Origin of the sequence: Methanobacterium sp. (assembly GCA_016222945.1) — an archaeon.
Classification (GTDB): domain Archaea; phylum Methanobacteriota; class Methanobacteria; order Methanobacteriales; family Methanobacteriaceae; genus Methanobacterium_D.
In genome coordinates, this window is the sequence record JACRPY010000007.1 from 1 (window position 1) to 57,671 (window position 57,671).

Here is a 57,671-nt window from a genome sequence, read left to right on the forward strand (position 1 = left end):
CGCAACACCCAAAACAGACTTATAATTACCAGGATTAACATAATGAACATCAGCAAAAACCACACCACTACAAAAAGAAGATGCAATAATTAAAAACAACACCGATACAATACAAAACCTAAAATTCATAATACAATAATAATACAATAACAAATAAATACTTAACGGTAATGACTTTATATAACCACAAAAAACAAATCAAAATAGACTTAATTTTTACATTTAATAAATTTAATTTCATTTGCTTGAAATCTTATAAAAAGTGGCTTTTTTATAGTTTACAAGCTTCATTTTATTTGAATTTATAAATTCAGTTGAAAATGGTTTTATTATAACATCTGCGCCGATATTTTCGGCTAATTTTATTATATGGGGCTGTAATTCTGGTTGAGGTCTTATAGAATAGATTAGGGACGATCCCTCATATATTTTTAAGTCAGGATTACTAATATCATCTTGAATAACCTCTTTAGAAATAGATTTAATATCTGTCATGACAATAGATGAATTAAGGTTTTCCTTTAAAGTTAAGGCAACTTTATGGAAGTTTCCAACGCCAACTTCTACTATCTTATTTGCATTGGCGTAGTTATTGATGATATATTGAGCTAAGTCTTCCCACATTTCTATCACGGAGATATTTATGATAATAAGAGAGTTTAAACGTCCAGATCTTAAAAGAGTTCTGGAAATTGAAACAGCATCTTTTGATGATCCTTATCCTGCAAGCATTCTTATAGATGTTTATAATTTAGGGGCTGGATTTTTAGTGGCCCAGCAAGATAATATGGTGGTAGGATATATTATATTTTGGATCAGGTATGAAGATGAAGGCCATATAATTTCACTTGCTGTAGACAAAAAATATAGAAAAAAAAGCGTAGGAAATGAGCTTGTAGGTTATGCAGTAAATATCTTTGATAAATGCCATGTAAGAGATATAAAACTTGAAGTTAGGGCTGGAAACAAGGGTGCAAGGAAATTCTATAAAAAATTAGGTTTCAATGAAAAAGAAATAATCAATAATTATTATGAAGATGGAGAAGATGCGGTAGTCATGAAAAAAGACATGAAGAAAACTCCATGAATTATAACTTAAAGAATTAAATACTTGAAAATCAAATGAAATTAAGGAATCATTCACTTGATTCAAACTTACTACTTATACTACATTAATATTATTTAAATGAAATTTCATGATTAACGGTGATTAAATGATGAAAGAAGCAAAAATAGCTTTAGAAGATGGAACAATACTTATAGGGGACTGTTTTGGCTTTGAAACTACTAAAACTGGAGAAGTGGTCTTTGCAACAGGGATGACAGGTTATGTGGAATCACTTACAGATCCATCATATAAAGGTCAGATTTTAATGAATACTTATCCATTACAGGGAAATTACGGCGTATCTGAAGAATGGTTTCAGTCAGACGGGATAAAAGCAGAAGGATTTATAGTAAGGGAAGAAAGTAATCATCCTTCACATAGTATGTCGCAAAAAAGTCTTTCAGATTTCTTAAAAGAGTATGAAATTCCAGGAATAAGTGGAATTGATACAAGAGAACTAACCATTAAAATTAGAGAACATGGAACTATGAAAGGCGCTCTTTCAACAGAAGAAATCGATGACGAAGAATTGTTAAATCTTGCTAAAAATCAGCAAAACATAGAAGAAATAGACCTTGTAGATAAAGTTTGCGTGGACAAACCTAAAATTTTAGGGGAAAACTACAAAAAAAGAGTGGCTATTCTTGATTGCGGTATAAAAAACAATAGTATTAATGCTTTTCTTAAAAGAGAGATGGGAGTAGTCGTTTTACCCTATAAAATGGATTATAAAGAGATTCTTGATTTTGATGTTGAAGGAGTACTTGTTTCAAGTGGTCCAGGTGACCCTACACGAGTAAAGGAAGCTATTGAAAATGTTAGAAAACTCTCAGAAAGACTTCCTATGTTTGGAATATGTCTTGGACAGCAAATAATAGGTCTTGCATTTAAAGCTAAAATATACAAAATGAAATTTGGACATAGGGGAATAAATCAGCCTGTAAAAGACCTTAGAACTGATAAAGTTTCTATAACTTCCCAAAATCATGGATTTACCATTGACCAATCATCAATTGAGGATACTCCTCTTAAGCTAACTCAAGTGAACCTTAATGATGGTACTCCTGAAGGAATTGAACATGAAGAACTTCCAGTTTCAAGTGTCCAATACCATCCAGAAGCAGGTCCAGGACCTCATGATACGGATTACACTTTTGACAGGTTCATTAAAATAATGAATGAATACTAATAAAACCATTATTTCAATATTAGGATGAAAAACGATTAAATATTGGATTAAAGCATAATTCAATGAATTTAAACTCACTTATTATAAAAATTACAAATATAACGGGGACTATAAAATGCCGAAGGATCATGACATAAAAAAAGTTCTTATCATTGGATCGGGGCCAATTCAGATAGGTCAAGCTGCTGAATTTGATTATTCCGGTTCACAAGCATGTAAATCATTAAAAGATGAAGGAATAGAGACGATACTAGTAAATAGTAATCCTGCAACAATCCAAACAGATATTGATATGGCAGATAGGGTGTATGTGGAGCCATTAACTCCTGAAATTGTTGCAAAAATTATAGAAAAAGAAAAACCAGACGCAATTTTACCAACAATGGGTGGACAAACTGGTTTAAATGTTGCCACAGGACTTGAAGAAATAGGGGCTTTGAAGGGTGTTAAAGTTATTGGATCATCAGTAGAGACAATAAGAAATGTAGAAGACCGTGATCTTTTCGATAGCTTTATGAAAGAACTTAATGAACCTGTACCTAAGGCAAAAGCAGTGGACACATTGGAAAAAGCAGTAGAAGCAGTTGAACAGATTGGATATCCAGTTATTGTAAGGCCTGCTTTTACATTAGGCGGTACTGGTGGTGGAGTCGCATATAATGAAGAACAACTTAAAGAAATAGCGACTCGCGGGCTGGATATGAGCTATATTGGACAAGTACTTATAGATGAATCGGTAATGGGCTGGAAAGAGTTTGAATATGAAGTAATGAGGGATAAAAACGACACATGCATAATTGTGTGTAACATGGAAAACATTGATCCTATGGGAATACACACTGGAGAGAGCATAGTTGTGGCACCATCACAGACTTTAAGCGATGATGATAATCAAAAGCTTAGAAATGCATCAATTAAGATAATAAGGGCTCTTAAAATCCAGGGAGGGTGTAATATACAATTTGCTGTGCATCCAGAAACTGGAGACTATAAAATAATTGAAGTTAATCCCCGAGTGAGCAGGAGCAGTGCACTGGCATCAAAAGCCACAGGATACCCCATAGCAAAGATATCGGCCAAGATTGCTATTGGAATGACCCTTGATGAGATACAAAATGACATTACAAAGGAAACACCGGCATCATTTGAACCTTCAATTGATTATGTAGTTGCTAAAATCCCTCGATGGCCTTTTGACAAGTTTAAAGGAATAAATAAGGAGATAGGCGTGCAGATGAAATCTACAGGTGAAGTCATGGCTATAGGTCGGACGATTGAAGAATCACTGCATAAAGCAATACGATCACTTGATATAAGCCGCTTTGGATTTGATGATGTTGATTTTGACACAGAATCACTTGAAAAAGCTACAGATGAGCGTATATTCCAGGTTTACACTGCACTTAAATCAGGGATGAGCTTAGAAGAAATTAAAAAGATAACAAAAATTGACGAGTTTTTCCTTTATAAAATTATGAATATAATTGATTTTGAAAGGCAATTAAATAAAGATACTATTTCTAACGATTTAATGCTTCGAAAAGCCAAAAGAATGGGTTTTTCAGACAAAAAACTTTCAGAAATTACTGGATGCAGTGAAAAACACATAAGAAAAATGCGGAAAGAAAAGGGCATTATACCAACATTTAAGATGGTTGACACTTGCGCTGCTGAATTTGAAGCAAAAACTCCTTATTATTATGGTACATACGAACAATTTGACGAAGTGAATGTTTCTGATAATAAAAAGGTTATAATACTTGGTGCAGGACCAATAAGGATTGGTCAAGGTATAGAATTTGATTATTGTTGTGTTCATGGTGCAATGGCACTTAAAGATGAGGGAATAGAAGCTATAGTTATAAATAACAATCCTGAGACTGTTAGTACAGATTATGATATATCCAACAAGCTTTATTTTGATCCGTTAACATTTGAAGATGTTATGGGAATTATTGATAAAGAGAAGCCCCATGGTGTTGTTGTCCAGTTCGGAGGTCAAACTTCTATAAACTTGGCTGTACCTCTTGCAGAAGAGGGAGTAAAAATACTTGGAACTCCACACGAAAGCATAGACCGTGTTGAAGACCGTGAAAGGTTTACTAGGGTTTTAGAACGTCTTAACATACCTCAGGCAGAGTATGGTACTGCTAATTCGTTTAAGGAGGCTAGTATAGTCGCTGAAAGGATTGGTTTCCCTGTACTTGTGCGGCCTTCCTATGTACTTGGTGGGAGAGCTATGGAAATAGTTTACGATAATGTAGAACTTAAAGAATACATGAAAGAGGCTGTAAAAATATCTCCTGAGCATCCCATACTTGTGGATAAATTCCTTGAAGATGCAATTGAAGTAGATGTGGATGCGTTATGTGACGGGGAAGCAGTATTCATTGGAGGGATAATGGAGCATATAGAAGAAGCTGGAGTCCATTCTGGAGATTCGGCATGTGTTATACCTCCGCAAACAATTCCAGAAGATGTTCTTGACACAATTAAAGAATATACAAAGAGACTTGCCCTTGAATTAGATGTTGTGGGGCTTATGAATATCCAGTATGCAGTAAAAGAGGATGGGGAACATAAAGTTTACATTTTAGAAGCAAATCCACGTGCAAGTAGGACAGTTCCATTTGTAAGCAAAGCTGTAGGTATCCCTATTGCAAAAATAGCTGCAAAACTTATGATTGGACATAAACTAAAAGATTTAGGTCTTACAGAGGAAATAAAAATTGATCATGTGGCAGTTAAAGAATCAGTATTTCCATTTATCAAACTCCCGGAATCAGATTCAATATTAGGGCCTGAAATGAAATCAACAGGCGAAAGTATGGGAATTGACGAGAATTTTGGGCTTTCATATTATAAATCTCAACTTTCAGCCAATATGAGGCTTCCAACAGAGGGTAAAATATTTATAAGCGTTAAAGACGCGGATAAAAATAAGATCCTGGATATAGTTCAACAAGCAGCGAAACTTGGTTTCAAGCTAATGGCAACAAGAGGAACTGCAAGAGCAGTTGAAGACCATGTTAAAATTGATAGAATTAAAAAAATCAGTCAGGGCTCGCCAAATATAAGAGATGCTATATTGGATGGGGAAATTGGCCTTATAATAAACACGCCATCAGGTAAGCAATCTGCAGATGATGGCTATTTCATAAGGAGAAAAGCTGTTGAATTAGGAATACCCTACGTTACAACACTTGCAGGAGCTCGTGCAGCTCTAAACGCCATTGAAAAAGTGCAAGATGGTGAAGTAGGAGTAAAATCCTTAAATGAATACCATAGTGTTTAATTTTTCTTTTTTTAATATTTAAAAACCATTTTTTTATTTTTAAGGTATTTTTGAATTTTTTTATATCTTAAATAATTATTTTCAAGTATTACACTTAAACTCATTTTAGAATATTGTTTTATAGGAGTATATGTCAATTATCACTATGAATTATTGAAAAAGATTATAATTATGTAAACAATTAGTTTATAATCACGAAATTATTTTCAATAACATTTTATCCATGGGGGAGGTTCAAATTTGTCTAAAATTAAAAAAATAGAGAGTTTAACATTAATAATGGCGATATTTGCATGTTTTTTTGCATTTATACCTGCGTCTGAAGCCCATATACTTGTTATAGGTGATTCACTGAATGATTATGCTGATGCATACGCTGAAACAACAGCCCTGGCTACTCAATTAAAAGCTAAGGGTTATGATGTTCGGGAACTTTATAGAGAAAACGCTACTTCTAAAAACATCCTAAAAGGCATGTATGGTGCAGATGCTGTAATTTATGCAGGACATGGTGGTTATCAATCTGGAAATTACGATGAACATGGTGGAACAGCAACACCTCCTTTTGCGCTTGTTGGGTCTGATGATTTTATCTGGGGAGTCGGCGATAAAATGCGTGAGGGATGGGGGTCTAATACATTTACAGCACCATTTAAACAAAATATCCCTGTAATATTGCTCCATGCATGTTTTTCAACAGGATGGGTTGAAGAATATGAAGTTGCTAATCCTGCGGAAACCATTTATAATTTTGCCAATATGTTTGTTGGTGCTGGGGCCAATTATTATGCAACTGCATGGAATGGCGCTGAAATAGTCCATGATTTTTTAAATGGGGCAACAGACTTTACAGCAGCCAATAATCAAAATTACGAAAAGATTACAACATCAACAACATATAATGGTGTTCAGGTATGGCATAATAATCATGGATACGCAGCTTTTGTAGGTGATTGGAGTGGAAAATTCCCTTCAGTAGCTGAAACCACAGCTTACGATGATGCAGCCGCAGAAAACTGGTACAATAGTGATAGAACTAGAAATGTTTTAACAAGTCGTTTTTCGGTTAGTGGCACACCGTACTACACTAATCAGCCAATAACATTCACTGATACTTCTACTGACGTAGGGGGAGATATTACCAGTTATTCGTGGAATTTTGGAGATGGTACTGCTGATACATCAGCAAACCCAACACATACATTTACAAATCCAGGAACATACACAGTTACTCATACAGTAATTGACAATAACACTAAGATATCCACAAGCACGAAAAACATTACAGTTACAAATCAACCAATTACTCCAATATACACTCCACCAACCCCGACGCCAGTGCCTCCAGTTGTAATTGCGCCATCACAGCCAAATTACAGTTATAAATACTTGAAAAAGTATAAATATAAAGGTAAATGGAAAACTAAGTGGGTTTATGTATTGATTCAAAAATATTTGAAAAAATATAAATCTAAAGGTAAATGGAAATATAAATGGGTAACCAAAAAGATTTCATGGAGTTAAATAAAGGTATTAAACTGTTTTAAAATTCCTTCGGGGATTTGAATGGAAAAAAAGACTATTAACAGTTTTGGGCTGTTAATATGTTTTTTATTCTCTATTTTTTTTATTATTTTTAATCTGTCTGATTATATGGAACTATTTTAGAGTAATTATTTCCTTCAACTTTTAGTATTACTAATTTTTAAGATAATTATTAAAACATGTTACTATAGTCACTTATAATTATAAAAATAAAATTTAAATTATGTGAAAAATTTTTAGGACAAGTGACTATATTCACTTAATAGTATATAAATGAAATACAAATTTTGTGAATTTTTGATTTTTAAAGGATGATTAAATCTTAAAATTTTTATATACTTATTAATTATTAGATTAGTCCTAAGAAAAATCTTTGTATTCGTTTTTTTAATTTTTAAAGCTTTAAGAAGCTTTTATTTTTTAATTATTATTTTCAAATGTGATTAAACGCCCTTTAAAGCCCTAATAAGTAGATAATCATGTGAAGACATACTATTGTACAGCAATAGGGAATAAAATTTATTGTATTTTTTATAAAAGGGGGACACAAACGTGCAAAAAACTCAAATGATTAAAATAATGAGTTTCGCACTGGTAACTATTTATTTAATGAGTATTCTATCTATTTTACCTACTACTGAAGCCCATGTGCTCGTAGTAGGAGATGCAAATAATTATAATGAAGCTTTAAGCATAGGAACCAAATTAAAATCAGAAGGATACAATGTTTTAGAACTGTATAAAGAAAACGCTACTTCTAAAAACATCATAAAAGGAATGTACAATGCAGATGCTATCATTTATTTAGGACATGGGGGATACATGCCTGGAAGCTATGATGAAAATGGAGGGGCCGCAAAACCTCCTTTTTCACTCATAGGAACCGAAAATTCAAAAATGCAGTTTATATGGGGAATTGATGATAAAATGAAAGAAGGGAACGATGGAAATCTTTTTATCCCTCCCTACAAAGACGGAATACCTGTAATTCTATTACATACTTGCTTTTCAGCAGGTTGGTCTAAAGGTAAAGAGATTTCTAACCCTACAGAATCAATATACAGCTTTTCAAAAATGTTTAGAGCAAAAGGTGCTAACTATTATGCCACAGGATATCCCGGATCAAAAGTAATTGATTCACTTTTAAATGGGAATAACTTCGCTAGTGCCAATAAACAAAATTATGAAGTAATAAGCGAATCAACAAATTATAATGGCACTCAAATATGGAGAAACACTCATGGAAACTCTGCTTTTGTAGGGGATTGGAATGGAAAATTCCCAAAAGCTGCACAAACCACACCTTATGATAATAACGCTGCCGAAGAATGGTACAATAGTGTAAATCATTCTAAAAATCAAGATGCCATAATGCAAATACTAAATCCTATAAACGCGGTTTTAGAAATGTTATAACTTGAAAAAAACAATTCATTTATCCATTAAAACCTTTTTTTATTAAATTCCATTAAGACAGTTAATCCCACGAGGGTTTTAATTTCTTTTGTAGTAAGGAGTTTTGCTATAATATTAAATATACAAAGCAAGATATCATTATCTCATATGATCACAATCGAAAACGCCACAGTTCTTTATGGGGAAGAAATGAAAACATTAAAGGCTAATGTTGTAATCGAAGACCATAAAATCACAGAAATCAGCAAAAATAATATAAATAAAGGCAAGAAAATTGATGCAAGAGGCTGTATTGTGGCTCCAACATTTATTAATTCCCATGTACACATAGGAGATTCCATAGCAAAAGATGTTGGTGATGGAAAAAGCATAGATAAAATTGTAAAACCGCCAGATGGTCTAAAACACCGCATACTAAACGAATCTAAACCTTCAACCATTATAAATTCCATGAAACAATCTATGAATGAAATGATTGCAACAGGCACCACTACATTCGTTGATTTTAGAGAAGGCGGATTTGAAGGAATTGATTTAATAAATGAAGCTGCTAAAAATATGCCTATCCAAAAAATAGTCCTGGGGCGTCATGACTCTTTTTTTGATCCTGAAGCTCGAAGGGCGGATATAAAAAAAACAGCTAAAAAGCTAATTGAATCATGTGACGGAATAGGTTTAAGCGGATTTGGAGAAATAAGGGATGAAATAGCTAGTTTAATCACAAAAATCTGTAAAAAGCACGGTAAAATATCAGCAATACATACAGCTGAATACGAAAAACTCCAGAAAGACTCAATCTGCAAAACCGGTAAAAGCGAAGTTAAAAGGGCAATTGAATCCAATTTTGACATGTTAATTCATGTTACATCCCTAATTAATAATGATTTAGATTGTTTAAGTAACAGTAAAAGTTCTGTGGTTTGCTGCCCTCGATCTAATGGTGCACTTTCAGTTGGAATCCCTCCAATAAATGATATGTTTAAACAGAACATAAATATGCTTCTGGGGACAGATAATATAATGTTTAATTCTCCAAACATGCTAAGAGAAATGGAATACACTTTAAAGGTTACAAGAGGTTATTACAAGGAATATTTTTCGCCAGTTGAAATATTTAAAATGGCAACTATAAACGCGGCAAAGGTATTAAATTTGGATGGAGGTTACATAGAAGAAAATAAACTGGCAAATATCATTATTGCCAAACAAAAGTCTGAAAACCCCATACTGTCCATTATTAACAGGACAGAACCGCAAGAAATAATTAAAGTGATAAAGGATGGTAAAATCATACATTAAATGATTTAAAACTGTTAAAGAAGTTAATAAAATCTATATTTAGATTAATCATATTATATGGCTTGAAGAAGAGCTAAAATCCATGATTTTAATAAAGTATAGATTTTATATAATACCTAAATCCATAACCATTAAAAGATATAGGGATTAATATACTTTAGAGGTGAACTCATGTACAAAAAAATTTTATTACCAACAGACGGTTCTAAATATGCTAATAAAGCTGCAGAACATGCAATTTGGGTTGCAAATTCAAGTGGCGCAGAACTGGTGGTTTTAAACGTGATTGAAACATCTTCACTGGTTGGATTGCCTGCAGAAGACCTTATAGTACGAATTAAAGAAATGTTAAAAGAAGAAGGGCGTAAATCCCTGGATAAAATTTCTGAAATATATAAAGAAAGTACAAAGGAAGGAGAATTACCAAAAGAAGTTAAATTAACCACAATAACTGAAGAAGGTTCTCCTGCAGATGTGATAATTAGAAAAATAAAAGAAGAAAATATTGATCTGGTTGTAATGGGTACATCAGGAAAACATGGGTTAGACCGATTTTTATTAGGAAGTGTAACTGAAAATGTAGTAAGATCAGCACCATGCCCGGTTCTGGTTGTGCATTAAAAATTGAATTAAAATAAAAAAAATTTAAATCTTATTTTACTTAATGGATTTAGTTGGTGTAAGAATGCTTGTAAAAGAGGTAATGTCAGAGGATATACACTATATACAGGTTCCAGGAAACCGTCAAAGTGCTTTGGAACTAATGAGGGAAAGAAATGTATCAGGACTACCAGTAGTTAAATCTGGGACAAAAAAGCTATTAGGATTAGTTACAAGATCAGATCTGGTTAACAATCCGGATGAAGAACAGCTAGCTTTGATCATGACCAGAAATCTTATAGTAGCTGCGCCTGATGATAATATTAAAGATGCTGCAGAGAAAATGATAGAAAATAACATTAGAAGAGTTCCAGTTGTGCAAGATGATGAATTAGTAGGCATATTAACTGTATTCGACATAATAGAAAAGGCTTTATGGAAAATGAACATCGAAGAACCAGTTAATGATTACATGATTAAAAATATTCCTACAACATGGGAGCGAACTCCTTTAAATGTGGCATTTGAGATAATGAGATATTCTGGCTTTAAAGTTCTATTAGCCTTAAGCAAAGAGGGTAAATTATCAGGAATACTTACTGAAACTGATTTTATAAATGAAAGTGAAATAGTCTCTGAAAGATCAGTCCATAACACCTCTGTAGGTACAGAAGGAGATAAATGGTCATGGGACAGTACAAATGTACTATATGTCATAAAAAATCATCTTAAATTCTCTGATAAAGAAGTTAAAGACGTTGTAGCATCAGATCTTGTTTTAGCAACCACAAGAACCACAGTAACAGAATGCGCAAATAAAATGAGGCACCGTAACATCGAACAGATACCAGTTATAGATGTTGAAGGTGAGTTATCAGGACTTGTAAGGGCCACTGACTTAATAAAAGCAATCAAGGATTAAGATGACAGAAACATTAATTCTTAAAATAACATCAGAAAAGGGAAACATACGTGTAGTATCCAAATTTAATGGAGAAGTATCCGTTAAAATAATACTACTAAAATTGATCCTTGGACACTGCTGGTGGACGGATATTCCTGTGGTTGAAACAATATTCAAAGTAATAGAAGATACAATCAAAAACACTATTAAAGAGGTTTATGATTACAATGATCTTACAATAGATTATGAATATAGGGCAAATGACCTCTTAGATGATGCTTCTAAGATTGAAATCTTCATAAACAGCGTTACTGTAGATGAGGTAGAAATTGAAGTAACTGGAAGATATATCTCATTTGATGGCGAAGATAGAAGAAGTTTATGGAAGAAAACAACCAGCTTTAGAAGAAAAGTCCAGGAAAATGTTTTTAAACATCTTTAATTATTTTTTAATCAAATTAAACTAATTTTCTCCTAATAAGAGGCAATACCTCAATTAAAAGGGCTTCAGCATCTTCTTTATCTCTAACCCGTCTTGCAACAACCTTACCTGACCTGAAAATAGTTACATTTTTCCCATCAACTTCTAACATGGTTAATCCCATTTCATCAGAACATTTAGGAGATCCTAAATTTTCAAGCTGAATGCACGTATTTTTAATATCCACTTCGTAAGGCAGCTCTGTTTCAAACATTATCTTATTTGCTTCGTCTTTACAGGGTTTATAGATTACTAAATCTTTTTCAGGCTCCCCATAACCTGTAATATCCAGTGCAACTCTCCTAAAGCCAACAGCTTTTAATTCTGAATTTATATGATTTAAAACACCCATATTAAGAAGTTTTGCTACATCATCAACTTCAATTCGTGCAATACCATTTTCATCCCTAACTCGTACAGGACCTTCATTAACCATGTTTTTAATCAATGATTCGGCGTAACTTATTCTGTTTATTTTTTTAGATGTTATCTTGTTGTATCTTGCAATTCTGCTTGCAAAACAAGTGGTAGAAGTTGAATAAGTTATATTAAACTTTTCTAAAGCCGTCCGCACATCATCACCAGTAAAACCAGCATATACAAGGGGACTAATTATATTCTTTTCATAATTAACTGCTATTCCTGGTCTGTCCTCAAGTAAATCACTGATATTTGTACCATCAATGATAATATCAAATCCTTTTTCTTTAGCAGCATCCTGTAATTTACTGTACATTATATTTTTACAAATAAAGCATCTGTTAGGTTGATTAGATTTAAAAGCCTCATTTTCAATGAAATTTTCATGAATAACCTCATGAAAAATCCCTATTTTCATAGCAATTTCTTGGGCATTGCTTATGCAATCTGCCGGTAAAACTCCATTATCCACAGTTACAGCAACAGCCTCTTTACACACATCTTTTGCAAATTTTGCAATTAAAGTACTGTCTGCACCTCCAGAAAATGCAACTAGAACTCTTTTATCCTTTAAATATTCCTTCAATTTTTCTATTTTTTGTTCAAGATTCATAAACTCATCCTTTAATTGTTATGATGGATTAAATTTTTGATAATTATTAAATAATTGGTTTTAATTCTTTTTTTAGGGTTTAAATAAAATATTGGATTATTGAATATTAATAAACATGATTCATAGACTATTTAAACTTTTAATGTATTTAACAACATCAATAGCATCATTTCTTTTAATATCTATTCCGTGTTCATCTAAAAACTCTTTAAGCTCTGCTACTTTTTGGGGATCGATATCTACGTTGCTTAAAACAAGATTATAATTTCTTTTTGGATAAAAAATAGATTTAGCTGTATGGATTAATTTTTTAAATTCGCTCTTTGAAATTAATCCGTTATTTAAAGCTGTTTTAAAGCTATATTCCATACTTACAAGGGAATCTGAAATTTGTTTTAATGTAATGGGGTCCATAACAATAGCTACATCATCATCTGACTCAATAAACCCTTCCTTGTACTGTTTATAAACATAACCTATTCCTACCATTCCAAAATCATCGAGTTCAGATGCTCGAAGTGCACCCATGCTTGCACCGCCCACAACTATAACGCCTTTTTTGAGGGCATCTAATATCTCCCGATGGGAAACTGCAGGGGTTTGGTGAAAAACACCGTCAATAATCCCAATTATATCTGGATTTTCATTTAATGCCGTTGTTACGTCTCCTCTTTTAATTGGGGGGCGGTAATCAGCGTCTAAAATCTTTGATGCTTCATCAGGGTGTAATGAAGGGCCGGTAAATATTATGATTTTTTTAGAATGCAATTTAATCTCCAAAAAGTGTTTTTGTGTAGATAATATGTATTATGTCAATAGCTTTAAAAAATTTTCTTAAAATTGAAATTAGAAACGGTGATTGGAGTTATAAAAATGTGCAAAATCAATTTAAATTACTATTTTTTCACCTAAAATTTCATAATGAAGCTTAATAATTCTAGGAATTGAAGGATGGTTCTTTCCCAGTTTTTCAGTCCATTTTTTAATTACAAAATCAATATCCACTTCATCGCTCCAGTGAACCAGGTTATCGGCATGTGCAACTATTTTTTCTTCTAAAGAAATAGGAATATAATCTTTAGGGGGTAAACCAAGTAATATGGCTTCTTTTTTTGGAATACCGGCACCAATATGTCTTAAAGCTATGTTTGCAACTTCATCTGTAAATCCAAGCTCTTTCAACATTTCTGCACCCACAATGGCATGATCTATGCTGTTTGTTTTGCATCTACCGATATCATGGAGCTATGCACCGGTTTTTAAAAGTTCAATATCTACATCAAAATTAGAAGATAAATCCAAGGCCTTTTTGCATACTGCCTTAGAATGTTCAATTAAATGTTTAGGGCAGTTTAAACTCTCTAAAACGTTAACTGTCAAACATTTGCCCCATTATCAACTTAAAATAAAATTAATTCATCTTTTCTTTTAATTCTGTGATTAATGAGGAGTTATCATGGTATTCCAGTTTTAACTCACATTCTGGACATAAGAAGTTGTACTCAGATGCATCTTCAAAGTTGTACCTACATCCATTGATGCATGTAAAGAACATGTTATCTTCTTCATATGCAAGTGAAGCTTCCATTTCTTTGGAGCTTTTCTCATATTTACTTGCAATGGTTTCAATGACTCTTTCTTCTTCGAATTTCCAACTGTAAGTGTACCATTGAGTTTCAGGGTCTTTGCTTCGCTTGTAGCTTGCAAGCCCAGCATCATACAGTTTGTACAGGATTCTGCGTACGATGTTTAATCGTAATTCAATTTCTTCAGATATTTCTTCATCAGTAATCTTACCTTCCAGAAGGCATTTGATAATAGAAATACTGTTTTCATTGTCATTAGTTATTTCTTGAATTAACTCTTGAACGAGAGGTTCATTGAGCATTCCAGCCCCTTCTGAGATGGAAGACTTTATTGATTCATAAGTTAAAGGGTTGTTAGGCATTTTTTTTCCTCCTTTTGAAATTTGGGCATTCCAAGCAACGGTTTAGATCGGTACAAATTGTATTAACAATATCTAATGGATATTATAGTTAAATAGCATCCTATTTCATGTTTTAATTATAAAAACACCAAAAACTTGAATTCCAAATTCATCTTCAAGACACAATTAAAGCGACATATCTTGATGTTACTATGTATTATTGTTTTCCTACTATTTAATTATTTTGATATAATATTGATGGACATAAACACTAATAATTAAATAATAATTATTTGCGCTTTCTTACTATAACTGCAGGCATATGTTCAATTGAACTTAACATTTCAACTGTTACGCCATCAATTTCTAAATTAAAGGTTTTGCCCATGTCATAAACAGTTTCCATGCTATATTCATTCTGATTTTGATAATCATCAGCAACTTTAGCAATTTCCATAATCTCTTCTAAATCCTCTATTTTGGAAACTGCAAGGGGAGTTGGACCTTTAATTTTCCCAAACCTTCCTAAAACATATCCAAAGAATCCAAAATTGGATTTAATTTCATTTATAGCGGTAGGGAGCGATGTAAACAATTTTCCCAAAAGTTCATATGTTGCGTCTGTATCAATTATACTTACTACAACTTCTTTCCCCAAATTTTTAGATATTTTCCTAGCTATATCCTCCACTACTCCAACTGGATTTTCAGGTAAAAGAGAAACATAGTTCCCTGGAGCGTTACTTAAGTCAATTCCAGCTTCAGAAGCAGGTTTTAAGGCATGTTTTAGCCCATAATATTTTAAAACAACTTCTTTATGTGCTCGGGCTTCAGGAGGTAAATTTCTTAAATTTTTAATAGTTCTCTTTTTAATGCCCAAAATAGGCCCTAAAACATAACCCCAAATATATTTAGACCAGATATCTGCCAGAAAAGTTGCAAGAAGGGATGGTGTAAATTCAGACTCATCCACAAGTCTGCCCTGTGATATGGCTAGGGGAGTTTCTGAAATAACAAGAAAATCACCATCTTCCAATAAATCCTTTGCACTGTTAATTATAACGTCATAAGGTTCATTTGGCTTTATGTAACCTGTTTTTACAGGTATAACTTTGTATTTTGAAGTTTTCATATCTGCACATCACTATTTTATGATTAAAATTGCAATAACTGCAAATATTGCTATTGCACTTATTCCAAGAATCATGTCCTTTTTCTCATTGGAAATCACTGTAGGGTTTTTACGCATTCTTCCAATGTATTTTAAATCGCTTTCACGGATTTGCATATAGAAAAAAATGTTAATCATTATTGAAAGAGAAAAAGCATTTGTAAAATCATCTTTTGAAAATTGGCGAAAGAAGTAACAGAGGATAACCCATTGTAATATTAAAATGGAACCCATGGCAACTGCATAATTGGCTGAAACATTATCTTTTTTAAATATAAATTTAGAATCATTGTTTATGGCATTATTGGTTGATACATTATCTTTTTTATCTCTATGATAATATCCGTATATAAAAGCCATCATCCCTAAAGTGATTCCATATAGGAATATAGGGGCGTAATAAGCTATAAAACCTGCTAAACTACCAATTATTATAATTACGCCTGTAACTATTAGTATTAATTTTGTTTTATCTGTTAACATGCCAATTTTTGCTTTTTGACCATTTTCAGGAATATTTAGATGATTTATGTGCATTTGGTTAACTAAAATTATTGTAACTAACAGTAAACTGAATAAATAAGAGTAAAACACTGTTTTTATATAAACTGGATTATAATAGAAGGTATAAATCAGTATAAGCCATTGAATTACGTTAACACTAAATATGGTAACAATAAAATTAATTGAAACATTAACTTTTTTATATTCACTAAAAAATCCAAATACAATCCCTATTAAACCTATTGTACTAAAAAACAAATCCAAAGGAGATTTAGACCCTAAATAACTTGCTAAAAAATACAATGTTATCCCAATTCCGAGTAATATTGGTATTAATCTGTTTTTATCCATTTTTATCCTCTATTTCATCTTTAATCTATACTTTTTCTATGTATGCTGCTTTAATAGCAGGTAACTCTTTGTTTGCTATTTCAGGCATTGTTTCGTCTTTTGCAGGATAATAGTATTCTCCGTAAACGGTTATAATATTGCCTTGTTTAAATGGCATAGTTGTTGAGTAAGTGACGAGAATGTAGGGGTTTGGTGAGAGTTCAGGTACATTAAGTACTATTGATGTTCTTGTTTTGTTGAATTGGATTGTTTCTTCCTTTTTTTGTATTGTGCCAGCTACTTTGACTTTTTGCCCAACTAAAGAAAATGGATCTTTTGATACTTGGGACATGTTAAGTTCATTGCATGAGTTTTTATATGTTGAAATATTGTTTCCTTTTACAGTAGGTAAATAAAAATCGCTTTCTTTCCCCTCAAATCCAAAAGGGAATCCAAACATTAAAACATATGCTGAAGTCGCTATTACTACAATTAGTAGCACTGCTAAAATTTTACTTAATTTTTCCATTTCATCAAATTCCTTTTTTACATAATGAATGGGATTGAAGTATTATTTATCTTTTCCTTTTTTATTTTAACTCAATTAATACCTAAAATAATAAATAAAAATGAGTAAAATAGAACATATTTGGAGAGATGAAAATGCAAAAACCTGATAATTCCACACCACACCAAGCAAAGGATTATGATTCCAATATTTACAATACAATCCCATATTATGCTCTTTTTCATGAAGAAACAATTAAATTAATTAAATCAATGGGCATTAAACCAAAAACATGGTTAGATACTGGCTGCGGCACCGGAACACTGGTAGAAAAAGCATTAAATCATTTTCCAGATACACAATTTTTACTTGCAGATCCCTCCTGCGGAATGCTGGATGAATCTAAAGAAAAATTAGCTAAATATGAAAGTAGGGTTATTTTTTTAGAACCGGCAGCAAGCCACAAAATTTCCATCCCTTGCACTGTTGATGTGGTTACAGCAATCCAATCACATCATTATATGTCTAAAGAAGAGAGATTTGAAGCAACAAAAACAGTTTATAACCTTTTAAATGAAAATGGCGTTTTTATAACCTTTGAAAACATCAGCCCATTAACAGAAAAAGGAATTGAAATTGGAAAAAAATATTGGAAAAACTTCCAGATTTCAAAGGGAAAAAATGAAGAAGAAGTGGAAAATCACCTAAAACGTTTTAACGTGGAATATTTACCTTTAAACATAGAAGAACATCTTTCTTTACTTAGAAAATGTGGATTTAGTGTTGTTGAGATGTTCTGGTATTCTTACATGCAGGCTGGGTTTTACTGTATTAAATAGTAGAATTTAGAAGAAATTTTATGGTGCAGCGTAAGGATGAGACTTTTAGGTACAATGCAGAATAAGATTTCCAGTGAGAATGAAATTGCAGTAATTAACTTATTTTTAAAGTTTATTTTCTAATTAATTTTAAAAAATCAACAAAATATCATATGTAGATAAAAAAAATGGTTTTTATTATTAATTAATTCCTAAATAGATTTTTATAAATAATTTATGTAAATAATATAGGAAGATTTATTAAGTGAATATTAAAAAAAATTATACGGATTTTCTATAATGGTATGGGGGAGTTTAACTGAGAAAAATTAGAGATAAATCTAATCCTGAAATAACTAAGGATATGTCATTTTCTAAATGTTTTAGATGTAGTACTATAGTATCTCATCATGAGATTTATGACTCTAAATATTGTGAAAATTGTGCAAATGAGATTAGAGATGCAAAAAATAAAGGATATCAAAAATGTGTTTTTTGTGGCGAATATTTTCCACCTTTTGAATTGTATGATTCAAAATATTGTGGAGAATGTAAAAAAGAAGTGAAAACATGCAGAGAATGTGGAAAAGAGTTTATTCCCGAAAGAACTTATTATCATACTTGCCCTTTATGTTATTTACCTGAAAAACCTCCAGAAATCAATGATTGGCAAAGATTACATGATGGATCTATCAGAGTATCTCCTAATCTAAATAATTTACCTAAAGAGAATCCTTCAAAAACATGTAGAGAATGTGGGAAGGAATTTATCCCTGAAAAGAGTTATTATCATACTTGTCCTTCATGTATTAAAAATCAATAAAATGTGTATAAATGTATATGGTTTATGTTTATTCAAAATCCAACCTAAAATAAAAGATTTTTTTAGTTAATCCACTCTCTTCAGTCATTTCTTTATCAAATGTTCTTTATCACGCCACGTTTAGTTACTTCCAAACATTATGTATTTGCATTTATGTAACATATATAATAGGTTGGATATTAATTCATATCTGGAGGAATTGATTATGGATAGAATTTGCCCGGCTTGTGGAATGTTGATGATATATAATGAAAGGGATGACCGCTGGTATTGTGATTATTGTGGATATTGCGAAGATAATTAATAATTAAACTTAATTATGGATTTAAAAGTGTAATTATCCAATTCAATTCTGGGAATGGGGAATAAATATGGTTTCATATGAGAATATCAAGCAAATGGCAGATAAAAAAGATATTGATGGGCTAATTAATGCTTTAAAGATTAGTGAAATTAATTCAGAAGAGCTTAAACTTGTTATAAATTTTCTTGTTAATATTGGCCCTTTAACTGTTGAACCACTAATGGAAGGTATGAAGAGTTCTGATGAAGTTTTTAGAGAAAAATGCATAGTAGCACTTGCTGAAATATCAGATCCACAATCCTTTGAAACGCTAATCCAAGCTTTAAATGATGATTATCCGGGTGTTCGTTATCAAGCAACAAGAGGTCTGGCATTGTTTAGGAACACTCTCGCATTCGACCCATTGATGGATATCTCAAATAATGATCATTATGACGAAATTCGAGGATCAGCAGTATTTTCCTTAGGATATATGGATTCTCGTGCATTCGAACCATTAATTAATTTTTTAGACGATTCTAACGATTATATTCGTTATAATGCAATAAGGGCATTAGTAGTGCTAAATGATACTCGAGCTATTGAACCTCTAAAAAAACTATCAGGTGATCCAAATATCGAAATTCGTGATAGTATTGCATTTGCGCTAGATATACTTGAAAAGGAGTTAAAATGGAAAAATGAGGTTAATTATGCTGATGTGGAAGTATCTACTCTTAATAATCCTGCTGAATTGATTCTGGAAAATGGTGAAGTTGAACCGTCTGAAAAGGTTACATTATGGAATATTAAGGAAATGGGAAATAAAAAAGATATTAAAGGGCTAATTAAAGTTATAGAAGATGATGATTGCCATTTATTTTTTGAAGAATTTAAAGAAGTTCGTAATATTCTTTTAAATATTGGATCCGAAGCCTTAAGTCCATTAATAGAAGCTACAAATGATTCGAATTATTATTTTAGATTAAAATGTATAGATATAATAAGCTATATGGATGATCCCTGTGTTATTAAACATTTAATCAATGCTTTAGATGATCCAGAGGCAGATGTTCGTAAAACAGTTGCAAGAGGATTAAGTATGGTCTTTGATTACTGTGTTATAGAACCTTTAATTAGAACATTAAATGATTCTGATGAAGAAGTTAGATTAACTGCTGCAAAATCATTGGCAAGTATGGGTCATCCTAGTGGCTTTAAATATTTATTTGAAGCATTAGAAAATGAAAAAGTGCAGGTTCAAATTGAAGCTAGAAATGCATTGGAAAGAAATAGATTAACGAAGTTATATCTTGATGGGAAAATTAAAAATGATGAAGATGTTAGTAGAATGGTTGAACATAATGCTTTAGATAATTTGTATAACTATGACGGCAAAATCCGCTATTTAGCATTGAAAGCCTTATTTAAAATGAATTCGGACATATTAGATGTTTATATTAATGATATTGAAGATTTATTTGATTTTATGAATGATCCTGATGCAGAATTCCGTGTTTTCATTATAAAAATCATTAGTGATAAGGAAGATTTTATGTTTGAGGATTATGAAGATTTGGCAAAAAAATCTCCAGCTGTAAAACCATTGATTAATGCTTTAAAAGATTCTAATACTAATGTACAATTAGCCGCGTTTTGTGCTTTATGTATGTATGGCAGGTTAGATGATTTAATAGATGATTTTAAAGACAAGGATTATTTTATTGAACTCATTGATTTATTGAAAAGGAAAGAATACGTTGAAGATCTGATTGAGGATTTAGAATTTAAAAACTATGATATATTTTCCTATGCCATTAAGGCTATTGATGAAATACTTAAACCTATTGCCCCATTAAATAAACCAAATGAAGATATACAGATTCAAACACATGCCAGAAATGCATTGGAGAAAAATGGAAAATTTGAAACTCCGAATGTTAATGGAGAAATAAAGGATGATAAAATTAATGAAACAGTTATTTCTGAAGCAATAGAAGAAGATTTAAATAAAGAGAGTGTAAAGGCTATTTCAGAAGAAAACAATAATTATACTGAACCTGTAAAGGCGAATGATAGTGAAAATGAGATTATTACAATGGAAGACATTAAGCAAATGGGAGAAAAAAGAGATATTGAAGGACTTATAAGAGTTTTAAAAGATGAAAAATATGATGATAGCTATAGTATTGTATGTTTTCTTGTAGATTTTGGTTCTGAATCCGTTGAACCCCTTATCAAATCTCTTAAAAATTCGGATGATCCGTCTTTTAAAAGCTTTTGTATCTATATACTTGGAAGGATAAGGGATAAAAGTTCATTAAATGTTTTAGAGGATGCTTTTGAAGATCCTACTACTCAACGCGCTGCAGCAGGAGCACTTGCAAAAATTGGTGATCTTAAAGGTCTAATATATTTAATAGAAATAAATGAAGAAAAAATAGCAGCAGGTGAGAGAGAACTTTGGGGAGATCTTCGTGATAGTGACTTTAATGGAAAGGAATACTTAATTGAGGAAAATGACCCAATACTTCAAAAAGTTGGTATGTACGCTTTAAAGTATAATGGAAAGTTTCGTGACTTTAAGTTTCTTAATAAATATTTAAAAAATCCAGATCCATTAAAACGTATAGCAGCTCTCAACTCCATGGACAACATTTTTCATGATACTAGGAGATCTGCCAGTTTTATCGATGATAATATTTTAGATGCACTAAGAAATGATATGGTAGGGTTAGATATAGGATTTGCAAGTGATCATAAAATAGCATATAAACTTATAATGAGATCATTAAAAGATCCTGATTCAAAAGTTCAATTAGAAGCTAAAAAATCATTATTGAACATGATTGATAGTTGTATAGCCGATGAAGAGTATTATGGAGAATTTATAAGAGACTTAGAAACACTAGGATATATTATTGACTTTAAATATTTAGAAAAGATTGGTTTTGGATTAAGAGATGTAGAAGTTAATTATAATTTTGCATTCAGACGAACAATAAATTAATACGATAACCACATCCAACCCAACCACCCCTCTGGGGAAGAACTCCGTTCTAAGGACTTGGAATATATCAAAAATAGAAAATTTTCGAATTTATTTACTTTTATTAACTGTTTTGTTAGGTAACTTCGCTATAATCAGGTCTATGACAAAGTTTAAAATAAAAAATTTTAATTAAAGGCTAAATTCAATCTTTGGGACGAAATTAAGAGGATGGAATATCCAATCACCTACTTTATATATTTTGAATAAAGTGATATAATTTATCTTTCCCCTTTAATTGGGGGAGCCCAAACTTTAAGATCAATTCCTTCAATAATTGCTCTTTTACCTATAAGCTGAACAACAACACCAGAATGAACTTTTTGCATCATACAATGACCGGGTAAGAACCTTACGGTTTCTCCAACTGCAGGGAGTTTACCTTCAATGATTCCTTCAAATCCTCCCACCATACAAACTCCAATATCTTTAAAATCAAACTCTGCATTTTCATCAATCCTGTGGCAAGGCCCTATGATATGCACAACGATTAAACCATGATTTTCTTCAAGTATCTCTGCAAAGTGGATAATGGGACATCCAAGTGGCCTGTACTTTATTATATCTCCAATACTCAATTCTTCCTTTGTAAAGGGAAACAATGTTTCTCTGCAGGAATGTTCCTCTGGGAGTGAATTTAAAATGAAATCTGCTTCATATTTATCCAAAAGACCTACTATTTTCACTTCTTCAGGAAGTATATTCTCTGCTTTCAATAATTTCTCTAAATTAGTCCGGTTTTCGTTAAATAGTTCTTGTAACAGGAATCTGCAGTCTTCTATTGGGGAATGCTTTTTTATTAGGGCATCGGCAAATTCATCACATCGTGCATAACCACATATTCCGCAGTTATAATTTGGAAGTAATTTTGAGATTCTTTCACGCTGATTTAATCTATTAGAATTATTTGACATCTTCATTTACCTCTAAAAGGTTTATTCTCCTTCATATTTTTGAAAACCGTCAATTCGCCTTAATATTCCGCGGTGATGTTTTTTATTTACCTTTGTTTCGCCAACACAGAGCGTACAAACAGCAAGTGGTGCTGAATGCCTTAATTTTTCTTCATCAAGAGATACTTCCTTAGATTTTATCATTTCTTCAGCTAACTCTACGCAGCCCTGGCCACTTAAACCATTGGCTTCTATCACTTTACAGTTAGGATTAACCTCTAAAACTCTTTCACGGAATATTTCTCGTTCTGCCTGAGAAATCATGTCTCCTTTAGTGATTACAGCCACATCGGCGGTGCTTAAAAAAGGTCCAACCTTTAAGGGAGTGTTAGGACCACTTGTTGCGTCTATTACACATACTCCAAGACAATTCATGGTGTAGGGTGCGCAGCGATGACAGAGTCCAGCAGTTTCAACCACTAAAAAATCAGACTCATTCTCACCAGCCCAATCTATCATATCCTCTATATTGTAAATAGCATAGTGATCAGGGCACATATCCATAGAAAGCCCTATTTTAGTGGGAACACCAATTTTTGCAAACTTTTTATCATCATCAGTGTATAAACAGTCAATTTTAACTACTGATGACTCTAAATTTCTTTCATTGAGACCTTTAAGTGCGTGAACCAAAACAGCGGTTTTACCAGAGCCAGGGGTCCCTGCAACAATTATCATTCTCATTCAATCAACTCACTTTTTAGTAATTTTCATTTAATAGGTAAATTATGTATTAAAAAATGATTTTGACTTGTAAAACGTGTTATATCTTTGAAAATTAATGGATTACAGCAATTATTAGAAGTTAATTTGTTCAACATCTTCTAAAACTTCTCCATTTCTTACTCTATCCCTTAAATTAAGCATTAATTCATCTATTTTGTTTAATTTTTCAGACATTTGCTTTTCTTTGGAGCTTGTGTTTAAAACGTTCTGCATCCCGCCGTTTTTCATTACAATCCGTTTATCGGTCATAAGGGCAAGTACAGGGTCATGAGTCACAACCATAACTATTTTTCCATGCCCAGCAAGTGCTTTAAGAGCATCATGCTTGCGTATTCCTGCATTTTCAATTTCATCAATCAATACAATTGGGGAATTGCTTATAATGGCCACATCTGCAACCATAAGTGCTCTGGACTGCCCTCCGCTTAATATGGTGAGTTCATGCTCTTTTTTTATTGGTTCTCCTGTAAGGGTATTTGCAAGATCAACCACTGCATTTACACACTTACTGCTTGCGCCACGACACTTTGCATGAAGACTTAAAAAGTCACCTACATGCATATCTGCTAAGAAATTCATATTCTGGGACAACTGTGCAACCATTTTCTTTCGAGGGTCAGTTCGGTCATCATAGCTCGGTTCTTTACCATCAATAAGAATTTTTCTTTTTGAAAATGTGTCTTTCTGGGCAAGCTGTTCAATATCTCCAATAAGAGAGCTTTTTCCACTTCCTGTAGGTCCTACAACTCCAAATATCTCTCCCTTATTAATTATAACTTCTTCTACAGGTTCTTTAGTGCCCTGTTTATCGTAACCACCGAGAATAGTTATTTCTTTTATCATTAAAGATTCACCTTTCCTAAAGTGTCTCCTCTAAGTCCTCTTCGCATAGTTTCAAGGGCAGTTACTTCTCCTGGCGCTATATTGCCCAGATTTACATTAGCTCCAAATTTTAAAATCAAGTATGTCTGCTGATTTTTAAGGGGAGCTTCCCAAATCAACTTAGTTCCATCTGTCTTTGCCAGAACTTCAAGCTCATCTTCTTTAACATTTCCTGATTCATCGTAAATTCCAATATCTTTACCGCCTTCACGAGCTTCAATCAACACTCTATCAGCGCCGGCATCCAAATCAAAATTGATAAGATCAACCCGGTTATCAATACCTAATTTATGATCTTCAGTTGGATCTTTCTTTCCAACCTCTGAAATAACTAAAAAGCCCATATCTTTCGCTTTAGAAATAACTTTTCTTCGATCTTCAAGAGATATGTCTGTGGATCCATCTGATATTTCAATAGCTTTAAATCCTAATTTATCTGCTTCATCCAAAAATTGATTAAACTTATTTTTTATATACGCAATTTCAAATAATGTTCCACCAGGATATGGAACTGTATCGTAAGATAAATACATTTCAACCTTGTTTTTGATTAGTTTTCTATCATGTAGAGCGGATGTGCCCCATCCAAATTTAGCAAGATCAACAAATTCACCAGATACTTCTAATAAGTCTTCAACGGCGTTTAAACCCATACCTTTATCCAGCATCATGGTTATTCCATTTTTACGAGGTTTATTTATCCTATCTGGTGTAATAAAGTTAAATGCTTTCATCTGCTCACCTTTTATAAATTCATGGTTTAAAATAAAATATTTCATCCTTTAACTTGCCTATAATCTTTAGTTTATTGTTTTGTAATTTATATAAAATTTGTTATATACATTAAAACATATAAAAAATAGTAATTTGATAAAAAGTGTATCAAAAAATTCATTTGGTGATATAGATGGAGAAAACAATTCATTATTTTAAAAATCCTGGCGAAGAAAATACAGATAAATTAATAGAACTTGTTAAAGCAAGAAAAGATGAGTTAAACATTGAAGATATAGTAGTTGCATCTGTATCTGGTAAAACTGGTCTGAAGTTACGTGAAGCAATGCCTGACGTTAATATAGTAAGTATAACTCATCATGCAGGATTTAGGGAAAAAGGAAAACTTGAAATAACTCCAGAAAATAAAAAAAAGCTGGAAGAAAACAATGTAACATTTTATACAGGGTCCCATGCATTAAGTGGTGTTGGCAGAGGCATATCCAATAAATTTGGAGGTGTAACTCCGGTTGAAATAATAGCTGCCACTTTAAGGATGTTTGGTCAGGGAATTAAAGTTTGTGTAGAAGTAACTATCATGGCCGCAGATGCAGGTTTAATCCCTATGGATAAAGAAATAATAGCTATTGGTGGAACAGCAAGAGGAATTGATGCAGCTGTAGTTTTAGAGCCGGCAAATATGACCAATTTCTTTGATCTTAAAATTAAAGAGATAATAGCAAAGCCAAGGCCTTAAATATATGGAGCTAATGGGATGTTATTCGGCGAATTAGGGACTAAGATACATTATTCATTTAAGTAATTATCGGCAATTATGTGGTGGAGATATCTTAATAAAACTAAAAAATTGTTTGCAAGATTGTAAATTATCAATAATTTAACCGCTGCTTTTAAATATAAGTTCTTACAATACCACAATTAAATTTAACAACATTGGCTGTGGGGGTAGTAATTGAAATCTCTTATAAATAATACATTAAAAGAATCAGAAGCAAAAAGAGAGAGAAGACCAACTGATATCCAGAACAACCTTGATGCATCAGATATTAACAATGACCTTAAAGATATCATAGAAAAAAGCAGGGCCAAAATATTCGTCGTTGGAACTGGAGGGGCTGGAAATAACACAGTTTCAAGGCTTATGGAAATAGGAATTGAAGGTGCAGACACAGTTTCGGTCAATACAGATGCACAGGATCTTTTCTACTCAAATTCCCATCAGAAACTATTAATCGGCAAGGCAACTTGCGGAGGATTAGGGGCTGGAGGAATACCTGAAATAGGCGAAGAAAGCGCTGAAGAAAGTGAAGAACAGATAAAAGAAAGGTTAGAAGGAGCTGACATGGTATTTGTAACATGTGGGCTTGGAGGAGGTACAGGAACAGGTTCTGCTCCTGTAATCGCTAGTCTGGCCAAAAAGATTGGAGCATTAACAATCGCAGTAGCTACAATGCCTTTCAGTGCTGAAGGACTTCGAAGACGGGAAAATGCTGAGAAAGGATTGGATAAACTTCAAAATAACGCAGATACAGTAATAGTCATACCTAATGACAAATTACTGGAAGTTGCGCCTAATCTACCTATAAACAAAGCTTTCATGGTGACAGATGAACTTTTAGGCAGAGCAGTTAAAGGTATAACTGAACTTATAACCAAACCAGGTCTTGTGGCTCTTGATTTTGCAGATATTAAAAGCATAATGAAAGAATCTGGAATGGCAATGATCGGTATGGGTGAATCTGAATCTGGTGACCGAGCAATTGAATCAGTTCACGAAGCATTAAGCAGTCCATTACTTGACTTGGACATTTCAAACGCTAAAGGCGCGCTAATTAACATATCTGGAAGCTCAGATTTAACATTGCATGAAGCAGAAAAGATTGTTCAAATTGTAGCTGATGAACTCGATCCAGAGGCAAACATAATTTGGGGTACACAAATACAAGAAGATCTCCAAAACATAATCAGGACAACTCTTGTAGTTGCCGGAGTGAAGTCTCCTCACATATTTGGCGAACCTGCCGAACGTGAGTACATGGAAGAGGAAAGCAAAGATTCAATTCCAGAATCAGCTTTAGAAGAGTTTATAGATGGTGTTTTGTAATCATATAAATACTTTATGATAGAAACACCAATGATTTTCTCTATCTTGACTAGTTTTAGTTATCTATAAAAATGAAAAGGTTTATAAATTCATAAAGAAAATAAACTAATATCATTTATATAGAATAATTATCAAATACATTATTCTCTAATTTAATAACTTATTCTTCAATGAATTTAAGTAGGCATTTTTATGAGTTTAAATAAGGAATCTACCGCCAAATTTATTAGACAGTGCAGAAGAGTACTGCATGTATCTAAAAAACCCGATAGAGAAGAATTTTTAAATGTAGCAAAAATTACGGGAATTGGAATTATTATAATCGGTGTAATCGGATTTATAATAAGTTTAATAGCCCAATTGATAGGTAACGTGTAATTTTAACCAATTTACCGCTTTAATTTAGCCCAAATGATTTAGGTAAGTGATAATTTGATATATGCATTAAGAACACTTGTAGGACAGGAAAAAAACGTTGCAAGATTGCTTGCAAGAAATGTCAGAAGCAGTGATATTGAAGTAAATTCAATACTTGTTCCAGATAATCTAAGAGGTTACATTTTAGTAGAAACATCATCTAAAATAGACATGCAAGATCCTGCTTTTAAAGTTCCAAACCTACGAGGATCAGTTGAAGGTGAAATAACCTTTGAAGAGATAAAAAGCTTTTTAAATCCAGAGCCTATAATAGCTTCTGTTAAAAAAGGAAGCATTGTAGAACTTGTATCTGGTCCTTTTAAAGGTGAAAGGGCTAAAGTAGTTAGAATAGATGAATCAAAGGAAGAAGTAGTTTTAGAACTTATTGAAGCTGCTATTCCAATTCCAGTTACGGTCAAAGGTGACCAAATTAGATTGATACAGAAGGAGGCAGATTAATGGCAAAAGAGACAGTAGAAATTCTCATTGAAGGCGGAAAAGCAACACCAGGACCACCATTAGGCCCTGCAATAGGACCGCTTGGTATTAACATGATGCAAGTTGTAGAGCAGATAAACAGCAAAACTTCAGATTTTGCAGGAATCAAAGTTCCAGTAAAAGTCATCGTAGATGTGGGGACAAAAGAATTTGAAGTGGAAGTAGGTACACCTCCAACAACTGCACTTATATTAGATGAACTAAATATTGAAAAAGGTTCCCAAGATCCGGGATTGGACAAAGTTGCTGATCTATCTATAGATCAAGCTAAGAAAATAGCCCGGATGAAATTTGATTCATTACTTTCAAACGATTACAAAATGGCTACTAAGGAAGTTATTGGTACATGTGTGAGTATGGGGCTTACCGTGGACGGAAAAGATCCTAAAGTGGTTCAAAAAGAAATCGATGAAGGTATTTATGACGATCAATTACAGTAAATTTTATTAAATAATTTAAAAGTCGAAAAACCAATCCATTTGGTTAAATAACCAATAATTGTGAGCTTTTTATCAAGAAAGTTCATGGAGGAATTTGATGAAACAAGAGATTTTGGAAGCAGTGAAGAAGGCAAAAGAGGAATCTAAGCCGAGAAACTTCACACAGTCTATCGATGTTGTAATTAACATCAAAGATTTAGACGTGAAAAAACCAGAAAACAGAATAGATGAAGAAGTATTCCTTCCAAATGGACGTGGTAAAGGCGTGAAAATTGCCTTTATAGCAGACGGTGAACTTGAAGTTCAAGCAAAAAATTCAGGTGCAGATATTGTAATTTCTAAGGCAGATTTAGAAGACCTTGGAAAAAACAGGAAAGAAGCCAAAAAAATGGCCAACCAGTACACATTTTTTGTTGCACAGGCAGATATGATGCCGCAAGTTGGTAGATTTTTAGGGCCAGTTCTTGGACCTCGAAAAAAGATGCCGAAACCAGTTCCAGCTACTGCTAAACCAGATCCAATATTGGAAAGACTTACCAGTACCGTAAAAGTAAGAATAAAGGATCAGCCAGTTATCCAGGCAATTGTGGGTTCACAAGATATGGACGATGAAGCAATTGCAGATAATGTGGAAGCTGTGCTTGGAATATTAGACCGAAAACTGGAGAAAGGAAGAAACCAAGTAAAATCCATGTATATTAAAACAACCATGGGTCCAGTAGCGAGGGTGATCTAATGGCTCATGTTGCTGATTGGAAGAAAGAAGAGGTAAATGACCTCAAGGAACTTATAAAAAGTCACAGTGTAGTGGGTATGGCTAACTTGGCAGATATACCAGCCCCTCAGCTCCAGAAAATGAGACAAAATTTAAAAGACACTACAACCATAAAAATGTCTAGAAAGACATTAATGACACTGGCTTTAAACGAATCTGAAAAGAACAACATAGATGATCTTAAGGAACATATGGAAGGTCAACCAGCATTGATTTTCACAAATATGAATCCATTTAAACTCTATAAAATCCTTGAAGATAGTAAAACAGTCGCACCAGCAAAAGCTGGAAGTATAGCTCCTACAGATATTGTGGTACCTAAGGGTGACACTGCTTTTAATCCAGGTCCTATTCTTGGAGAACTTCAAAAAGTCGGCATTCCTGCTAAAATAGATAAAGGAAAAATTGTCATAACCAAAGATAAGGTAATTGTTGCTGAAGGGGATCCAGTTCCTCGAGATGTGGCAGGTATTCTTACCAGACTTGAAATCCAGCCAATGGAAGTTGGAATTGATTTAGTAGCAGCTTATGAAGATGAAGCAATATACACATCTGATATTTTAACAATTGACCAAGAGAAGACGCTGTCTGATATACAGAAAGCATTTTCACAGGGATTGAATTTGTCAGTAAACGCTTCTATATACACTAAAGAGGCTATGCCGCTTATAATACAGAATGCTGTGGCCAAGTCAATGAATTTAGCATTAAATGCTGAAATACTCACATCAAAAACAACAGATTTACTGTTATCCAAGGCTTACTCACAGATGTTAGTATTAGCATCTGATTTATCAAACATTAACGAAGAAGCAATTGATGATGAACTTCTAGAAAAGCTGAAATCAAGCCATAAGGCTGTTGAAGTTAAAGAAGAAAAAGAAGAAGATACTGAAGACGAAGAAGAGGAAGAAGAAAAAGAAGAAGATGCGGCAGCAGGGTTAGGCGCCTTGTTTGGCTAAATTTTTATTGAAAGTTTTTAAAATTTGAGGTTGAGGAAAATCGAAGATTTTCCGAACTTTCGAAAATTTTTTAAATTTTCGAATGCCCGAACACAAGTGTTCGGCGGCCACAAAAATTGTAAATTTTGAGGTGATCATATGGAATATATATACGCAGCAATGTTATTGCACACAACAAGTCAGGAAATTAACGAAGAAAATGTTAAAAAGGTTCTCGAAGCAGCAGGAGCAGAAGCAGACGACGCAAGAGTTAAAGCATTAATCGCAGCACTCGAAGATGTGGATATTGAAGAAGCAATGGAGAAAACCGCAGTAGCGGCAGCAGCTCCAGCAGCAGGCGCAGCAGCTCCAGCAGAAGCAGCAGCTGAAGAGGAAGAAGAGGAAGAAGAAGAGGAAGAAAAAGAAGAAGAAGCCGCAGCAGGTCTCGGCGCTCTCTTTGGATAATTCCAAAACTTCAAAGCCAAGAAATTGGCTTTATTTTATTTTTTTTATTTTAATTGCACTATTTTGAAATTTAATAACTTTTATCAATGATTATCATGTCTCGCCAGCTTGAAGAACTTGGATTTACAAAAAAAACATGTATTACATGTGGAAATGATTTCTGGTCTATTGGAGATAGAACTACTTGTGGAGATGCGCCCTGTGATGAATATGAATTCATTGGGAATCCTGCGACAAGTAAAAAATACGACTTATACCAGATTCAAAAAACTTTCATGGAATTTTTCGAGAAAAACGGCCACACACCAATTAAAAGGTACCCCGTTCTTGCAAAGCGATGGAGAGACGATGTTTTTTTAGTAGGAGCATCAATCTACGATTTTCAACCATGGGTTACATCAGGAGCGGTAGATCCTCCTGCAAATCCGTTAGTTGTAGCTCAACCCTCAATTAGACTTAATGATGTGGATAATGTCGGAAGGACTGGCAGACATATGACTTGTTTTACCATGGGTGGCCATCACGCGTTTAATTCCCAAGAAGAACAGATTTACTGGGAAGAAGAAACCATAAAATACTGTCACGATTTTATTAAACACATTGGAATTAACCCTGGGGAGATAACTTACATTGAATCATGGTGGGAAGGCGGAGGAAACGCAGGCCCCTGCTATGAAATTTGTGTTAGAGGTGTAGAACTTGCAACACTTGTTTTTATAAAATACAAAACGTTACCTGGTGGAAAGTATGAAGAAATTCCACTTACAATTGTAGACACTGGATACGGGCTTGAAAGATTCGCATGGATATCACAAGGAACTCCCACAGCTTACGATGCATCATTTGGTCCTGTAATTCAAAAATTAAAGGAATTATCTGGTGTTGAAGTTGATGAAAAGATTTTAGCTGAAAATGCTCAAGTTGCAGGGATGATGGATATTGAAACATTCGCAGACCTTAGAGCATTAAGAAAAAGGGTTGCTGAAAGACTTAATATATCGTTAGATGAGCTGGAAGAAGTTACAAAACCTATGGAAGCAATATATGTTATTGCAGACCATACACGTTGTTTAGCATTTATGCTTGCTGATGGTGTAATTCCATCAAACGTTAAAGAAGGATATCTGGCAAGACTTGTTTTAAGAAGAACAATAAGGTTCATTAAAGACCTTGGATTAACAGAATCCCTTGAAGATATAATGAAAATACAGCTTGACTTCCTTTCAAAGACATATCCTGAAATCAAGCAATATCAAGATCATATAATTAATATTATCAATTTAGAAGATAAAAGATACGATAAAACAGTTTCTAAGGGAAGACAACTTGTTAAAAAGACAATAAAACATCTTAAAAAAGAAAATAAAGATGAAATACCTCTTGAAACACTTATAACACTTTATGATTCCCATGGAATCCCGCCTGAAACCATAAATGAGATTGCAGCTGAAAATAAATTTAATGCAAATGTTCCTGATAATTTTTACACTTTAGTTGCAAATGAACATTCAGAAGAAGTTCAAGAGGAAAAAGAGGAAATTAAGCTTGATTTCCCTCCAACAGATTTATTATTCTATGAAAAACCATTTGATACAGAATTTGAAGCCCATGTGCTTGGAACTTATGAAAATAATGTAATATTGGACAAGACAATCTTTTATCCTGAAGGTGGAGGACAACCGTCAGATATTGGATATTTAGAGGTTCGTGATGAAAAGATAAGGGTTATGCACGCAGAAAAAATAGATAACATTGTTTTGCACAAGGTAAATGAAGCAGATATTGAAAAAGTGCATCCATACAAAGGCCAGACAATTAAAGGCCATATTGATATTGAAAGGAGAAAGGCATTAACAAGAAACCATACTGCAACGCATCTAATCATTGCAGCCGCAAGAAAAGTATTAGGGGACCATGTATGGCAGGCTGGAGCTCAAAAAGGTGTTAAAAAGTCAAGAATTGATATTTCTCATTACAAACGGATAAAACCAGGGGAATTACGGGAAATTGAATTAATTGCTAATAAAACTGTCATGGAAAACCGTCCTGTGCTTACAAACTGGATGGCCAGAGATGATGCAGAGAAAAATTATGGATTTATCCTTTATCAGGGTGGAGTTGTCCCTGGAATGTCAATCAGGACAGTTAAAATTGATGATGTTGATGTACAGGCTTGTGCAGGAACACACTGTGCAATGACTGGAGATATAGGACTTATCAAGATTACAAAGACTGAAAGAATCCAGGACGGGGTGGAAAGAATTGAATTTTCAGCTGGTGTTGCTGCAATTGAAGCAGTTCAACGTAATGACTCTATTTTAAGTGAAAGTTCAAATATATTTAAAGTTACAGCGGAACAACTCCCAAAAACCTGTGATAGATTCTTTAGTGAATGGAAATCATTTAAAAATGAAATAAACAGGCTTAAAGGCGAGATGGCTGAATTAAAGATGAAAACTTTGGTGGGTAAAGCCGAAACTATTGGTGATTTAAAGGTTTTAGAGGACATGATTGATGCAGACCTGGGTGAAATGCAAAAAATGGCTTTAGATTTGACTGATGATGATGGAGAATTTGATGTAGTTCTTTTAGGCAATTTAGAAGGTAAAATTGTGGGAACTTCTTCTAAAAAGGCAATTGAATCAGGTGTTAAAATAAATGAAATAATCCGAGAAGCTTCAGGAATTCTTGGCGGCGGCGGCGGCGGAAGACCTAATCTTGCCCAAGGTGCAGGTCCTAAAACCGAGAAAATGCGTGAAGCTCTTTCATTTGCTTTTAATAAATTAAAGTAGATTAAACAATATTTAAATACTAATTTTTTAATTTAAAACATTTTATAACATATTTTTAATTAAATAATGCTATTAAGATTAATATTTTCCATAAAAATTATATCTAAAAAGATATTAAAATAAATATTAATGGATTTATTTAAAATTAATTAAAACTTTCAAAAGGAGATAATAATATGGAAAATAAACAAGCAGATCTTATATTGTATGTTTTGGGTTTTGTAGGACTTTTACTTCTGTTAGGAGGAATATGGTTCTATGACTTTAAATATGGACTTGTAGCAGCGCTTATAATATGGTTTGCAGCTGGAGCATTTAGAAAGTATTATGGTATATCAAACAATTAGATATTCTGCCATTTTTATAAATATTCATTTTTTTGATTTTTATTAAATAATAATGCCTTTAATTCCTTTTTAATTTTTACTTTAATTGAAGGATCTAATTTCAAATAATTATTTTTTTGTAATTTTATAATTGATGGCAAATTATTTCAAAATACCTTTTAATGAGTAACTATTAACATAATATTAGTTGATTGGAGGGGTATCATGAGTTTGTCAAAAGTCGATGAAATGAAAAATTCTGAAGATATAGGCGGTCTAATCAAGTTACTTGAAGATTCTGATTGGGAAGTTAGGTATAAATCTGCTGAAGCCCTTGGATTTGTTGGAAAAAGTCAAATTGGACTGCTTCACGAGGCTTTAAATAGTGAAAATATTCTGGTTCGATGGGGTGCAGCATATGCTCTTGGAGGAGTTAAAGATTCAAACTCAGTTCCTTATCTTAAAGAAGCGCTAAAAAAAGAGGACGTGGGCAATATCAGAAAATGGATTGTTTATGCACTTGGTGAAATTGGTAGTAGCGATGTAATTGAACCATTAATCGATGTTTTAAAGAAAAAAGAGAAAACAATCGAGGGAGTAATGACTAAAAGATGGGCTGCACATGTTTTAGGATATATTGGTGATGCAGAATCACTTCAAATACTAAAAAAAGAATCTAAAGATAAGTACCCAATTCAAAGGGCACAAGCAAACTGGGCTATAGGAAAAATTGAATATGATCTCCAATATCAAAAAACCGACCCAATTCCAGAAATTGAAGAGTTAACTGCGGAATTAAAATCATTAAACCTGACTCCTGCTGAATCTTATGTGATAAGACTTTACCATTATCATGATAAGGATGATATTGGGGAATTCATGATGATTTATACATTACTGGATATGATTATTCGAGGTGCTTTAACTTCCTATTTGCAAGTAAAAGCGAAGAAAAAAGGATTTATCAGTAAAAAAATGGATATTGAAGAGAAAGTAATACTTAAAAAGGGTGAAAATCTGGAAAATTTAGATCTTAAGCCTCATGAAAGGAAAATGGTGGAATATGTGGAAGGTAAAGGTATTGAATTGAAAGATATGAAAATTATAATGGACGATGATAGGATAGGGGCTAAGTTCAGGGAAGATGGTATAAAATACCTTGCAGGACAGGGTTACTTTGAAGAAGGACAGAATTTCAAAGGTACTGATCTTAAGTTAACTGATAAAGGCTCTAAAGCGAGTGAAACCATAAATGATGCCTTAAAAACAATTAGAAACTTAAGAATTTGGATGAAAGAGGCTCCAAGTCTAGCAGAAGAATATCTGAGTAATGTTGGAGGAAATGTGTTCATTCATAGAATGTGTTTTTTAGTGGATGACGATGTTCCAAAACTGACTAGAAAAGTAAATGAATCTAAAACACCAGAAGAGAAATTGTTATGCTATTACTGGGTAATGGAAGGCTTAAGAACAAACTTAAATAAAAAATAATTTTTTAAACTTTTCTTTTTTAATTAAATAATCTAATTTTAACTATTTTTTAATTTTCATTCTATTTTACATTTTTTATGTAAAAAATAAATAAGATATAAATGAAATAAAAATATAGAAATTATGTTATATAACTATTGTTATATGTTTATAATTAGTTATCAATATGGAGGAATTTTTTGAATATTCGCAGTATTGAAGAGATAAACCAAAAGATTAAACGAGGAGAAGCAACAGTACTGACTGCAGAAGAAGTTAGTAACCTTGTTAGAGGGGGGGAAGAGCCAAAAGCAGAAGATATCGATGTTATAACCACAGGAACATGTGGAATAATGTCTGGAACAGCTGCAATATTCCATGTAAAAGCAGGGGAACCAGGATCATTTAAAAAAGCAAAAAAAATATTATTAAATGGTGTTCCAGGATTTCCGGGGCCATGTCCAAATGAATGGCTGGGATCAGTAGACATGATAGCTTATGGAACTTCACACAGCATTTATGATGAAAATTATGGTGGAGGATTCTTATTTAAGGACATTATTTCTGGAAAAGATATAGATGTTGAGGTAGAGTCCATAAATGGTGAAAAAATAAAATCAACAGTAAACATAGATGATTTTGCTACAGCACGAATGATTGGAACCAGATTAGCCTTTAAAAATTATACAGCATTCATTAATCCTACCAATGAGCCAGTTGCATCTATATTTCATGCAATAGAAATGGAAGGACCATATAAAGGACTTTCATTTTCAGGATGCGGCGAATTAAACCCACTTCAAAACGATCCAGTGATGAATACCATAAAAACAGGGACAAAAGTGCTAATGTGCGGTTCTGAAGGAATAATTATTGGAAACGGAACTAGAAGCGCTCCCCAAAAGCCAAACTTAATGATATCTGCAGATATGTATGATATGGATCCGCATTTCATTGGAGGATTTAAAACGGCTGCAGGACCAGAAGTTTTTAACAGTGTAGCTGCAGCAATCCCTGTTTTAAATGAAGAAATACTTAAAAATACATATATTCAAAATAAGGATATTCAACTTCCTATTGCTGATATAAAAGGGAGACACTTGCCTTTAGGTGTAACAGATTATGCATCTGTATGGGATGGTGTGGATGAAAGGCCAGTATATATTTTAGAAAATTGTATGAACTGTGAACAATGTATTGTTCGTGAAAGATGTCCTACAGGGGCCTACGGCGATACACTAAATACAAAAATGTGCTTTGGCTGTGGAATGTGTGCATATTCATGTCCACACAATGCATTTGAAATGAAAAGTGGAAAAATTCATTTTAAAACTGAAAATGAGATTATGGATATACCTATTATCTGCCGTCAGTCAGATATCAAAAGAGCACGTGAATTAGCAGAAGAACTTAAAAAAAGAGTTATTAATGGTGAATTCTCCATTTCGAATTGTTATTAGGCGTAAATATTAGTTAGGTTAGTTATGAAGCGTTGGTATTTGAGGAATCAACTGAGTATCCGTGGAAAACATTATTAGGCCCACCAAAAATCCGAGTAACAACGCTATAAATAACAAAAGAAGCATATGGCTTGTTCTAAACCATGATCTATCTTTTTCAACATATTCTTCCTTTTCATCTAAATATTGGTCTTCGTATCCATATTCCTCTTGAAAAGGAGAGTCTTCGTAGTATTCATGGTCTGGATTTTCATAATATTTCTTTTTTAATGGTTTATCATGGAAAGAATCATTATAACGAACTGGTTCTGGATCTCTGTAATAATCCTTTTTTGGGGGTTTATCATGAGAATAAGAATCTTTGTGGCTAACTGGGGCTGGATCGTTGTAGTATCTCTTTTTTTTAGGTTTCGAAGCTAGACTAAAAAGTTGCATTCCACATTCTGGACAATATTCCTCTTTTTTGTCTATTTCCGCTCCACAGTTATCACATGGCATATTTATCAATTGTTATATAATATTTAATAAACCTAACCTTTTTGCATAATTTATGGTTTCTTGAATTTCTTGATGACTGGGAAATCCCCTGATTTCTTTGCATTCTTGAGCTTTATAAACAGGCCTATATTGCCCCATAATATTAACAACTGTTTCTTTTCCCAAATTATCTCTTATCCACTTTAAAATAGGTTTTGAGCAGCATTCAACATGATTTGGTAGCACAAGATGTCTAATGATCATATCACATGCATTTTTTGCCATTTTATGATTTCTTGTTACAATATTCCAGTAATCTGACACTCCAGACAGTTCTACTGCACAACTGCAAGGGCCATACTTAAAATCAGTTAAATAAAGGTCTACAAAGCCATCTAAAAGTTTCATAGACTCTTTGCTCATGTAAAAATTACTATTCCACACAACAGGAATATTTTCATTACATAAATGCATTGTTTTCAAAATAAAAGGTAAATTAGGTGTGGGATCACCACCAACGAAGTTAACATTCCTTGAACCTTCTCTTCTTCGTCTATCAATTATTTTGGATAATGATTTTTCGCTTATTTCAATTCCAGATTCTGGAAATTGGCTTATGTCAAAGTTCTGACAGTAAATGCATTTAAAATTGCAGCCTGCAAAAAATATGGTGTGGCTGGGCACAAGTGGAGCTTCTTCGCCGATATGCAGGTATTCAGATGCAATTCTAGAATTTAAAACTCCACAAAAACCAGTATTTGTATTTCTATTTACATAGCATCTTCTTTCGCAAAAATAACAGTTTTCAAATATTTTCTCTGCAATTTTAATTTTTAAATCCATATAAGAAAAATCAGGCTTTTTGGCACCGTAAAATGTCTTTTTATCAAATATTTTTTTAAATCCTGCCTTTATTGTTTCATGTTCTCTCCAAAGAGAATTAATATCATCTTTTTCTCTGGCATTTATCATGGAAGCAGTTTTAACCCTCGAAGGTCTTTTATTTAACATGATTTCAAAATATGTAGAAAGTTCTTTTGCCAAATCTTTATTTTCAAAAAATTTTAGAGCATTCAGGCGACTAATTTTCCTCATAACAATTATAAATTTTGTTTTTCATTTTAATATACACTTTTTAAGTTTGAATTTAAGCATTTATAGAATGAATAAATGAATTAGCTAAAAATAAGCTTTTTAAAAAAAAAAAAAAAAGTAAAGGATTTTTATTTAAAATAAATGATTATTTACCCAACAACTCTTAAACCACGTGCTAAAATACGCGGAATAATGAAAGGACCCATCTGTCTGGTTTCTTTAGAAACTCCAGACATGTTCTTCATAACCTTGAATATATTCCCTGATAACATTGCTTTTTTAACTGGCTCACTGATTTCACCATTTTCTATTTTAAATGCGTTATTTGCTTCAACAGAGAAATCTCCTGAAATGGGATTGGCTGTATGCGCACCTAAAACATCGGTTACAATTATCCCATTTTTAATATCGGAAATTTCGGTTAAGTCATCAAATTCAAGAATAAGATTACTTAAACCGACTGCAGGCATATCTGCAAATGAAGATCGCATTCCATTACCTGTACTTTCACTATCTCCTTTTTTAGATGTGTATAAATCATAGATAAAGTTTTTAAGTGTTCCATTTTTAATAACAGTTGTTTTTTGACTTTTAGTTCCTTCACCATCGCCTATTGATGAATTAAGTCCTCCATCGTAGGTTCCATCGTCATAGATACTTAAAGAAGGTGAAACAACTTCATTACCTATTTCATTTGCATAAATAGATCTTCCTCTTTGCACATTATCTGCATTTACTGCATTTACAAATGTTCCAAGAAGTCCTGAAGCTGCTCTATAATCAAGTAAAACGTCCATATCTTTGGTTTCTATAGGTTTACCATTCAATGAATTCTTTGCAATTTCACAGGCATTGTCTGCAATCCATTCTGGATTAATATCAAAAGATCTTGATGAATCTCCCTCATAAGCTGTTGATACTTCGCTATTTTCCTCAGCATTCACTGCAATGAACCCAGAACAGGATGTACCTATGTTTTTACAGTTTACACCATTTGAATTTAATATTAAACTTTCCACAAACCCTGCAGAGAATCCTCCAGAGGTTGGTTCACATTTTTCTTCTTCAACCACATTTATCATGGTTTTTGCAAAGTCTATGGAGCTTTCAATATCCATAACTTCAATTTTTTTGTCATAAATCCCTTTAACATGATTATATTTAGATTCAATTGCAAAAGTGAAGTTTTCATCGGCAACATTAGATTTAGCATTGAATATTGCATTTTGGACTGTTTCATTTATTTTATCTAAATTTGTGGTATAAGAAAATCCCATTTTACCATTTAAAATCACTCTTATGCTCATTCCACAAACAAATTCTTCTTTTGCAAATTTAACTTCGTTATTTTGAATATCTACATCAATACTTTTTTCTTTTTCTATATAGACTTCAGCATAATCTGATTTTCCTGAAGCAAGGTTCAATGCATCTTTTGCTGTGTTAATCATCTAAAAACCTCTCATTATTTTAAAATAAATTTGTTTATAGCCTCTGCAGCCCCATCACCATATGGGGTTTTACTAATGTAATCTGCATTCTTTTTAAGTTCAATATCAGCGTTTGCAACAGCAACTTTCAATCCTGCAACTTCCAGAAACTCAAGATCGTTTTCACTGTCTCCAATAGCCATTATTTCATTAGTACTAAGCCCTATATCCTTTGCAACAATTTTTAATGATTTTCCTTTATTAACTGAAGGATCTGTAATGTGTATTGCAAATTTAGTGTCATATACCTTAACATCGAAGTCTTTAACCGCTTCTTTTACAGTTTTTGCATTAATTTTCTGTTTAATAGCAATTTCAGATAGTCTAAGGTCTGAAAATTCAGTTTTTTCAATTTCATATTTTGATTTTAGAAATTCATAGGCAGGATAACATTTTTTGATGTTTCCAATAATTTGACTTTTTTTCTTTGTATTTATGACTCCACCATTTTCACCTACAATTCCACCAGAGGTACCTACCATCACTTCCACCATCTTCGCTGCGCAAAGTATATTTCCGGTCACTAATATGACATGAAAACCATTATCTTCTGCTTTTCTAATAGCATCTATTGCATTTATGCATATCTTCCTATTTTGATCGGTTATTGTACCATCTATATCTACAGCTACTGCTCTCATTTGATCTATTTCTCCAATTAATCTAAATATTGGTTTTTAATAAATAAGTTGCTTTAAATGAAAATAGGAGTAAATTGAGGTTAAAAAAAGAAGATTAGAATGTAGAGCCATATCTAAAAGCGATATTGCACGTACCTTCTTTACTAACCATACATGCCCCAATAGGGTTCATAGGATTGCATTTAGTTTTAAAGAGGGCGCATTCTTCTGGTCTTGCCACACCCCTTAAAATTGGGCCACATATACACCCTGTAGGAACTTTTTCTCCCTGCTCTACTTGAATATCAAATCTTTCCCGAGCATTGGCATCTCTAAATTCATCTCTTATTTCATAAGTGGAGTTTGGAATTTCTGGAAAACCTCTCCATTCTTTGTCTTTAATGTAAAATACTTCTTCCATGAGTTTTTGAGCTTTAACATTGCCCTCATCTTTCACAGCTCGCTTATATTCATTTTGAACAACTGCTTTACCTTCATCAAGCTGTTTTAATATCATATAAATTGCAATAAGCACATCAAAAGGATTAAATCCTGCTACAACTTGAGGGATACCATATTTTTGAGAGAATTCTTCATATGGGCGTGTTCCTATTATAGTTGAAACATGACCAGGTTCTATAAGTGCATTAAGATTTACTTCTCCAGATTCAATTAAGAATTTCAATGCTGGCGGGATTAAACGGTGACAGGATAAAAATGACAAGTTTTTTGGAGGCTCAGCGATTATTTCAGCGGCTGTTGTGGGAGCAGTCGTTTCAAAACCGGCTGCCATAAAAATAACTTCATTATCAATTTTTTGAGCTATTTCAACGGCATTATTTACTCCATAAACTATTCTTACATCAGCACCTTCGGCCTTTGCATCTGCCAGTGTTCCTGTTGTTCCTGGAACCCTTAACATATCTCCAAATGTTGCAATTGTAACGCCCTTTCTTGCAAGATAAAGGCATTCATCAATTTCTATTGATGGAACACAGCATACAGGGCATCCTGGGCCTGCAACTACTTCCACTTCCTTTGGAATTAATGATCTTATTCCGTGTTGCATTATGGTGTGTTCATGGGATCCGCAAACGTGCATTATTTTAACGGGCCTTGAAATGTTTTCAATGCGTTCTATTATTTCTTTGGAAAGATTTTTCATTATGTCACCTTGGTTTTGTTGTTTGTCGAATTATTTTTATTGATTTAAGATATTGGACATGATATTAACTTTAATTAGTAATGAACACTTTTTTAAGTGCTATTTAGCTAACTACTCTAAATTCCTTAATTTAATTTTTTAAACATAATCTGTTAATTCACCGTTATATAATTGATGCTTTAGTATTTCGATGTTTTCAAAAAGAGCTTTAAACTAGTTTTAACCAGATTAAATGTCGTAATATTTGAATAATGGTTTAATTCATATTTTTATAATTTAAAAATGAATTTGAAGTTATTTTGGCGATTTTGTAGAAATTATCATATGAAAATTTATATTAAATAAAAAAAGCAGTATACATAATTTTAAATGAACAGAAATTAATTAACTACATAATGCTAAATTGTATTTAGAATTAGTATTGTTATCAGAAAAGTTATTATAATACTATAACAAAAAGATTAATAGGGAGTAATTGGACTTTTAATTAAAAGGACATTGATAATTTATTATTTATAGATATTGTCAGATTAGATTAAATAATAAAAATGGATTCTTATTTATAAATTTTTAATATGTTAATATACCAATTTTAGAATTGGGGAAATTCAAGCGTTACAGTTAAATATCTATAGTATAAATCTATTTTAAAAGTCCTTAAAAGAGTCACATCACCTTTAAGATTGTGAATATCGGTAGGTAATATGAAGATTGCAGTGGTAGGATTGGGAACAGAGGGTAAAAATGCCGTAAAATCCCTTATTAATTATGGATATAAAGTTTATGCTTCTGATATGCAAGAAAACGTGGAACTAAAACATAATAATGCTTTAGATATTGACTTAGGATACCATGATTTTGATAAAATTGATTCTGCAGATGCGGTTGTTTTAAGTCCTAGTTTATGGGGTAGTAAACTCTTTGAGGGTATAAAATCGAATAAAAAGTTCTTATCAGATGTTTTACCTGATCATAAATCTGTTTTTACAATAGGAGTTACTGGAACAAATGGTAAAACAACAACCTGTTTCATGATAAAAGAAATACTTGAAAAAGCAGGTTTAAAGGTTCTTGCCGGTGGAAATGCTGGTGGCGGGTTTGAAGGATACACAAAACTCATATTAGAAACTTCTAAACAAAAATACGATGTTTTGATAGTGGAAGTTTGTGACATGACCCTTGATTTTTGTTCATATGCATTTGATTTTGATCTGGTTGTTGTAACCAATATAGGCCATGATCACATGGATTACCACCATTCTCTTGAAAATTACCATGAATCTGTATGTAAATTTGTAGAAGGGAAAACAGCCATATTAAATGAGAAAGATGAATTTTTAGCAAAAATTAAAGATTATTCTACTGAAACATTCTTTTTTGGAAATGGGCATAAAGATCTAAAAGTGTTTGGTGAATTCAACCTTCAAAATGCTGCAGCAGCTGAAAAAGTAGCCCAATGTTTAGAAATCTCAGAAAATGATATTAATAACGCTTTAATGGAATTTGAAGGTGTTAAAGGACGATCAACAACAATAACTCTTTCGGGATGCAACATAGTAGTTGGAAAAACAGATAATATTGATGCAGCAGAAGCAGTTTTAAATGAATTAAGCTTTGATGTTATAATGATTGGCACACCGCGAGAAGGTGAAACATGCAGATACGAGATTTTAAAAGAAGTTTCTAAAGCCAATCCGAAGGTGGTTGTGTTATTCCCTGGACTGGAAGATACAACTGATGTCGCGTTTGAAAAATTAAGAAGTGAAGGTTATGATGGAAATATCCTTATAATGGAAACTAATGCAGACATAATTGATTTTGCAATAGAATACAGCGAAAAATATGAAAACATGTTCATAGGCGGAAATGGTCAAGAAAAGCTTATAGAGATACAAGAGACATTGCAGCGGCTGGCAAAGGATGATATTGTGATTAGAGATAAAAAAGTACTGGTAATAGGTGTTGGAAATGCAGGGAGGCCAGCAGCACATCTTCTAAATTATTTGGGCAATGAGGTAATTATTTCTGATATTAAAGAGTTTGAAGAACTACCTAAAAAGGCCCAGAGAAAGATTGAAACATTAAAAAAGAAAGGAATTGCAGTAGAACTCGGTGCCCATATAAATGAGCATGCAATGTGGGCAGATGTTGTTTTTATTTCGCCGAGTGTTCCTAAAAATGCTGAAGTTCGAGAATTTATTTATAAATGTGAAGAAAACTATGAAATAAAAGAGATAGGTACAAGAGATATTGGAAAAATGATTAATTCTCTTATAAATATGCCTATGATTGGTATTGCAGGAACAGATGGTAAAACTACCACTACAAACATAGCAAACCACACTTTGAGCGATAAATATGATACTTTACTTTTCTCCTCTTTAGAGAATTCTCTTGTTATTGAAGGCCTTGTTGATTTTATAGTAGAAAATGGGACAGGTACTAAGGATTTTGCGGTTTTTGAACTTCCACATGGCACTATAAGGATGGTGGATGGTCTTGAAATCTGTGTAGGTACTTTAACAAACCTTACTCCTGATCATATGGATGAATTCAACACATATGAGGAATATGTGGAAAGAAATGTAGCAATAAAAGATTTACTACATAAACATGGTATTTTAATCGCAAATGGCGATGATCCTATCATAAGTAGGTTAGTTCCTAAATTCAACCATGAAATGGTTTATTATGGGTTTGATGAACCGAGAGTTATTGTAAACGAAGGTAGAACTTATTCTCACAAACATAATGTAAAATATGATATTTTAGCAAAGGAAATAAACCTAAATGGGATTTATGGGTCAGAATTTACCATAAAAACAGGCAGAATACCTACAGTAATTTGCAGAAATTGTGGTAAGATATGCTGCGACTGCAGTGATTTTGAAAGAAAGTATAGAGACCCAGTAGAGGTTAGAATAAAGCTTAATGTGCCAGGTTCTTGTAATATTGAAAATACAATGGCAGCATTTGCTATAGATCTTGTTTTAGATTTTGATGTAGATTACATAAAAGATAAAATAGAACGTTTTTCAGGTGTAAATGGTAGATTTGAAAAAATTGACACAATCGAAGATGTTGACATATTTGTAGATGCTGCCCACAATCCTGAAGCTATGGAACGCCTTTTAGATGGTTTAAAACTTGAAGGAAAACTTATAATTACTATAGATAATCCTGACACTCTTACTGTGAGGGATAAATTTAAAATAGGCAATATACTTGGAGAATATGCTGATGTGGTTATTGCAAGTGCCAAAAATGAAACTACAGAAGAAATTGATATAAATGCAGCTAAAACAGTGATTGAAGGAGCAAATAATATAAAAACATACCAAACATTGAATATACGGGAATCTGTCTTAAAAGCATTGGAAATTGCAGATAAAGGAGATACGATCATTCACATAGGTCCTGGGGTTGTAAATGCCTACGAAGGCGTTAAATCAGAGATATATGGTGCTATTAAAGAGTATAAGGAAGCTCAAATCTAAAAATGGTTTTATTTTATGAAGATACAAGGATCTAAAATTGTAGTTATTGGTGGCTGTGGAACTGTTGGCAGCTTAATGGCAAGGGTTTTAAAGGATAAAGGGGCTGATGTTACAGTATCTGACTTATCAACAGATAGTCCACAGATAGAAATTCTTAAAAATGAAGGAATTAAGCTAAATCTCGGAGAACACTCTGAAGAACTTTTAAAAAATGCAGATATAATTGCAGTGGCTCCCAGTTTACTTAAAAATCATAAATTAACTGAAAAAATAAGAAAAATCACAGATTCTGATATAATAAGTATAGATGAAGTTTTAAGCCTATGTAAAGTGGATAAACCAGTCATTGGAGTAACAGGGACCAACGGAAAAACCACAACAACATGGATACTTAAATCCATTCTAAATACGGCAGGACATAAAGTCCCGGAGCACATGCTGGATATGCAAGGTAACACGGAATTAATTCCGTCTCTTCAAGCAAGGCTTGATGGAAAAACAGCTGTTTTAGAAATAGGCACATTTGGAATTCCTGATGAAATAAAAAGGTCTGCCAGTAACTCTGGAGTTAGTATTGGGATTATAACTAATATATCGAGGGATCATTTAAGTAATTCTGGGAAATTTACAGATTATATTAAATGTAAGGGCGAAATAATAGAAATAGCCAATTCAATGATATTCAATGCAGATGATCCCATAATTGCATGCCTTGAAATTGGAAAAAAACCGAATAAAAGCTTATTTTATGGTATTGAACATATAAATTCAGATTTTAATGCATATCCTGAAGAAAGAAAATGTCCAATATGTGAAGTTGATCTTGAATATAACATTCATTATTTGGGGCATTTGGGGATATATGAATGTTCCTGTGGATTTAAACGTCCAGATGCTCATGTAAAAGCTTATGATGTTGAAAAAAACTTTTTTACATTAGTTATAGGCTCGAAAAGAGCTAAAGTAAATTTAAAAAATAATGGAATTCATAATGTTTACAATGCGCTTGCTGCTGCATGCGGCGCCCATGCGTTAGGCATTGATTTTGAGGATATTGTCCAAGGAATTGAAAGTTTTGAAGGCGTAAAAGGAAGATTTCAAGAAATAAATGTTGGAAAACGGGTAATAATAGATTATGCTCATAATCCTGCTGGTGTAAAAGCTATAATTCAGGCACTACTTCAAGAAAAATCTATTAATTCAAAATTAATTGTTGTAAATACAATATCATCTGAAAGTGGGATAAAAGGTGATATGGAAATAGCAAAAATATTAAAAGATGTAGATATTATAGTAGTAGCATCAAATGCAAGTAGAAATGCTATATCCGAAATTGAGGTTTATAACCAAGTAATATTAACAGAATCTAGCAAAAAAAGCTCTAAAAAAGGGACTTTAGGGGCAAGTAAAGAGCAGGTAGAAGAAAGTTTAAAGTATGCCCTTAAAGAAGCAGGAAAAGATGATATTGTATTGGTTATAGGGGAAGGAGGGGTTAAATATTCTGCCGAAATACTTGAAAAATTCAAAAATTAATTTAATTATACTTATTATACTGGCAGTAGCCATGTATCCATTTGGAAACGTAATAGATGATTATTATCCGGCCCAAGGGCCGACAGAAATTACATCTTTGAGTTTAGGAGATACTGTCGTGTCAGGAACTCTTGTTGTAGACGAAAGCAAAATTAGAAAAGTTCCATTACTATATCCTCCTGAATATTTATTGGATTATGTTAATGATATGAAATTCAGTGATTTTATTGATGCATTACTTACAGGAACAGTTAAAACCCCAATTGGAAGGATTACAAGCAACAGCATATCTAAAAATGGAACTGCACAGGGATTCAATGGCCCGGGAATTCTGGCAGTTACCGAAAATAAGCTAACTGTAAGTCCGCCAGGCATTTTTGTTTATGGATATAAAACACCATACACTTATGGAATTAAAACAAATGGTGGATTAGAAATTAAGGAAGGAAAAAAAACCATAAAAACAGTGCCTTATGATCAAATAAACAATGATACAGTCCCTCATAATTATGTGACAGTAACTAACATTAAAAAATGGTTTAACAACAATGGAGTAGGTGAGAGTATAGCATTGGACTATGGGCTTGCCAAGTTCAACGATGGAAGAAATTTTGTCGCACCATCCAACATAAAAACGTTCTTTGGGGAGGATGTTGTGAATTATATGGAAGAATATGCATCAGGATTACCAGTACTTGTTTATATGGGTTCTGTAACTGAAAAAGTAATTGGAAGTAATGGAGATTCTCTTGGATCTTTTCCTCAATATAATGATGCTATTAGGGAGCAAAATTCACGGGAATTTGTGGAAGCATGGAATGGTACTATAATCCCTCCACACACAACATCATCAGGTAAGGAAACTGTAGGATTTGGAAGATCTCCAGACCCTCATGCTCCTGGAGGGTGGGCTTCCCACGGTGTTTGCCCTGCAGCAAGAGCAATGAGAGGAGCTGTATCTCAAGCAGGATTTGGACTTCCAACTGGCCTTACATGGGGTGAGTACGCAGTAATGTTTGGATTTAACCCTGCAACAGATGTGAGAGTCACTAATACCAAAGATTACCCCGTAAAAATAGTAATGTGGACAAGTGGATCAGGCCCTGGAATGAGCATACATGCTAAGGTCATAGGATACATACCACAATGAGGCGAATTCCCTTCCCTAAACTTTTTATTTTTTTTAATTTATCAGTGAATATGATTAAGCACGGTATTTAAAAATGCGGGCGATTTATATGATATCTGCAATAGTAACGGCGGCAGGCAAAAATAGGCGGATGAGAGAAGATTTTAAAGCCCGTGGAATGGAAGTCATACATAAACTTCTAATTGACTTTCAAGGAATGCCCATAATACTTAAAACAATTCAAAACACCTTAAATACAGATGTGATGGAATGTATTGTTGTTTTAGGGCATTTTAGTGATGAAATAACTGTAATAATCGATGAATTCGATGATGATAGGGTAAGGGTAACTGTAAATCCTGAAGTTCATGTTGAATTATCGGAATCACTCTTAAATGGAGTTAGTAAATCTAAATCTGATTATTGTTTGTGTGTTGCTGCAGATCAGCCTACTGTATCAGCTGAAACTCTTGAAAATATTATTGAAGGAGTATTTAACAGTCCAGAACCTGAAAATACAGTATCAATTCTTGCAAGGGGAAAAACAGGATATTTGGATTCAGCAAAAGGTCTTGGAATGCCATTTGCCTGCCATAAAAACCTTTTAAAGAAGTATTTGGTGGGAAAAGAGGATAATTTAAATCCAATTTTAAGAGAAATGGTAAAAGATGGCGTTATTCTTTATGGAGTTCCAGCTCGAGATGATCTAGAACTTATAAACATCAACAAATACGATGATTATTTGAAAATTGTAAAAGGAAATTGATTTATAGGTTAAAAATTAGTTATTAATGGTGTATTTAAAAATGGTTGTGTAAAAGTTGCTTTCAATTAAAAATGATTGGTTAAGAGCCTTTTTGGTTTATTTTACTATTTTTGCAGTCGTTAGTTTATTATCTTACTTTTTCTTTTCACATTTCAAACTTCTGTATACAGACGTGGATAGTGCCCGTTATGTTTTAAGCTCACTTATTCAAAGCGAAGCTGGAATTTTAGCCATAGTAGTGACTTTAAGCCTTGTTGCAGTCCAGCTTGCAGCTTCATCATCTCCAAGAGTAGTTGATATTTTCAAAAGAACTCCTGATCTCTGGATTCTCATCATAATTTACATTTTCTCCATAGTGTACTGTGTAACTTTGCTGAAACTCATTATTAACACTCAAAGCCGGATTTCAGACCTTGAATATTACATTCTTTTTGCTTACTTCATCAGCATGTTTGCATTTTTATCATTAATCCCTTATATATGGAATATTCTGGATTTGATGAAACCTTCTACTATAATTGACAAATTAGCAAGTAGAATTACAAAGGAGAGTATTTTAGATGCTATTGGGAATGATGAAATGGTAAAAGGGAAAGATGATCCAATTCAACCAATTATTGACATTATGCACGCTTCTTTAATGAAATATGATTATGGAACATTTAGAGAAGGATTAAAAGCAATTCAAAACTCTGTAACTATTATATTAAATGGAAAAATCAGCAAAAATGAGAAAAGCATGATTGTAAAACATGTTTCTACTCATTTAAGTTTAACTAAAAAATTAACTGCAGACTCTGGCGATGTTAATTTAATTGAGCAGATAATAGACAATATTAAAAAGATTTAATTATAAAATTAGGAAATTAATAAATTTAAAAAAGAAAAATTAAATGAAATTAGAATTCTTTTTTTCTAATTTCCTTTAGAGACTTGCTATTTTTTCTATTTATTTCATAGATATAAGTGCAGTTACAACGCAGCCAATATTCTCGCCGTTCATCCCTACAATCACTTCATCATCGCTAATATCTGCAAATTGTCTTGAACCACTACATCCAAGGGTGATGTTTGCAGTATTTTGGGTGAATGGACCAGCCACAGCATCAGCACATATTGACTGAATTCCTGCAAAACTTGCTTCTACTCGGCCACCACGGGTGTAAACCATTGCCTGAGCAAGTTTCATGGCCTGTGCAGGTTTACAGATAACTACAATTACATCTGGATCAAATTTAACATCTTCTAACGGAGAATAAATGATGGCTTTCATCATAGGGTCAATTTTAGGGATTGCTTCCATGGTACGTTTAGCAGAGCCCAGGCTGGAGAATCTACCTAAACTTTGATAAAATTCACCGGTTTTTATCTTTTCAGGGGTTTCAATAAGTCCAATTGCAGCTGCTCCACCTTTACACATCTGTTCTTCAGCAGTTGCATAAAACATTTCACCTTGCGCTGCCTTTTGAACCATTTCACAGTGCCTTATATTCTCATCTATTTTTTCTATTCCCTCTGGAATGTCTTCTTCCCTTAAAATGAATTTTATTGCGACTGGAGATTTACTTAAACCTAATCTTTCTTTAAGTTCTCTTGATACCATATCATATCCTTCTACTTCACAAGCGCCTGTCATGATTTTCACCTTTCTACTACATTCTGATTTTTTATTATATTCTTTAAATTATTTATTTATTTGGAATTATTGAGAGAATTAATTTAAAATAAACAGCCTTATAGTTTTTGTAAATATTTTGTCTATATTTAAGCGTGCCATGTTTTTAGAGGTACGTTACTTGGTTATTATGACTTTATCAGATAATACGTAGGAAGATACTGAAATACATTGCATTGATAAGAATAATCAATAGGGCAAAAAAAATAAAATAAAATAAAAAGAATAATTAAATTTAAACCGTTCTAATTCCTTCAACAAGTTCTTCAATCTTATTTTTAACATTAGAAGAGTCTTCAACAACAGTTCCGGTCACAACAATATCTGCACCGGCTTTTGCAACTCTTGCAGCGGTTTTTCCATCGCGTATTCCGCCGCCAACAATTACAATTATATCGGTCATTTTTTTGACTGCAGCTATCATAACTTCAGGAATATGCTCATTAGCACCTGAACCTGCTTCCAAGTAGATCAATTTCATCCCCAGGCATTCTGCAGCCATTGAATATGCAACAGCGATATCCGGCTTGTTTCTAGGTATTAGTTTAGCATCTCCAACCCATCCAACAGTTCCGCCGGGTTCAACAACAATATAACCCATAGAAAGTACTTCAATTCCCATTTTTTTAATGGCGGGGGCCCCTAAAGCTTGTGCTCCTGTTATCCAGTAGGGATTTGTGGAATTTAAAAGGCTCATAAAGAATATTGCATCGGCATATTTACTTACACCGCTTATATTGCCTGGAAAAAGGATTATGGGGACGTCAACATTTTCTTTTAATGCTTTTGCAGTTGCATCAAGTTCTGTTGGTTCTGTTGTTGATCCTCCGAGCATTATTCCATCTGTACCGCCAGCTATAGCTTCTTTTGCTATTCTTACAGCATCTTCAGGGCTTTGTTCTTCTGGATCTAAAAGAGTTAAATGTATTTTGTGGTCTTTTAATGTATTTTTAATGTATTTTTCAACTTTCATCTTACCACGACAAGAAAATAATAGTTATTAAAAATGGATATGAATATAAAATGGAGGTTCAGAAACTCCCAAACCTGTCGGTTTGAGAGTTTTTTCAACTCTGAATTCAATTTAAGGATTATATTTATCCTCTTGGTTCTTTTGCCTTGGGTCTTAGACCTTTGTAACCGCATTTCCTGCATGTTTTTGCAGTTGGTGGGTTTCTTGCGTTACATTTTAAGCATATTTTAACATTGAATATTCTGTTTTCTGCTTCTTCAAATCTAGCCATTTATTAGCCTCCTTAAATAATTATTTAATTTCATTTTACACAGTTTAGAAAATAATTTAATTTATAAATTCGTTTTGAATTTTTACAACCTCTAAACTGCTACGAGCTTTAGAGTATGCTTCTAAGAGCTCTTCATTGAGCTTTAGAAAATGAGGGCCCCATTTGAACTGGGACATAATGTCAATAGCAATATCTTTAAACCCAATTATATAAAAACTTGCTGCAATTGCCTCAGCAGTTGAAAGTATGCAAGGTTTTCCATAGTTAGTAGGATTAGCAGCAATCATGAATGGGAGTGATCTACTGTTTTTTCCTGTTTTTAGCCTATAAGGAACTTTAGCTAACTTCTTCCAGGAACAATCAAGTCCTACAAGTCCTTTTTCCATTACTGTTCCTTTATCTTCACGAGATAAAGATTTTGGGGAATAAGGGTCTAAAATAATTGAACCTGTAGGTACCATATTTAATTTTGTCACTACTTTAACCTTTCCCTGTTTTCCAAGTTTAACTGTGGTACATTTCTTACGATCACATTCTTCTGCATGATATACAACAATTTTCATTTTTAAAACACACTTCAAATCAGTTTAAATCTTCATTTCATATTCAAAAATAGAAACAAATATACAACATTTCATATCTTCAATCACATATTAAAAGATTATGTTTAACATTAAAAGCAAAAAATGGATAAATACGATATAAAAATGTTTAAATAAGTTATTAGGATTATTTAAGTTTAATTTTAGAAATTAGACTTTTCATATTCAATTATTTTAGAAACAACGGCTTTAGGATCTTTTATATCTTCCAAATCGTAATACCGTCCGCCAGATGCTAATGCAAGTTCCATGTTTGTATCTCTTCCAAATGGAGCTGATTTTTCAAAATTAACCACAATTGTGTTTATTTCATTCTCTTTAAGGCTTTCTGCAAGTCCTATGGCATCTTTAAGAGGGTCTTTATCTATTCCTACATTGGGCATTCCATCTGTTAGTATAAGCATCATGGGAACGTATTCTTTTTTGAATTTCTCTTTTTTAAGTAATTCTAATCCTTTTTTTATTCCTGATGCAAGTGGTGTGGTTCCACCAACACTTATATTATCCACATATTCTTTAAATGATGTTGCTCGTTTGGTTGTTGGAACTATAACTTCTGCTTCTTTTCCTTTAAATCCAATAACGCTTATCTTATCATTATGGCGTGATGTATCTTCCATAAGTTGATTTAAAATACCTTTAACTTTAGCTGCTTTCTTTTTTGAAAACATTGATCCACTTATATCTACCACAATGGCGATAGATGCTCTTGCGCCGTGTTTTCTAACTTTCTGGCGTAAATGTTCATTTTCAACTTTTATACTGCCTTTTGATCCAACTGCAGCCGCTCTTAAGGTTGCATCTATTGCTATGTCTCTTGAACCATTTTTTGGAAGTTTACTTTTTATATATTTTCCTTTTAGAGTTTTAGAATCAACTCTTTTACCGTATAACATGCTCTTTTTTTTACCTTTCATTTTAAGGAGCTTTTTTATATCAATCCCCTCATCATCGGACTCTACCGGAGTTTCCTCTTCTTCAAGACTTTTAAACATCATCCCTTTTTTCCCTTTTTCTCCTTCAGAAGGCTTTTTATCTGGCACAACATTCATATTTCCATTCTCATGACTTTCTGATTGTTGTTCATCATCCCTTTTTTCTTCCTGCTTCTCATCATCTTCTTTAGTATCGGAAATAGCTTTTTCAAGCTTTTCCTTAATTTTATCTTGACTGCAGGATTTAGGAAGTCTTTCCCCTAGAACCAGTGTAATAGCTTCCTCCAAATCATTATAATCTACTTTCAAACGATTATTATAAGCTGCAATTGTTTTAGCAGTTTTTAAAATGGCAATATCAGATCTATGTCCATCAACATCCATATCCACGCAAATATGGGCTATTACTTTCAATAAATCTTCAGAAATCTCCACATTTTTGATTATTTTCCTGGCGTTTAAAATATTTTTCAATATTTCTTTTTGTGCTGCTTCAAAATCCTTTATGAAGCTTGAAGGGTTCCTTTCAAACTCTTCACGTCTTTTCATAATTTTTACGCGGTCTTCAATATTCATAATGCTGTGTACAATGATATGAAGACCTATTCTATCTGAAATCTGGGGCCTAAGCTCTCCTTCGGCAGGATTCATTGTTCCTATAAGTATAAATTTGGAAGGGTGAGATACAGATATTCCCTCTCTTTCTACAACATTTATTCCGTATGCTGCCGCGTCCAGCAGGACATCAACAAGATTATCATCAAGTAAATTAATTTCATCGATATAAAGTATGTTTCTATTGGCTTCTGCAAGTATACCTGGTTCTAAAGCTTTTGTACCTTCTTTAAGGGCTTTTTCGATATTTATTGATCCAACAACACGATCTTCAGTGGATCCAAGTGGAAGCTCCACCACTCTCATTTTCTTTTCTTCAATTTCCATGTTTTCTGATTTACATGCATCGCAAAGAGAGCTTTCATCAGTAGGATCACAGTTAAATGGACATCCTGCAACGACTTTAATTGATGGTAAAAGGTCTGCAAGTGCTCTTACTGCTGTAGTTTTACCTGTGCCCTTATCTCCTTTAATAAGGACTCCGCCGATGCTGGGGTTTATTGCATTTAGTATAAGTGCTTTTTTTATGTTTTCCTGGCCAACAATTGCTGAAAATGGGAAAATAAGATTTTTCAATAGTCTCACCGTTTATTGCGTTAAAAAAATTTTTTTAATTCTCAAATTAGGATTTATTTATTAAATATATAATTGCAGTTTCACTAATAAATATATTATTAGAGTCAATTTAAATGAAATTAAACTATTTTTAAAATATTGTGAATTAATTTCATCATAAAGAATAAATAACACCATTAACATAAGCAAAACCGGTGATATAATATGTGTACAGTTGGAGGGCCAATGGCTGACATTAAAATGAAAAAACTTAAAACAAAAAGATACAAATGCTTGGATTGTGGAAACGAGTTTAAGGGGATTGGAAGAAGAGTAGTATGTCCAACATGTCAGTCAGAGAACGTAGAAGCATTAGAATAAACTCTGATGATATTCTATTTTTAATAGGGCAGTCTGGAGAGCTGGGCATTACCAAAGCAGGGACAAAAAAACAAATAGCAATAGGGATGCCTGATAAGGAAGAGATATTTGTTTTTCTTGAAAGTGAAGATTTAATAGCAGTTTCTGCATTTAAAACAGGTAAAAAAGCAGAAAAAGGGATAAAAAGCATGCTTTATCTTTTAAAAGAGATGAATTTCCCTATTACTGTCCTTCCAGAAAATCATCCAACATCTAATAGACTTCCTATGGTTGTTGCAACTGGAAATCACATACGTTTAAATTGTAATATTGTTCCAGGCACCCATCCAGAACAAGATATATTATGTGCATGTGACGATCTTTCAGGTACTGAAATAACTGCCACAAAAGATGGCGTTGATGTAGAAGGCACTATTAAAAAGTTTAAAATTGAAAAATTTAGAATTTAAACGATTATTAGATTAAATCACCCTTTTTTTATTAATTTTAATAACCACTAGTTTAATATACGATAAAAAACTTAAAAAACATGTATATGTCAATATATGAATTTTATCAAATTTTTGGACAAATAGTCTTTATAGCAGGTATTTCAATTTTAGTCCTGTTATCAGTTACACTTATTATTGGAAGTATTCTTATAAAGCAGGAAAGGCTTATTTTCCCAAAACTACTGCTATTTACAATAGATGTATTCTATGGGTTGTTCAAAAAATTTGCTGGATATGTAGGTGTGGATGAAAAAATCGTGGATCAAATTGGTGTTGAAGTTAGAAATAAAGTTAATGAAAAATCTTTTAAAAAAATAGATGATAAAGATAAACTTTTAATACTTCCGCACTGCCTAAGAAGTCCAAAATGTGAAGCAAAACTGGACGCAACTGGTCTTCATTGTACTGACTGCAGCAGATGTGTGATAGGCGTTTTGAAGGATAAAGCAGAATATAAAGGATATAAAGTATTTATTATTCCAGGATCAACATTTTTGAAGAAAATAGCCAGAGAAAATGAATTTAGAGCAGTTTTGGGTGTAGCATGTAATCAAGACCTTAATCTGTCAATGATGAACCTTTCAAAATTCCATCCCCAAGGGATACCTCTATTAAAGGATGGTTGTGTATGTACAAAGGTTGATACAAAGGCGGTTCTCGATAAAATGGGTTATGAAGACTCTGATGACTTTAGAATTCCGCAAAGTAATATTTCATGCATTAAAGAACGCTCTAACCGTAAATTACTTTAGGCTTACTTTTTTTTAAGGTGCAAAAGTATTCCAGAAACCATGGAATAAGAATGAACCGTATACTTTTTTGGTTTTAAGGCGTATAAACCCTACAATTGCTCCTAATATCAATCCCACCATAATTTTTCCCATTAAAAGAGGTATTAAATCAAATCCTTTGGGATGAATCAAAAAAACGTCCAAATATCCAAGATGCCAGAAACCAAACATTAATGTAATGGTAATCCATGTAATAATGGTTTTATTTTTTGCTTTTATTGAATTTTCGGCCATGTTCCATAGGTAACCTCTAAATAACAGTTCTTCAAATGCAGGGGTGATTAAACCGAATATCATGCCCAATACAAGTACATCCAGTTCATAAGCAAACGTATATGGTAAAAATATCATTATTATTAATGTTATTCCTCCTAAAAGATACAATATTTTGGTTCTTTTTTTTACATTATCTAAATATAGACCTAACTCCTTTAAGGAAGGCCGGATTAATATTAAAAGCAGTATTCCCACAACAAGGAATGATAATCCATTTAAAGTCTGAAACAATATTATGTCTTGTCCAGGTTTAACAACATACCAAAGGCCATACATTACTGAGGCTCTAAAAAGTTGTATAACAGTTAATATAAGGATTATTTTGCCTAAAATCGTGAGGAACGATTTATACTCTTTTTTGTTTTCTTTGATATTCATATAAATCATCATTTTTAATTTTAGATAAGTTATTACTCATTGTAAATGAAAATATCTTCTATCTGAACTTTAAAGAATTTAGATATTTTAAAAGCTAAAATTAGGGAAGGATCATATTTCTCTTTTTCTATAGCGATTATGGTCTGTCTGGTTACTCCGAGCTTTTTTGCCAGCTCTTCTTGAGTAATGTCCTGCATTGCTCTTAAAATCTTTAATTTGTTCTTCATAGTATCACTATCAATATTTCCTGCTGTAGTAGATACGGGATGCATAGTATAGTATGAAGCAGAAAAGTGCTAATAACAACAGAGTATATCCTATTTCTGAAAATTGAGGATAACTGTTTCTTAAAGCAATTATAATAATTCCTGCATACAGTGTAGCTGCTATGAGTATTCCTAAAGTCATTGTAGCTGCTTTTTCGTTGATTAATTGAGTTCTTTCATCTTCAACGATTACATTACTATCTTGGAAAATTTCCTTTAAATTTTCTTTATGGACGTATAAAACAATGATTATTGCTATTAAAATCACAATTGCCAGCATAATAATGTATATATTGCCTAATATCAATCCTGCAATCCATAGGCTGGATTCAAAAACTGAAAGTATCTTTATAAATAAGCCAGATTCAAAGATTGAAAGTATTTTTTTAATCATTCCCTTTTTTGAAGTCATAAATCTCACCT

The 57,671-nt window shown here is 32.9% G+C and carries 56 protein-coding genes and 1 pseudogene; 32 read left to right on the forward strand and 25 right to left on the reverse strand.

The genetic code is table 11. The features are described from left to right. Positions 1 to 237: 237 nt before the first annotated feature. A complete protein-coding gene (locus HZC47_11145; protein ID MBI5681439.1) occupies positions 238 to 624 on the reverse strand; it encodes a hypothetical protein in 387 nt (128 codons plus the stop codon). A gap of 19 nt (positions 625 to 643) precedes the next feature. Here HZC47_11145 and rimI point away from each other — a divergent pair, with 19 nt between their 5' ends. From rimI to HZC47_11190, 9 genes are all read left to right on the forward strand, one after another. After that, positions 644 to 1,087 (forward strand): ribosomal protein S18-alanine N-acetyltransferase, encoded by a 444-nt coding sequence (gene rimI / locus HZC47_11150; GenBank protein MBI5681440.1) that lies wholly within the window; start codon positions 644 to 646, stop codon positions 1,085 to 1,087. A gap of 127 nt (positions 1,088 to 1,214) precedes the next feature. Continuing rightward, the gene (gene carA, locus HZC47_11155) at positions 1,215 to 2,297 is read left to right on the forward strand and encodes a glutamine-hydrolyzing carbamoyl-phosphate synthase small subunit (GenBank protein ID MBI5681441.1); all 1,083 of its coding nucleotides are present in this window, start codon (positions 1,215 to 1,217) and stop codon (positions 2,295 to 2,297) included. 115 nt (positions 2,298 to 2,412) lie between these two features. Continuing rightward, a complete protein-coding gene (gene carB, locus HZC47_11160) occupies positions 2,413 to 5,592 on the forward strand; it encodes a carbamoyl-phosphate synthase large subunit (GenBank protein ID MBI5681442.1) in 3,180 nt (1,059 codons plus the stop codon). 279 nt (positions 5,593 to 5,871) lie between these two features. Then, positions 5,872 to 7,116, forward strand: coding sequence for a PKD domain-containing protein (locus HZC47_11165; GenBank protein ID MBI5681443.1), 1,245 nt, complete (start codon positions 5,872 to 5,874; stop codon positions 7,114 to 7,116). Between the two features lie 573 nt (positions 7,117 to 7,689). After that, positions 7,690 to 8,553, forward strand: a complete 864-nt coding sequence (locus tag HZC47_11170) for a hypothetical protein (protein MBI5681444.1) — start codon at positions 7,690 to 7,692, stop codon at positions 8,551 to 8,553. A gap of 147 nt (positions 8,554 to 8,700) precedes the next feature. Next, positions 8,701 to 9,852: an amidohydrolase family protein gene (locus HZC47_11175; GenBank protein ID MBI5681445.1), complete on the forward strand. Its 1,152-nt coding sequence runs from the start codon at positions 8,701 to 8,703 to the stop codon at positions 9,850 to 9,852. A 171-nt stretch (positions 9,853 to 10,023) separates the two neighbouring features. Further along, positions 10,024 to 10,473, forward strand: coding sequence for a universal stress protein (locus HZC47_11180; protein MBI5681446.1), 450 nt, complete (start codon positions 10,024 to 10,026; stop codon positions 10,471 to 10,473). A 64-nt stretch (positions 10,474 to 10,537) separates the two neighbouring features. Then, positions 10,538 to 11,374, forward strand: a complete 837-nt coding sequence (locus HZC47_11185; GenBank protein MBI5681447.1) for a CBS domain-containing protein — start codon at positions 10,538 to 10,540, stop codon at positions 11,372 to 11,374. Position 11,375: 1 nt separating this feature from the next. Beyond that, positions 11,376 to 11,798, forward strand: a complete 423-nt coding sequence (locus tag HZC47_11190) for a hypothetical protein (protein ID MBI5681448.1) — start codon at positions 11,376 to 11,378, stop codon at positions 11,796 to 11,798. Positions 11,799 to 11,814: 16 nt separating this feature from the next. Here the strand turns inward: HZC47_11190 and larE are convergent, their stop codons facing one another. From larE to HZC47_11225, 7 genes and pseudogenes are all read right to left on the reverse strand, one after another. Continuing rightward, positions 11,815 to 12,870 (reverse strand): ATP-dependent sacrificial sulfur transferase LarE, encoded by a 1,056-nt coding sequence (gene larE / locus HZC47_11195; protein MBI5681449.1) that lies wholly within the window; start codon positions 12,868 to 12,870, stop codon positions 11,815 to 11,817. Between the two features lie 120 nt (positions 12,871 to 12,990). Continuing rightward, on the reverse strand, positions 12,991 to 13,638 hold the full coding sequence (locus tag HZC47_11200) for a TfuA-related McrA-glycine thioamidation protein (protein ID MBI5681450.1): 648 nt from the start codon (positions 13,636 to 13,638) through the stop codon (positions 12,991 to 12,993). A gap of 120 nt (positions 13,639 to 13,758) precedes the next feature. After that, positions 13,759 to 14,250 (reverse strand): annotated as a pseudogene (locus HZC47_11205) (TIGR00295 family protein). Between the two features lie 31 nt (positions 14,251 to 14,281). Next, positions 14,282 to 14,758, reverse strand: a complete 477-nt coding sequence (gene tfe / locus HZC47_11210) for a transcription factor E (protein ID MBI5681451.1) — start codon at positions 14,756 to 14,758, stop codon at positions 14,282 to 14,284. 328 nt (positions 14,759 to 15,086) lie between these two features. Further along, entirely contained in the window at positions 15,087 to 15,929 is an 843-nt protein-coding gene (locus HZC47_11215; protein MBI5681452.1) for a coenzyme F420-0:L-glutamate ligase, read from the reverse strand. 12 nt (positions 15,930 to 15,941) lie between these two features. Beyond that, positions 15,942 to 16,823 carry a hypothetical protein gene (locus HZC47_11220; GenBank protein MBI5681453.1) on the reverse strand — a complete coding sequence of 294 codons (882 nt, stop codon included), beginning with the start codon at positions 16,821 to 16,823 and terminating at the stop codon, positions 15,942 to 15,944. A gap of 25 nt (positions 16,824 to 16,848) precedes the next feature. Beyond that, positions 16,849 to 17,304, reverse strand: coding sequence for a hypothetical protein (locus HZC47_11225; protein MBI5681454.1), 456 nt, complete (start codon positions 17,302 to 17,304; stop codon positions 16,849 to 16,851). 155 nt (positions 17,305 to 17,459) lie between these two features. Here HZC47_11225 and HZC47_11230 point away from each other — a divergent pair, with 155 nt between their 5' ends. From HZC47_11230 to HZC47_11240, 3 genes are all read left to right on the forward strand, one after another. Beyond that, positions 17,460 to 18,149 carry a class I SAM-dependent methyltransferase gene (locus tag HZC47_11230; protein ID MBI5681455.1) on the forward strand — a complete coding sequence of 230 codons (690 nt, stop codon included), beginning with the start codon at positions 17,460 to 17,462 and terminating at the stop codon, positions 18,147 to 18,149. Positions 18,150 to 18,492: 343 nt separating this feature from the next. After that, entirely contained in the window at positions 18,493 to 18,951 is a 459-nt protein-coding gene (locus HZC47_11235; protein MBI5681456.1) for a hypothetical protein, read from the forward strand. Between the two features lie 371 nt (positions 18,952 to 19,322). Next, positions 19,323 to 22,244, forward strand: coding sequence for a HEAT repeat domain-containing protein (locus tag HZC47_11240; protein ID MBI5681457.1), 2,922 nt, complete (start codon positions 19,323 to 19,325; stop codon positions 22,242 to 22,244). A 260-nt stretch (positions 22,245 to 22,504) separates the two neighbouring features. Here the strand turns inward: HZC47_11240 and HZC47_11245 are convergent, their stop codons facing one another. The 4 genes from HZC47_11245 to comA all read right to left on the reverse strand — a co-directional run bounded on the left by HZC47_11245 (position 22,505) and on the right by comA (position 25,578). Continuing rightward, positions 22,505 to 23,197 (reverse strand): hypothetical protein, encoded by a 693-nt coding sequence (locus HZC47_11245; GenBank protein MBI5681458.1) that lies wholly within the window; start codon positions 23,195 to 23,197, stop codon positions 22,505 to 22,507. Between the two features lie 21 nt (positions 23,198 to 23,218). Continuing rightward, on the reverse strand, positions 23,219 to 23,920 hold the full coding sequence (locus HZC47_11250) for a hypothetical protein (GenBank protein MBI5681459.1): 702 nt from the start codon (positions 23,918 to 23,920) through the stop codon (positions 23,219 to 23,221). 114 nt (positions 23,921 to 24,034) lie between these two features. After that, the gene (locus tag HZC47_11255) at positions 24,035 to 24,805 is read right to left on the reverse strand and encodes an ATP-binding cassette domain-containing protein (GenBank protein MBI5681460.1); all 771 of its coding nucleotides are present in this window, start codon (positions 24,803 to 24,805) and stop codon (positions 24,035 to 24,037) included. Then, on the reverse strand, positions 24,805 to 25,578 hold the full coding sequence (gene comA, locus HZC47_11260) for a phosphosulfolactate synthase (GenBank protein ID MBI5681461.1): 774 nt from the start codon (positions 25,576 to 25,578) through the stop codon (positions 24,805 to 24,807). Before comA ends, HZC47_11255 begins: the two co-directional genes overlap by 1 nt. 173 nt (positions 25,579 to 25,751) lie before the next feature. On the opposite strand from comA, the gene HZC47_11265 reads away from it, so the two are divergent. The 12 genes from HZC47_11265 (at position 25,752) to HZC47_11320 (ending at position 37,267) form a co-directional block, all read left to right on the forward strand. After that, positions 25,752 to 26,315 carry a hypothetical protein gene (locus tag HZC47_11265; GenBank protein MBI5681462.1) on the forward strand — a complete coding sequence of 188 codons (564 nt, stop codon included), beginning with the start codon at positions 25,752 to 25,754 and terminating at the stop codon, positions 26,313 to 26,315. A gap of 216 nt (positions 26,316 to 26,531) precedes the next feature. After that, entirely contained in the window at positions 26,532 to 27,683 is a 1,152-nt protein-coding gene (gene ftsZ / locus HZC47_11270) for a cell division protein FtsZ (GenBank protein ID MBI5681463.1), read from the forward strand. 192 nt (positions 27,684 to 27,875) lie between these two features. Continuing rightward, positions 27,876 to 28,061 carry a protein translocase SEC61 complex subunit gamma gene (locus tag HZC47_11275; GenBank protein ID MBI5681464.1) on the forward strand — a complete coding sequence of 62 codons (186 nt, stop codon included), beginning with the start codon at positions 27,876 to 27,878 and terminating at the stop codon, positions 28,059 to 28,061. 54 nt (positions 28,062 to 28,115) lie between these two features. Continuing rightward, the gene (locus HZC47_11280) at positions 28,116 to 28,559 is read left to right on the forward strand and encodes a transcription elongation factor Spt5 (protein MBI5681465.1); all 444 of its coding nucleotides are present in this window, start codon (positions 28,116 to 28,118) and stop codon (positions 28,557 to 28,559) included. Continuing rightward, entirely contained in the window at positions 28,559 to 29,038 is a 480-nt protein-coding gene (locus HZC47_11285; GenBank protein MBI5681466.1) for a 50S ribosomal protein L11, read from the forward strand. The genes HZC47_11280 and HZC47_11285 overlap by 1 nt, the downstream gene beginning before the upstream one ends. A 97-nt stretch (positions 29,039 to 29,135) precedes the next feature. Next, a complete protein-coding gene (locus HZC47_11290; protein MBI5681467.1) occupies positions 29,136 to 29,774 on the forward strand; it encodes a 50S ribosomal protein L1 in 639 nt (212 codons plus the stop codon). Next, positions 29,774 to 30,775 carry a 50S ribosomal protein L10 gene (locus HZC47_11295; protein ID MBI5681468.1) on the forward strand — a complete coding sequence of 334 codons (1,002 nt, stop codon included), beginning with the start codon at positions 29,774 to 29,776 and terminating at the stop codon, positions 30,773 to 30,775. Before HZC47_11290 ends, HZC47_11295 begins: the two co-directional genes overlap by 1 nt. A 138-nt stretch (positions 30,776 to 30,913) precedes the next feature. Then, positions 30,914 to 31,219 (forward strand): 50S ribosomal protein P1, encoded by a 306-nt coding sequence (gene rpl12p / locus HZC47_11300; protein MBI5681469.1) that lies wholly within the window; start codon positions 30,914 to 30,916, stop codon positions 31,217 to 31,219. Positions 31,220 to 31,314: 95 nt separating this feature from the next. After that, entirely contained in the window at positions 31,315 to 34,011 is a 2,697-nt protein-coding gene (alaS, locus tag HZC47_11305; protein ID MBI5681470.1) for an alanine--tRNA ligase, read from the forward strand. Between the two features lie 176 nt (positions 34,012 to 34,187). Continuing rightward, the gene (locus HZC47_11310; GenBank protein MBI5681471.1) at positions 34,188 to 34,358 is read left to right on the forward strand and encodes a hypothetical protein; all 171 of its coding nucleotides are present in this window, start codon (positions 34,188 to 34,190) and stop codon (positions 34,356 to 34,358) included. Between the two features lie 204 nt (positions 34,359 to 34,562). Beyond that, the gene (locus HZC47_11315) at positions 34,563 to 35,828 is read left to right on the forward strand and encodes a HEAT repeat domain-containing protein (protein ID MBI5681472.1); all 1,266 of its coding nucleotides are present in this window, start codon (positions 34,563 to 34,565) and stop codon (positions 35,826 to 35,828) included. 179 nt (positions 35,829 to 36,007) lie between these two features. Next, positions 36,008 to 37,267, forward strand: a complete 1,260-nt coding sequence (locus HZC47_11320) for a methanogenesis marker 16 metalloprotein (GenBank protein ID MBI5681473.1) — start codon at positions 36,008 to 36,010, stop codon at positions 37,265 to 37,267. A gap of 18 nt (positions 37,268 to 37,285) precedes the next feature. Here the strand turns inward: HZC47_11320 and HZC47_11325 are convergent, their stop codons facing one another. The 5 genes from HZC47_11325 to hypD all read right to left on the reverse strand — a co-directional run bounded on the left by HZC47_11325 (position 37,286) and on the right by hypD (position 42,114). Further along, positions 37,286 to 37,765 carry a zinc ribbon domain-containing protein gene (locus HZC47_11325; GenBank protein ID MBI5681474.1) on the reverse strand — a complete coding sequence of 160 codons (480 nt, stop codon included), beginning with the start codon at positions 37,763 to 37,765 and terminating at the stop codon, positions 37,286 to 37,288. Positions 37,766 to 37,777: 12 nt separating this feature from the next. Continuing rightward, a complete protein-coding gene (locus HZC47_11330) occupies positions 37,778 to 38,755 on the reverse strand; it encodes a radical SAM protein (protein MBI5681475.1) in 978 nt (325 codons plus the stop codon). Positions 38,756 to 38,988: 233 nt separating this feature from the next. Beyond that, positions 38,989 to 40,290 (reverse strand): TldD/PmbA family protein, encoded by a 1,302-nt coding sequence (locus HZC47_11335; GenBank protein ID MBI5681476.1) that lies wholly within the window; start codon positions 40,288 to 40,290, stop codon positions 38,989 to 38,991. A gap of 14 nt (positions 40,291 to 40,304) precedes the next feature. Further along, entirely contained in the window at positions 40,305 to 40,970 is a 666-nt protein-coding gene (locus tag HZC47_11340) for a phosphoglycolate phosphatase (protein ID MBI5681477.1), read from the reverse strand. 94 nt (positions 40,971 to 41,064) lie between these two features. After that, positions 41,065 to 42,114 (reverse strand): hydrogenase formation protein HypD, encoded by a 1,050-nt coding sequence (gene hypD / locus HZC47_11345; protein MBI5681478.1) that lies wholly within the window; start codon positions 42,112 to 42,114, stop codon positions 41,065 to 41,067. 704 nt (positions 42,115 to 42,818) lie between these two features. Between hypD and HZC47_11350 the strand changes: the two genes are divergently transcribed. The 5 genes from HZC47_11350 to HZC47_11370 all read left to right on the forward strand — a co-directional run bounded on the left by HZC47_11350 (position 42,819) and on the right by HZC47_11370 (position 49,889). Then, positions 42,819 to 45,611 carry a hypothetical protein gene (locus HZC47_11350; protein ID MBI5681479.1) on the forward strand — a complete coding sequence of 931 codons (2,793 nt, stop codon included), beginning with the start codon at positions 42,819 to 42,821 and terminating at the stop codon, positions 45,609 to 45,611. Positions 45,612 to 45,626: 15 nt separating this feature from the next. Next, positions 45,627 to 47,144, forward strand: a complete 1,518-nt coding sequence (locus tag HZC47_11355) for a UDP-N-acetylmuramyl tripeptide synthetase-like protein (protein ID MBI5681480.1) — start codon at positions 45,627 to 45,629, stop codon at positions 47,142 to 47,144. After that, on the forward strand, positions 47,125 to 48,294 hold the full coding sequence (locus HZC47_11360; GenBank protein MBI5681481.1) for a hypothetical protein: 1,170 nt from the start codon (positions 47,125 to 47,127) through the stop codon (positions 48,292 to 48,294). The genes HZC47_11355 and HZC47_11360 overlap by 20 nt, the downstream gene beginning before the upstream one ends. 88 nt (positions 48,295 to 48,382) lie before the next feature. Continuing rightward, positions 48,383 to 49,039, forward strand: coding sequence for an NTP transferase domain-containing protein (locus HZC47_11365; GenBank protein ID MBI5681482.1), 657 nt, complete (start codon positions 48,383 to 48,385; stop codon positions 49,037 to 49,039). Between the two features lie 91 nt (positions 49,040 to 49,130). Further along, on the forward strand, positions 49,131 to 49,889 hold the full coding sequence (locus HZC47_11370; GenBank protein ID MBI5681483.1) for a DUF2254 domain-containing protein: 759 nt from the start codon (positions 49,131 to 49,133) through the stop codon (positions 49,887 to 49,889). A 99-nt stretch (positions 49,890 to 49,988) separates the two neighbouring features. On the opposite strand, the gene HZC47_11375 is transcribed toward HZC47_11370, so the two are convergent. The 5 genes from HZC47_11375 to HZC47_11395 all read right to left on the reverse strand — a co-directional run bounded on the left by HZC47_11375 (position 49,989) and on the right by HZC47_11395 (position 54,686). Then, complete coding sequence (locus HZC47_11375; GenBank protein ID MBI5681484.1) at positions 49,989 to 50,675, reverse strand: DUF169 domain-containing protein; 687 nt, start codon at positions 50,673 to 50,675, stop codon at positions 49,989 to 49,991. Positions 50,676 to 50,949: 274 nt separating this feature from the next. Beyond that, on the reverse strand, positions 50,950 to 51,687 hold the full coding sequence (locus tag HZC47_11380; GenBank protein MBI5681485.1) for a geranylgeranylglyceryl/heptaprenylglyceryl phosphate synthase: 738 nt from the start codon (positions 51,685 to 51,687) through the stop codon (positions 50,950 to 50,952). Between the two features lie 124 nt (positions 51,688 to 51,811). Further along, positions 51,812 to 51,958: a 50S ribosomal protein L40e gene (locus HZC47_11385; GenBank protein MBI5681486.1), complete on the reverse strand. Its 147-nt coding sequence runs from the start codon at positions 51,956 to 51,958 to the stop codon at positions 51,812 to 51,814. A gap of 56 nt (positions 51,959 to 52,014) precedes the next feature. After that, positions 52,015 to 52,521: a DUF367 family protein gene (locus HZC47_11390; protein ID MBI5681487.1), complete on the reverse strand. Its 507-nt coding sequence runs from the start codon at positions 52,519 to 52,521 to the stop codon at positions 52,015 to 52,017. 182 nt (positions 52,522 to 52,703) lie between these two features. Next, the gene (locus HZC47_11395; protein MBI5681488.1) at positions 52,704 to 54,686 is read right to left on the reverse strand and encodes a VWA domain-containing protein; all 1,983 of its coding nucleotides are present in this window, start codon (positions 54,684 to 54,686) and stop codon (positions 52,704 to 52,706) included. 204 nt (positions 54,687 to 54,890) lie between these two features. On the opposite strand from HZC47_11395, the gene HZC47_11400 reads away from it, so the two are divergent. From HZC47_11400 to HZC47_11410, 3 genes are all read left to right on the forward strand, one after another. Further along, positions 54,891 to 55,046: a hypothetical protein gene (locus HZC47_11400; protein ID MBI5681489.1), complete on the forward strand. Its 156-nt coding sequence runs from the start codon at positions 54,891 to 54,893 to the stop codon at positions 55,044 to 55,046. Further along, the gene (locus HZC47_11405; protein ID MBI5681490.1) at positions 55,013 to 55,495 is read left to right on the forward strand and encodes a hypothetical protein; all 483 of its coding nucleotides are present in this window, start codon (positions 55,013 to 55,015) and stop codon (positions 55,493 to 55,495) included. The genes HZC47_11400 and HZC47_11405 overlap by 34 nt, the downstream gene beginning before the upstream one ends. A gap of 86 nt (positions 55,496 to 55,581) precedes the next feature. Continuing rightward, positions 55,582 to 56,289: a DUF116 domain-containing protein gene (locus HZC47_11410; protein MBI5681491.1), complete on the forward strand. Its 708-nt coding sequence runs from the start codon at positions 55,582 to 55,584 to the stop codon at positions 56,287 to 56,289. 12 nt (positions 56,290 to 56,301) lie between these two features. Here HZC47_11410 and HZC47_11415 read toward each other — a convergent pair whose 3' ends face one another. From HZC47_11415 to HZC47_11425, 3 genes are read right to left on the reverse strand one after another with little or no spacing between them, the layout of a single operon-like run. Beyond that, complete coding sequence (locus HZC47_11415; protein ID MBI5681492.1) at positions 56,302 to 56,982, reverse strand: CPBP family intramembrane metalloprotease; 681 nt, start codon at positions 56,980 to 56,982, stop codon at positions 56,302 to 56,304. Between the two features lie 32 nt (positions 56,983 to 57,014). Continuing rightward, positions 57,015 to 57,209: a helix-turn-helix transcriptional regulator gene (locus HZC47_11420; protein ID MBI5681493.1), complete on the reverse strand. Its 195-nt coding sequence runs from the start codon at positions 57,207 to 57,209 to the stop codon at positions 57,015 to 57,017. Positions 57,210 to 57,219: 10 nt separating this feature from the next. Next, the gene (locus HZC47_11425; protein ID MBI5681494.1) at positions 57,220 to 57,660 is read right to left on the reverse strand and encodes a DUF2178 domain-containing protein; all 441 of its coding nucleotides are present in this window, start codon (positions 57,658 to 57,660) and stop codon (positions 57,220 to 57,222) included. Positions 57,661 to 57,671: the final 11 nt, after the last annotated feature.

Bases quoted from the DNA above. Each gene is read 5' to 3' on its own strand.
- HZC47_11290 (MBI5681467.1), top strand. From the start codon at position 29,136: ATGAAACAAGAGATTTTGGAAGCAGTGAAGAAGGCAAAAGAGGAATCT.
- HZC47_11350 (MBI5681479.1), top strand. From the start codon at position 42,819: ATGAAGATTGCAGTGGTAGGATTGGGAACAGAGGGTAAAAATGCCGTA.
- HZC47_11230 (MBI5681455.1), top strand. From the start codon at position 17,460: ATGAAAATGCAAAAACCTGATAATTCCACACCACACCAAGCAAAGGAT.
- HZC47_11405 (MBI5681490.1), top strand. From the start codon at position 55,013: ATGTCAGTCAGAGAACGTAGAAGCATTAGAATAAACTCTGATGATATT.
- HZC47_11180 (MBI5681446.1), top strand. From the start codon at position 10,024: ATGTACAAAAAAATTTTATTACCAACAGACGGTTCTAAATATGCTAAT.
- larE (MBI5681449.1), bottom strand. From the start codon at position 12,870: ATGAATCTTGAACAAAAAATAGAAAAATTGAAGGAATATTTAAAGGAT.
- HZC47_11235 (MBI5681456.1), top strand. From the start codon at position 18,493: ATGTCATTTTCTAAATGTTTTAGATGTAGTACTATAGTATCTCATCAT.
- hypD (MBI5681478.1), bottom strand. From the start codon at position 42,114: ATGAAAAATCTTTCCAAAGAAATAATAGAACGCATTGAAAACATTTCA.
- carA (MBI5681441.1), top strand. From the start codon at position 1,215: ATGATGAAAGAAGCAAAAATAGCTTTAGAAGATGGAACAATACTTATA.
- HZC47_11265 (MBI5681462.1), top strand. From the start codon at position 25,752: ATGGAGAAAACAATTCATTATTTTAAAAATCCTGGCGAAGAAAATACA.
- HZC47_11310 (MBI5681471.1), top strand. From the start codon at position 34,188: ATGGAAAATAAACAAGCAGATCTTATATTGTATGTTTTGGGTTTTGTA.
- alaS (MBI5681470.1), top strand. From the start codon at position 31,315: ATGTCTCGCCAGCTTGAAGAACTTGGATTTACAAAAAAAACATGTATT.
- HZC47_11385 (MBI5681486.1), bottom strand. From the start codon at position 51,958: ATGGCTAGATTTGAAGAAGCAGAAAACAGAATATTCAATGTTAAAATA.
- HZC47_11165 (MBI5681443.1), top strand. From the start codon at position 5,872: ATGGCGATATTTGCATGTTTTTTTGCATTTATACCTGCGTCTGAAGCC.
- HZC47_11285 (MBI5681466.1), top strand. From the start codon at position 28,559: ATGGCAAAAGAGACAGTAGAAATTCTCATTGAAGGCGGAAAAGCAACA.
- HZC47_11295 (MBI5681468.1), top strand. From the start codon at position 29,774: ATGGCTCATGTTGCTGATTGGAAGAAAGAAGAGGTAAATGACCTCAAG.
- HZC47_11255 (MBI5681460.1), bottom strand. From the start codon at position 24,805: ATGATAAAAGAAATAACTATTCTCGGTGGTTACGATAAACAGGGCACT.
- HZC47_11340 (MBI5681477.1), bottom strand. From the start codon at position 40,970: ATGAGAGCAGTAGCTGTAGATATAGATGGTACAATAACCGATCAAAAT.
- HZC47_11380 (MBI5681485.1), bottom strand. From the start codon at position 51,687: ATGAAAGTTGAAAAATACATTAAAAATACATTAAAAGACCACAAAATA.
- HZC47_11145 (MBI5681439.1), bottom strand. From the start codon at position 624: ATGTGGGAAGACTTAGCTCAATATATCATCAATAACTACGCCAATGCA.
- HZC47_11175 (MBI5681445.1), top strand. From the start codon at position 8,701: ATGATCACAATCGAAAACGCCACAGTTCTTTATGGGGAAGAAATGAAA.
- HZC47_11420 (MBI5681493.1), bottom strand. From the start codon at position 57,209: ATGAAGAACAAATTAAAGATTTTAAGAGCAATGCAGGACATTACTCAA.
- HZC47_11220 (MBI5681453.1), bottom strand. From the start codon at position 16,823: ATGGATAAAAACAGATTAATACCAATATTACTCGGAATTGGGATAACA.
- HZC47_11325 (MBI5681474.1), bottom strand. From the start codon at position 37,765: ATGCCATGTGATAACTGTGGAGCGGAAATAGACAAAAAAGAGGAATAT.
- HZC47_11410 (MBI5681491.1), top strand. From the start codon at position 55,582: ATGTCAATATATGAATTTTATCAAATTTTTGGACAAATAGTCTTTATA.
- HZC47_11250 (MBI5681459.1), bottom strand. From the start codon at position 23,920: ATGAGAATGATAATTGTTGCAGGGACCCCTGGCTCTGGTAAAACCGCT.
- HZC47_11390 (MBI5681487.1), bottom strand. From the start codon at position 52,521: ATGAAAATTGTTGTATATCATGCAGAAGAATGTGATCGTAAGAAATGT.
- HZC47_11400 (MBI5681489.1), top strand. From the start codon at position 54,891: ATGTGTACAGTTGGAGGGCCAATGGCTGACATTAAAATGAAAAAACTT.
- HZC47_11425 (MBI5681494.1), bottom strand. From the start codon at position 57,660: ATGACTTCAAAAAAGGGAATGATTAAAAAAATACTTTCAATCTTTGAA.
- HZC47_11275 (MBI5681464.1), top strand. From the start codon at position 27,876: ATGAGTTTAAATAAGGAATCTACCGCCAAATTTATTAGACAGTGCAGA.
- HZC47_11365 (MBI5681482.1), top strand. From the start codon at position 48,383: ATGATATCTGCAATAGTAACGGCGGCAGGCAAAAATAGGCGGATGAGA.
- HZC47_11355 (MBI5681480.1), top strand. From the start codon at position 45,627: ATGAAGATACAAGGATCTAAAATTGTAGTTATTGGTGGCTGTGGAACT.
- HZC47_11415 (MBI5681492.1), bottom strand. From the start codon at position 56,982: ATGAATATCAAAGAAAACAAAAAAGAGTATAAATCGTTCCTCACGATT.
- HZC47_11185 (MBI5681447.1), top strand. From the start codon at position 10,538: ATGCTTGTAAAAGAGGTAATGTCAGAGGATATACACTATATACAGGTT.
- rpl12p (MBI5681469.1), top strand. From the start codon at position 30,914: ATGGAATATATATACGCAGCAATGTTATTGCACACAACAAGTCAGGAA.
- comA (MBI5681461.1), bottom strand. From the start codon at position 25,578: ATGAAAGCATTTAACTTTATTACACCAGATAGGATAAATAAACCTCGT.
- HZC47_11375 (MBI5681484.1), bottom strand. From the start codon at position 50,675: ATGACAGGCGCTTGTGAAGTAGAAGGATATGATATGGTATCAAGAGAA.
- HZC47_11335 (MBI5681476.1), bottom strand. From the start codon at position 40,290: ATGATTAACACAGCAAAAGATGCATTGAACCTTGCTTCAGGAAAATCA.
- tfe (MBI5681451.1), bottom strand. From the start codon at position 14,758: ATGCTCAATGAACCTCTCGTTCAAGAGTTAATTCAAGAAATAACTAAT.
- HZC47_11215 (MBI5681452.1), bottom strand. From the start codon at position 15,929: ATGAAAACTTCAAAATACAAAGTTATACCTGTAAAAACAGGTTACATA.
- HZC47_11190 (MBI5681448.1), top strand. From the start codon at position 11,376: ATGACAGAAACATTAATTCTTAAAATAACATCAGAAAAGGGAAACATA.
- HZC47_11315 (MBI5681472.1), top strand. From the start codon at position 34,563: ATGAGTTTGTCAAAAGTCGATGAAATGAAAAATTCTGAAGATATAGGC.
- HZC47_11330 (MBI5681475.1), bottom strand. From the start codon at position 38,755: ATGTTAAATAAAAGACCTTCGAGGGTTAAAACTGCTTCCATGATAAAT.
- rimI (MBI5681440.1), top strand. From the start codon at position 644: ATGATAATAAGAGAGTTTAAACGTCCAGATCTTAAAAGAGTTCTGGAA.
- HZC47_11240 (MBI5681457.1), top strand. From the start codon at position 19,323: ATGGTTTCATATGAGAATATCAAGCAAATGGCAGATAAAAAAGATATT.
- carB (MBI5681442.1), top strand. From the start codon at position 2,413: ATGCCGAAGGATCATGACATAAAAAAAGTTCTTATCATTGGATCGGGG.
- HZC47_11245 (MBI5681458.1), bottom strand. From the start codon at position 23,197: ATGTCAAATAATTCTAATAGATTAAATCAGCGTGAAAGAATCTCAAAA.